This is a genomic window from Solibacillus ferritrahens (assembly GCF_037027585.1).
In the GTDB taxonomy this organism is placed as follows: domain Bacteria; phylum Bacillota; class Bacilli; order Bacillales_A; family Planococcaceae; genus Solibacillus; species Solibacillus ferritrahens.
On sequence record NZ_JAXCLE010000004.1, the window covers coordinates 172744 to 219500 of the forward strand.

At 34.6% G+C, this 46757-nt stretch carries 32 protein-coding genes; 27 read left to right on the forward strand and 5 right to left on the reverse strand.

Going from position 1 to position 46757, the window contains the following annotated elements; genetic code table 11:
* Window positions 1-184 precede the first annotated feature (184 nt).
* On the forward strand, window positions 185-595 hold the full coding sequence (locus SNE38_RS06160; protein WP_336046112.1) for a single-stranded DNA-binding protein: 411 nt from the start codon (window positions 185-187) through the stop codon (window positions 593-595).
* Window positions 596-766: 171 nt separating this feature from the next.
* Here SNE38_RS06160 and SNE38_RS06165 read toward each other — a convergent pair whose 3' ends face one another.
* Together SNE38_RS06165 and SNE38_RS06170 are read right to left on the reverse strand one after the other, a co-directional pair.
* Window positions 767-3517, reverse strand: coding sequence for a DEAD/DEAH box helicase (locus tag SNE38_RS06165; RefSeq protein WP_336046113.1), 2751 nt, complete (start codon window positions 3515-3517; stop codon window positions 767-769).
* A 51-nt stretch (window positions 3518-3568) separates the two neighbouring features.
* Window positions 3569-5143 (reverse strand): hypothetical protein, encoded by a 1575-nt coding sequence (locus SNE38_RS06170; RefSeq protein ID WP_336046114.1) that lies wholly within the window; start codon window positions 5141-5143, stop codon window positions 3569-3571.
* Window positions 5144-5582: 439 nt separating this feature from the next.
* On the opposite strand from SNE38_RS06170, the gene SNE38_RS06175 reads away from it, so the two are divergent.
* The 23 genes from SNE38_RS06175 (at window position 5583) to SNE38_RS06285 (ending at window position 32955) form a co-directional block, all read left to right on the forward strand.
* Window positions 5583-6062, forward strand: coding sequence for an IDEAL domain-containing protein (locus tag SNE38_RS06175; RefSeq protein WP_191703181.1), 480 nt, complete (start codon window positions 5583-5585; stop codon window positions 6060-6062).
* 613 nt (window positions 6063-6675) lie between these two features.
* Window positions 6676-7944 (forward strand): nucleotide sugar dehydrogenase, encoded by a 1269-nt coding sequence (locus tag SNE38_RS06180; RefSeq protein ID WP_336046115.1) that lies wholly within the window; start codon window positions 6676-6678, stop codon window positions 7942-7944.
* A gap of 79 nt (window positions 7945-8023) precedes the next feature.
* On the forward strand, window positions 8024-8746 hold the full coding sequence (locus SNE38_RS06185; RefSeq protein WP_336046116.1) for a WecB/TagA/CpsF family glycosyltransferase: 723 nt from the start codon (window positions 8024-8026) through the stop codon (window positions 8744-8746).
* A 693-nt stretch (window positions 8747-9439) separates the two neighbouring features.
* Window positions 9440-11998, forward strand: a complete 2559-nt coding sequence (locus tag SNE38_RS06190; RefSeq protein WP_336046117.1) for an S-layer homology domain-containing protein — start codon at window positions 9440-9442, stop codon at window positions 11996-11998.
* A gap of 545 nt (window positions 11999-12543) precedes the next feature.
* Complete coding sequence (locus SNE38_RS06195) at window positions 12544-13038, forward strand: tetratricopeptide repeat protein (RefSeq protein WP_336046118.1); 495 nt, start codon at window positions 12544-12546, stop codon at window positions 13036-13038.
* A gap of 18 nt (window positions 13039-13056) precedes the next feature.
* Window positions 13057-14613 (forward strand): O-antigen ligase family protein, encoded by a 1557-nt coding sequence (locus tag SNE38_RS06200; protein WP_336046119.1) that lies wholly within the window; start codon window positions 13057-13059, stop codon window positions 14611-14613.
* On the forward strand, window positions 14597-15511 hold the full coding sequence (locus SNE38_RS06205; RefSeq protein ID WP_336046120.1) for a Wzz/FepE/Etk N-terminal domain-containing protein: 915 nt from the start codon (window positions 14597-14599) through the stop codon (window positions 15509-15511). Before SNE38_RS06200 ends, SNE38_RS06205 begins: the two co-directional genes overlap by 17 nt.
* Before the next feature lie 22 nt (window positions 15512-15533).
* Window positions 15534-17357, forward strand: a complete 1824-nt coding sequence (locus tag SNE38_RS06210; protein WP_336046121.1) for a polysaccharide biosynthesis protein — start codon at window positions 15534-15536, stop codon at window positions 17355-17357.
* Window positions 17358-17499: 142 nt separating this feature from the next.
* Complete coding sequence (locus SNE38_RS06215) at window positions 17500-19020, forward strand: oligosaccharide flippase family protein (protein ID WP_336046122.1); 1521 nt, start codon at window positions 17500-17502, stop codon at window positions 19018-19020.
* Window positions 19002-20084 carry a glycosyltransferase family protein gene (locus SNE38_RS06220; protein ID WP_336046123.1) on the forward strand — a complete coding sequence of 361 codons (1083 nt, stop codon included), beginning with the start codon at window positions 19002-19004 and terminating at the stop codon, window positions 20082-20084. Before SNE38_RS06215 ends, SNE38_RS06220 begins: the two co-directional genes overlap by 19 nt.
* A gap of 6 nt (window positions 20085-20090) precedes the next feature.
* Complete coding sequence (rfbA, locus tag SNE38_RS06225) at window positions 20091-20978, forward strand: glucose-1-phosphate thymidylyltransferase RfbA (RefSeq protein WP_336046124.1); 888 nt, start codon at window positions 20091-20093, stop codon at window positions 20976-20978.
* An 11-nt stretch (window positions 20979-20989) separates the two neighbouring features.
* Window positions 20990-21556, forward strand: a complete 567-nt coding sequence (rfbC, locus tag SNE38_RS06230) for a dTDP-4-dehydrorhamnose 3,5-epimerase (protein WP_336046125.1) — start codon at window positions 20990-20992, stop codon at window positions 21554-21556.
* A complete protein-coding gene (gene rfbD, locus SNE38_RS06235) occupies window positions 21553-22392 on the forward strand; it encodes a dTDP-4-dehydrorhamnose reductase (RefSeq protein ID WP_336046126.1) in 840 nt (279 codons plus the stop codon). Before rfbC ends, rfbD begins: the two co-directional genes overlap by 4 nt.
* Before the next feature lie 2 nt (window positions 22393-22394).
* Window positions 22395-23372: a dTDP-glucose 4,6-dehydratase gene (rfbB, locus tag SNE38_RS06240; RefSeq protein ID WP_336046127.1), complete on the forward strand. Its 978-nt coding sequence runs from the start codon at window positions 22395-22397 to the stop codon at window positions 23370-23372.
* 15 nt (window positions 23373-23387) lie between these two features.
* Window positions 23388-24290, forward strand: a complete 903-nt coding sequence (locus SNE38_RS06245; protein WP_336046128.1) for a glycosyltransferase — start codon at window positions 23388-23390, stop codon at window positions 24288-24290.
* A 21-nt stretch (window positions 24291-24311) separates the two neighbouring features.
* The gene (locus SNE38_RS06250; protein ID WP_336046129.1) at window positions 24312-25139 is read left to right on the forward strand and encodes a glycosyltransferase family 2 protein; all 828 of its coding nucleotides are present in this window, start codon (window positions 24312-24314) and stop codon (window positions 25137-25139) included.
* Window positions 25140-25157: 18 nt separating this feature from the next.
* Window positions 25158-26294 carry an EpsG family protein gene (locus SNE38_RS06255; RefSeq protein WP_336046130.1) on the forward strand — a complete coding sequence of 379 codons (1137 nt, stop codon included), beginning with the start codon at window positions 25158-25160 and terminating at the stop codon, window positions 26292-26294.
* Window positions 26295-26335: 41 nt separating this feature from the next.
* Window positions 26336-27454, forward strand: coding sequence for a glycosyltransferase family 4 protein (locus SNE38_RS06260; RefSeq protein WP_336046131.1), 1119 nt, complete (start codon window positions 26336-26338; stop codon window positions 27452-27454).
* 23 nt (window positions 27455-27477) lie between these two features.
* Window positions 27478-28074: a sugar transferase gene (locus tag SNE38_RS06265; RefSeq protein ID WP_336046132.1), complete on the forward strand. Its 597-nt coding sequence runs from the start codon at window positions 27478-27480 to the stop codon at window positions 28072-28074.
* Complete coding sequence (locus SNE38_RS06270; RefSeq protein WP_336046133.1) at window positions 28043-28708, forward strand: acetyltransferase; 666 nt, start codon at window positions 28043-28045, stop codon at window positions 28706-28708. The genes SNE38_RS06265 and SNE38_RS06270 overlap by 32 nt, the downstream gene beginning before the upstream one ends.
* Window position 28709: 1 nt before the next feature.
* The gene (locus SNE38_RS06275) at window positions 28710-29849 is read left to right on the forward strand and encodes an aminotransferase class I/II-fold pyridoxal phosphate-dependent enzyme (protein WP_336046134.1); all 1140 of its coding nucleotides are present in this window, start codon (window positions 28710-28712) and stop codon (window positions 29847-29849) included.
* A 133-nt stretch (window positions 29850-29982) separates the two neighbouring features.
* Window positions 29983-31257 carry a glucose-6-phosphate isomerase gene (locus SNE38_RS06280; protein ID WP_336046135.1) on the forward strand — a complete coding sequence of 425 codons (1275 nt, stop codon included), beginning with the start codon at window positions 29983-29985 and terminating at the stop codon, window positions 31255-31257.
* Entirely contained in the window at window positions 31258-32955 is a 1698-nt protein-coding gene (locus SNE38_RS06285; protein ID WP_336046136.1) for a phospho-sugar mutase, read from the forward strand. It abuts the gene before it with no gap.
* A 543-nt stretch (window positions 32956-33498) separates the two neighbouring features.
* On the opposite strand, the gene SNE38_RS06290 is transcribed toward SNE38_RS06285, so the two are convergent.
* Window positions 33499-35124 (reverse strand): LTA synthase family protein, encoded by a 1626-nt coding sequence (locus SNE38_RS06290; protein ID WP_336046137.1) that lies wholly within the window; start codon window positions 35122-35124, stop codon window positions 33499-33501.
* A 523-nt stretch (window positions 35125-35647) separates the two neighbouring features.
* Between SNE38_RS06290 and SNE38_RS06295 the strand changes: the two genes are divergently transcribed.
* On the forward strand, window positions 35648-39085 hold the full coding sequence (locus tag SNE38_RS06295) for an S-layer homology domain-containing protein (RefSeq protein ID WP_336046138.1): 3438 nt from the start codon (window positions 35648-35650) through the stop codon (window positions 39083-39085).
* Between the two features lie 118 nt (window positions 39086-39203).
* On the opposite strand, the gene SNE38_RS06300 is transcribed toward SNE38_RS06295, so the two are convergent.
* On the reverse strand, window positions 39204-40094 hold the full coding sequence (locus tag SNE38_RS06300) for a sulfurtransferase (protein WP_336046139.1): 891 nt from the start codon (window positions 40092-40094) through the stop codon (window positions 39204-39206).
* Window positions 40095-40379: 285 nt separating this feature from the next.
* Entirely contained in the window at window positions 40380-40598 is a 219-nt protein-coding gene (locus tag SNE38_RS06305) for a hypothetical protein (RefSeq protein WP_336046140.1), read from the reverse strand.
* 407 nt (window positions 40599-41005) lie between these two features.
* Between SNE38_RS06305 and SNE38_RS06310 the strand changes: the two genes are divergently transcribed.
* Window positions 41006-44305 (forward strand): DUF6359 domain-containing protein, encoded by a 3300-nt coding sequence (locus SNE38_RS06310; RefSeq protein ID WP_191703156.1) that lies wholly within the window; start codon window positions 41006-41008, stop codon window positions 44303-44305.
* A gap of 339 nt (window positions 44306-44644) precedes the next feature.
* Complete coding sequence (locus SNE38_RS06315) at window positions 44645-46642, forward strand: S8 family peptidase (RefSeq protein ID WP_336046141.1); 1998 nt, start codon at window positions 44645-44647, stop codon at window positions 46640-46642.
* Window positions 46643-46757 lie beyond the last annotated feature (115 nt).

A 46757-nucleotide genomic window follows, 5' to 3' on the forward strand; every position in this document is an offset into this window, starting at 1 on the left:
ATACTTAAATTAATGCTTTCAAGCTATTGTTTATTAGTATTTACCTAAAAATCATTCTAAAAACAAGTATGTTAAATTAAATTTTTCGAAGTCCATTTCACTTGAAATCGTCATTTTGCCGTTTTGCCAAAAAAGAATCATGTGGCTATGATAAAGCTAGTTCCGAAAGAAGGGAGGTTAATGAATGAATCATGTTGGACTTGTAGGAAGAACAACGAAAGATGCTGCACTAAGACAATTATCGGAGGGGCGTATGCAAACAAGTTTCACAGTCGCCGTCAATCGCCCATACAAAAATAGTGAAGGGAAGGTTGATGCGGATTTCGTACAATGTATTGCATGGGGGAAAACAGCCGAAGTGATTACGAAGTATTGTGGAAAGGGTTCGCTCATCGGTATAAAAGGACGTCTGCAATCAAGAACTTATTTAAATCGTGATAATCAAAAGGTGTATACGATGGAAGTGAATGCTGAGGAAGTCCAATTTTATGCACTCAAAACCCCAGGTGAAGTGGAAATACTTGCATCACCGCCCTCTATTTCAGCAGATTTCGTGCTACCCGAACATGATAGCAAACTCGTAAAACCACTTTAATTTGTATACTCTCCTAAAAGTAAAATTCCTATAGCGGAGGTGAACAGCTCTAATCTACTGTTTGACCGCACAGTAGTACATTCTTTCTCACAATCCTATAACAACTAAATAAAAGTAGTGAAGTAAGCATAAAAAGAGTCTACTTCATGGCGTAAAAGTAGACTCTTTCTATTATTTTAAATTGCCTGTATCGAGAACGAGTAAATCCATTAGTTCTGAATCGTCAAGCTCGGTCAGCCATTTACTCGACTGTATTAATTCTTCGGACAGTGTAGATTTCATTGCAATCATTTTATCGATTTTCTCTTCAATTGTCCCAATCGTTACAAACTTATGCACCTGGACAAACTGAGTTTGCCCAATTCGATAAGCCCGGTCTGTTGCCTGGTTTTCCACTGCTGGATTCCACCATCGATCGGCATGGAGTACATGTGTAGCTGCAGTTAAGTTAAGTCCAGTACCGCCAGCTTTAAGCGAAAGTAAAAATACAGGGAATTCACCTGCCTGAAACTGTTCGACTAAATTGTCGCGCTGTTGTTTTGGCATGCTCCCAGTCAGGAATGGGACATCCACATCATAAAGCTCTGTTAAGCAATGCTGGATTAAATTCCCCATACCGATATACTGAGTGAAAATTAAACATTGCTCACCATTATCAATAATTTCCTTTGTCATTTCAATAATACGCTTAAGTTTTACTGAACGATTCACCATACTATTCGCTCCATCAAATGGCTCTTTTAAGAACAGGGCAGGGTGATTACATAGTTGTTTTAGTTTATTGAGCATTTTTAAAATACGCCCTTTTTTCTCAAACCCAGTCAGTTGTTCAAGTGATGCCAGCGTATCTTGAATATAACCTTCATAATGTGCAGCTTGCTCAGGTGTAAGGGCGCAAAATTCAAGCGATTCTTGCTTTTCCGGTAAGTTCAGCTGAAGCTCGGGATCCCGCTTTGAACGACGCAGTAAAAACGGACGAATCTTCATCCGTAAAACGCGCTTATGGCTTTCTGACTCATCGCGTTCAATTGGTGTAATAAAACTATCCGCAAACTTCGTAAAGCTACCTAAGTACCCTTTATGAATAAAGTCAAAAATGGCCCAAAGTTCTGAAAGGCGGTTTTCAACAGGTGTCCCAGTTAACGCAATATGATGATCGCCCTTTAATTTACGGATGGCACGGGATTGCAGTGTTTGCATATTTTTAATGTTTTGTGCTTCATCTAAAGCGATTGTTGACCAATCAATTTGCTGTAAATCATCCGCATCCTGAGTAACCGTTCCATATGTCGAAAGAATAACATGAGGACGTTGAGTCTCTAAATAGCTTGTTAAGTCATTCCCTTTTAAACGACGGGGGCCATAATGTGTATAGACTTCTAAATCAGGAGCAAAGCGAGTTAACTCTTTTTGCCAGTTTCCGACAACCGATGTAGGGCAAACAATTAATGTCGGTTTATCAATTTGTAGCACGGATACTGTATGAAGCATATACGTGATAAGCTGTACAGTTTTTCCAAGCCCCATATCATCCGCTAAACAGGCACCAAATTTCTGGTCACGCATAAAGACGAGCCATTCAAAACCTTCCTGCTGGTATGGACGTAATTCAGCATGGAGCTTAGCTGGTACATTGACTTTTGGTAGTCCTTTTTTATTTTGCAGCTGATCAATATAGGATTGAAGCGATTGCTGCATCTCAAATGCGAATAATGGGTCATCATGCTCGGCATCTAATTCATCATCTTCCAGAGGAGCAGTCAGCGTTTCAGGAAGTTCACGGAACAGTAAATCGCGTACTGTCCAATTTTCTTCTTTCGCTTGTTCCATAAGCTCACGCATTTCATTGAGCCATTCTGCATCGATACGGAACCATTCTGTACCGACACGAACAAATTCCCGTTTTTCGTCCACGAGTTTTTGGAAAGCTTCAGCTGAAATTTCTTCGCCATTCATCGAAAACTGCCATTTGAACGTCAAAATATCGTCAAGACCTGCCACACTTCGAGCGGATTGGTTATTTGCACTTACTCGTACGCGCATCTTAGATTGCCTTAATTCTTTAAGCCATGCGGGTAAAATTACTTCAAAACCTAATGCCTGTAATTTGGCTAGTTCCTGACGCAGAAAATCACGTACTTCCAGATCATTGAAATGGCTATGAATAAAGTGCGTACTTTCAGCATTTAATTGAATTAAATCGATTATTTGATTTTGTAGCTCTTCAATATTTTTGGCAATCGTACTCCACTTTTTGGGCAATGCCTCTTCAATCGGAAGTTTGCGTTTTGACGAAGCAGGTGTCCAATGTTTAATGGAACTGGGACTAATAAGGACGGTTTCTAAAATCCAATTTTCCTCATTTTCTTCTGGTTCGCGTAAGCGTAGTGCCATTTTAACACCGTCAAAAACATGCGAAGTTTGCATCGGCCAGCCACCACTTTGGAAAAAAGGAATGAGAGCCAATGTGTCTTCCTTAGTTAACCCTGCGTCCATCAGCTTTTGTTCGACCGCATATTGTAAGAGTTCATTTGGAAAAGAGAAGTCTTCTGCAGTTACCGTTGCCTGTTGCCAGAGTGCCGGATCGCTCCATAGTGGCAGAGTTGTTTGTAATGTTTGAAAATACTCAACGGTTTCCTCATCATAGGCAGCGAAGTCCAAAAATGGATGACGGTTTGCAGGTGAAAGAACATCGAGCAATTGAGCAGCTGATAGGATTAAATCACGTTCCTCCAAGGAAGTGCTTAATCCATAAAAATTTTGTTCAAACTTAAAAAATAGCGACGGAATCCAGTTAGCTGTCGGTAAGATTAAGTCATTTTTATTGTACGCAGTAGCGCGGAAGTAACCAGGACGTAACTCCGTAAGCTTGATGCGAATTACTTTCACAAAGGGTAGCTTTGTATTAAATAAATAATGCATAGTATTTGCGCTATAAACGCAATGTCACCTCCTATTAGCAAAATACATAACTTATCCGAGTAAGTTGCTTTTGTTCATTTCTTCTTGTAGCGCACGTAAACGCTTGAATTGTTGCTGTACGGCCTCAATATATGATGTGAAATAGTCGAGCTTTCCGGCTTTTTTGGAAGCATTTTTCATCGCACGCCATATACGTACTGCCTGTTTATAATTTTGACGTGACTTTTGCTGAATTTCCTCCATCGCATAATAATGATAAAGAGGAAGCGCGATTTCAGGAGATTGTGCGACAACATCCTTTAAGCCGCATTGCTCCAAATAAGGAATGGAGGACTTATAAAGTTGATGCAGTGCCACCCATTGATCGAAGCGATTGTGGCGCAATAAATAATTGGAAAATGACTCAATGCCGTATCGTCCAAAAGAAGCGTATAACCCCAGCTCTTCTTGTTCGGTTAACGAAATTTGTCCATATAGCTTATCGAGCTTACGTATAAACTTTTGGCGACGAATCGGGAGCAAATTGTCCTGTACGAACGTCTGTAATAAAGGAAGTGCCTTTTTCAAAATAATCGCCGCTTCATCGACATAGCCTTTGTGAAGAGCGTATTGTGCGACTTCAATAAAGCTTTCTACATTATCTTCATCCAGTATTTCCGTTACACGCTCTAAAGGTGATGTAGAGCCTAATAAAATATAGAAAATCGCCAATACTACATCTAAATCCAAATCTGTTTCGATATCAGAGCTTTGTTCTAAAATTATCAATTCGTTTGTAATGCGTTTCTTTTCATCAAAGAGCTTCGTCCAAAATTGTAAATACAGTGTCAGGCGGAATGATTTTGCTCCCTTTTCAATGAAGAGGATGTCCCGTACACTTTGCTGCAAGGCATCGTAAAACGGTTCAGTAGCAAATAAGCGTGTCGTTTTACTTAATGCATCGATCGAACGTAGAATGCGGCTTAATGTATTTTCCAAAAAGAATTGAAAATAATGATGTTCCATATCTGTTTTTGTTTTAACCGCATGCAAAAGGAAATGTTTCAAAATGGCAATGTCCATAAATAATTGGTATAGCTCCTGCCATTCCTGTTCATATGGACGATGACGCTGAATTTTTGAACGAATACTTTCATTTAGTGCAGAAAGTGCATAAGGTTCGATCGGCTGGTGTCCTTTAACCGCATAATTCAGTACTTCATCCGCCATCCGTTGCCAGTTTTCAGGGCTTCGTGCTGCTGCCAATGAATGCAGCGGAATTGATTTTTTAGAACGCCAATTTGAAAGCCATTGCTGTAAGGAAATAAAATATTGGGATAGCTTTAAAATGGTTGCGAGCTGATGCCGGCACAGTTCAGTTTTTGGGCAACTGCAGCTAATTTGCTTCTGTGGGAAATTAATCGTCACTTCCGCAGTATTCACATCCTGTATTTGGCATACTAAGATTTGAGAAAATGTAGAATAATGTGGCGGCTTGATTGCTTGGTTACGAATGGAAAACATAGCGCGAGTCACCAATTCTGCATCTTCATCGGCTGAAGGGTGAAGCTGATCTTCAAAAGTTTGTAATTTATGTTGAATAAAATCTTTATGAGCATGAGCAATTTCAGAAAACGTTAAACTCAAAACGGGTTTCCCCTCCTAATTATCAATTACGCCTCGGTGTTATTTGTCCGGATTTGGCTGTACGCTAGCGCAAAGAATCCTTCCTTCGAAAGTTGGAGGCTTTAACTTCTGCAACAAAAATTAGAGCTATCTCGTCCATAAGGGAGGAGCGTTCTGAAACATCACTCCACCTAAAAGGGACTTTGCTGCAAGAAGTTAAAAAAGTCGTTCCTTCCATTATAATACGAATTAATACAAAGCGGTAATCTGAATAGCGGGGAATTATTTTTTTAAAGGATGTTAAGTTTAGGGAGTTTGAAAAAAAGAAAGTATGGGGAAACTATAAGAAATGAGAAAAGCAGCAGGAACTTTTCGGTGAAATAATCCATATGATAATTGAAATTAGGTCTTAGGACTCGAATAAATGCAGTATAAAAAATTCAATAAAGGAGGAATTCCAATGATTCAAGTTCAATTTATGAAACCATTTTATACAAAAATGACAGGGTCGAAATTACGTTTAGTCTTTGCTTATCAATATTTTTCAATCACAAAAGAAGAGGAAATTTTCCACTTCATTCCGATTGAGGGGAAGGAAATGATTATTGATTTAAATTCAATGCAAGTTGAAAATTTATCAGAAGTATTTGTTTTCCAGCGCGGCAATCGATTTGTACGCCTTCCACTTTATCAACTTTTACTTGTATCCAACGTACATGAATATTTAATGCCTCTTATCGAGGAAGTTTCGAATCAAGTAAGACCAGCTGAAAGTGAAAAGCAGTACCAGTTTAATGAAGAGGTTGAAAATATTGTGCGTAACTTGGAAGAACATAATTTAACACGCTTAATTGATGATGCCCTAGAAGCACGCAACGAAGCATTATTCCATGACCTAATGGCAGAGAAGGCAAAATTAACTGGAGGCTACGCATCGTGATAGTCCAACATCAATATTAAATCCTGTTAGCTTATTTTAGCTAATGGGGTTTTTTCTTTTGGAATGTGTGCGGAGTTTGGGGAAGTGGCGAATATGCTGATGTGAGTGGCGATTAAATCATAAAAGTGTCTAATATAATTCAAATTGACGAATATCAAGGGTGAAGTGGACATTATTTGTTGCCAACTGTCTAATATCACATGTGAATGGTCGATTATCGGTTCAAGAGTGACGAATAAAACAGAAATAGTGGCGAATAAATGTGAACTATTATTTTTTAACTTTAAATTGGACATGATAAATCAAGAGAGTGGAGTTCATAACAAAAGCCGAACTTATACAAATGCTTATTTGAACGCTCTTCTTATTAAAAGCGCAACTTTAACAAAAAATAAAAACTATTTCACACAGCGAAGAGAAAGTTGTATACTGTAAGGCAGGACTATTTTTCTAAGCATTAAATTGCAACCATTCGATTATTAATTTCGTTACATATATAAAGCGGGAGTGAAAAACCGTATTAAATTGAATGCGGGCGAAATGCGCGGAACAAATTAAACAATAATCAAACAATGAGATATAGCTTTTTTGAAAGTGAAAGGGAGAAACGATCATGACAAAATCAATCTGTGTCGTTGGGTTAGGATATATCGGCTTACCAACGGCGGTAATGTTTGCAAATCACGGCGTAAAGGTACACGGTGTTGATGTGAATCCAGCAGCTGTGAAAAGTATTCAGGAAAAACAATTACATATCGAGGAGAACGGCTTACAAGAGCGCCTGAATAAGGCAGTAGATGAAGGCTTTTTAACTGCATCTACAACACCAGTAACTTCAGATGTGTACATTGTCGCGGTACCGTCACCGATTAATCCGGACAATACAGCGAATTTAGAATATGTTCGTCAGGCAACGGCTTCAATCGTACCTTTCGTGAAAAAAGGCGATTTAGTAATATTAGAATCAACAGTTCCACCAAAAACTGTTGAAAATGTAATGCTGCCAGAATTAGTGAAATCTGGTCTTGAAATTGGAACAGAACTATTTGTTTCACATTCTCCAGAGCGAGTTATTCCAGGCCGTATTTTTGAAGAGCTAGTTAACAATGATCGTATTGTTGGCGGAATTTCTCAAAAATCAGCGGAGCTTACAAAGGAGCTATACGAAACATTTGTAAAAGGCGAGATCCATTTAACAGATGCGACGACAGCAGAATTAGTAAAAGTTATGGAAAACACTTACCGTGATGTGAACATTGCATTTGCCAACGAATTAGCGAAAATGGCTGAGAAATTAGACGTGAATATTTGGGAAGCAATCAAATTCGCGAACTACCATCCACGTGTAAATGTTCATTTCCCAGGACCAGGTGTAGGTGGTCACTGTATCGCAGTAGATCCATGGTTCTTAGTGGAATTAGGTGGCGAACAAGCACAAATTATTCACCTTTCTCGTAATACAAATGACTCTATGCCAAGTTTCACAGCACAAAAAACACAAGCTATTTTAAATAAAAACGGTATTGCCGGTGCAACAGTCGGTGCTTTCGGTTTAGCATTCAAAGGAAATGTAGATGATATGCGTGAAAGTCCATCAACAATTGTTATTGATGAACTGCAAAAGCTTGGTTTAACAGTTGTCTCACATGACCCGCATATTAAGCAAAACAAGCATGAAACACAAACTCAAAGCATGCAGGAAGCTTTGGAGCAGGCAGATATTTTAGTGTTCCTAACAGATCATAAAGAATTCCGCGAACTTGACCCTGCTACGTTAAACGTAAAAAGTAAAATCGTATTTGATACGAAAAACTGCCTAAACCGCGAAGTTTGGGAAAAGGCAGGCTACCAGTTCCACTTACTTGGAGATGCTAAGAACTAATAAAGTAAATTCGGCAGTGCGTATAAAGCGTACTGCCTGCTGTGTTTATAGAAGCAATATTGAGAAAGGAAGAGTTAATATGAAAGAAACCGTACTCGGCATACAAGTTAATACCGAAAGTTATGATGATTTGTTGCCAATCGTATTCGAACAAATCGAAAAAGAGCAAAAATCATTAATTGTGGCCATTAACCCAGAAAAAATTATAAAAGCAAAAGAAGATCCGGCATTAAAAACACTTCTCAATAATGCTGAGTTTCAAATTCCGGATGGCATCGGTGTCATTTTAGCCTCGAAAATACAGAAGGGACAAATTACATCACGTGTCACAGGTGTAGATATGATGCTTCGTCTATGTGAAGAGTCAGCAAAGCGCGGAAAGCCGATCTTTTTATACGGCGGAAAGCCAGGTGTCGCTGACAAAGCAGCCGAGAAGTTAAAGGAACTATATCCAACGATTCAAATAGCCGGCACACAGGACGGCTATGAAAAGGATAATCAAAAGATAATAGACAAAATTAATGAAGTGAAACCTGATTTATTATTTGTTGCAATGGGATCGCCAAAGCAGGAAAACTGGATCAATGCAAACAGAGATCAGCTGCATCCAACGATTTATCAAGGAGTGGGTGGGTCATTTGATGTACTGGCCGGAAATGTGAAGCGCGCACCAGAAGCTTTCCAAAAGGTGGGTATGGAGTGGTTTTACCGTTTAATGAAGGAACCACATCGTATTAAACGTCAAATTGCGTTGCCTTTATTTTTATTAGAAGTGGCACGTAGCCCTAAAAAGAGCAAGTAATGGAAAAAAAATAGTGTAATCTTTGTAATATTTGATTGTGTATTTGTAATGTAAGTGTTACACTAAATTCAGTAGTAAGATTTCCTCTACAATATATAGTTAAATTTATACTTTTCCCTGCAAGGAAAAAAACGGTTGGTAGCCCGAGAAAAAGGCTTTAGCATTTAAATGCTAAAGCCTTTTTCTTTTTTTATTTTTGTCGAAATTTATCGAATAGGTTCTATAAATTTGTACTATTAATATAATAGCTAAGTAGTAAAAAATATGTTCACATAAATAATCATTATATTATAAAAGTAATATTTTAGTAATATTTGTAATGTTATAATTCCATTTAAACCCTTGGTATTACTGTATTATATAACCAAATTCATACCTTTTTAAGTTATGAAAACCTAAATTTAACAAATAGAATAACTATATTAAAATAGGTTTATCGATTATTTGTGAAAGAAAATGTTGTCTTTATGAGTATATGTGTGTCATAATTAAAGAAATTTTAAGTTATCTGAATATATTTGCTGTTATATATCTTCTACCTAATATAAACAGGTGATTTGTGGGTTTATTGGTAAAAAAAGATTGACATAGTAAATGTATACTACTAGAATTTATGTGTAGTTAGTTTTTCTGCACATTTTTCGTGTGGGTAACTAAAATTATTATTTTCACTTATGAGGAGGAAATTTTTCAATGGCTAACCAACCAAAGAAATACAAAAAATTCGTAGCAACAGCTGCGACGGCTACATTAGTAGCATCTGCAATCGTACCAGTTGCATCTGCTGCATCATTATCGGACATTTCAGGTAACACACACGAGGAAGCAATCACTGCATTAGTAAGTGATGGTATCATCTCTGGTTACCAAGATGGCACATTCAAGCCTAACAAAGAATTAACTCGTTCTGACGTAGTTAAATTATTAGGTAAGTTTTTAGAAACTAAAGGTTATGAAGCTGCTGCTGACTACAAAACTCGTCCAGCATTTGCTGACTTAACTACAAAAACTAACGAAGAGTTATTAAAATACGCTTCTTTAGTTAAAGAAGCTGGCGTATTCGTAGGTTCTAACGGTAACCTTTTAGCTGGTGACCCAATCACTCGCGAAAACATGGCTATCACTTTAGTACGTACAGTTAACACTGTATACAATATCAGCTTAGAAGAGTACGTAGCTACTCAAGATTTCAAAGGTGATGTAACTGACTTAACTCAAGCTAAAGCAGAAGCTCGCACAGCGATTTCTGTATTAGACTTCTATGACATTACAAACCCAGCTGCACCAGCGTTCAACCCAAAAGGTAACACAACTCGCGGTCAATTCGCGTCATTCTTACACAAAACAATCACTGCTGATTACACAGCTGCTGGTCAAGAAGATCAAGAAGCTTCATCAGTATTACCTACTGCAATTGCATTTGAACAAACTTCAATCCAAGGTACTTATGGTGAAACAGTAACTTTAAAGGCTAAAGTAACTGTAGCTGAAGGTGAATCTACAACTAACATTCCTGTGAAGTTTGATATCTTCCATGAAAAATTAGTTAACGATACAACTATCGTTCCTCAAATTACAGAAACTGTAAAAACTGACGAAAATGGTGTAGCAACTTATACTTATACTCGTTCACAAGGTAATACAGATAACGTAAATGCATATGCAACTGGTAAACCAGCATTAAAAGCAGCTGCAAAAGTATACTGGGATACAAACTTAGCAATTAAAGATGTTACAGAAGGAACAACTTTAGCTAATGGTGAACAAAAAGTTTACCAAATTACTGGTGAAAACAATGAATTAGTTTACGTAGCTTTCAAAGAAAACTTAAATGTAGCTCCTGAAAAAGCTGTTCGTGGTGTAGAGTTCCTAGGTTTAAACACTACTGGTGATTCTGCTACTGCTAAATTTGCTTATGAATATACAACTGGTGGATATGCTGTAGGTGTTATTCGTTTAGATGCTACAGGTAAAGCAAACTTAGTATTAACTGGTGATGATGCAGCAGTAACTCCGATTGCTTTCGTAAACAACCCAGGCACAAATGCTAAGTATGATGCTACTGCTTTACAAGCTGTAGGTTCAACAGTAACATTTGCTAAAGAGTCAGTATTTGATTTATCAATTAAAGCTGAAGGTAACCAAACTGCATCTATTAACTTAAACGATGTTCAGACTGGTGGACGCGACTATGTTGCAACACTTAAGAATAAAGAAGGTAAAGCATTAGCAAATGCAGAACTTTTTGTAACTTTTAATAACGAAACAACAACATTGCGTAATGAAGTACGTGTATATGATGTTGATGGTGAACGTGTAAATCCGACAACTACTGACTCAGTAACATTCCGCATTGTTACAGATAAAGATGGAGTAGCTAAGTTTACAGTTAGTCACCCTGATGCTGATGCATTTGTAACACCAATTGCATTTATTGACAATGGTACAGGTGCAGGTTCTGAACCTGGTAAATTAGATAAGAAAGATTTACAAGTTACAGGAGAAATCACTTACTTCCGTACTACAAGAGCTGCTGATTACAGAAGTGAATTAGTAGTTACAAATGCGGATGATAAGGAAGTTACAACATTCGGTAGCGACACAGTTGCAGAATTTTCTTACCAATTATCTGATCAAAATGGTAAAGCTCGTTCATACGGTTCAGATACACCAGTACAATTTACAGTACGTGCAGGTGCACAAGCAGTTGAATTAGTAGATGCAGCTGGTAACCCTGTTGTAGAAAATGGAGTAGCTGTTGTAATCCCTGCATATACTTCAAAAACAATCTTAAACCGTACTGTAGTTGCTGGGCAAACGGATGTTTCTATCTACTTAAAATCTAACGGTTCAGATGTTCGTGTTACTGCAACACCAACAAACACTGGTTTATCAGGCTTAACATCTGTTACTAAAACAGCAACATTCTTATCAGGTGCAAGTACTTCTTACTTCACGATTTCAGATGTAGTACAAACTACTGAAACTAATCCTACTTCTAGAGATGCTGCGTCAATTACATTAACATTTACTGAAGCAGTAGCAGCTACAAGTATTGAAGCAACTAAAACAGGTGGTACACGTGGTACAATAACTACTGACGCTGCTAACAACAAAGTTCTATATGTAGGCTTTGGTGCTGCCCCTGTATCTGTTGGAGAAACAGTATCTATTTCTTACAAAGGTAAAGTTTACAGCTTTGTATATGAAACAAATGCTGCTAACAACAGAAATGTATTTAGAGCACAGTAATAATTTTACTTTAAGAAGCTAGGATTAATATAATTCTAGGTTATAAAAAGCAGAATTGCATATGCAATTCTGCTTTTTAATTGTAATTGTATTGTTTGATGGGTCTTTAGGTGATATATGGTATGGGATAATAATCCTGGGAATGTCCTTTTATAAATGTTTTGAGAATTAAACAGAGATTTAAAACAAAAATAGCTGATCTATTTCATGAGTTATAGGGAAATTTATCTGGTGTTAAAAGTATAGTAGTTAGTTTAATGACTTATTAATATAACTTACTTAATATTAATGAGAAGATTATAGCTTTAGGCATTTTTGAATCTATAACAATATTTTGGTTTTGTCATATAACTTAAAATCCAATCAAAAATTTTTTCGAGTTAGCATTTTAATTGAGTGCATTAAATTATTATAAAACATACTTATGTTAGGTATTCTGAATTCTAGTTTAAATTATAAATATAGGGAATTATAAGGAAAAAGAGTGAATGATAGTGTATAATGTAAATGTTATTCAAAAGTCAACACATAAAGGATTGTGAGCAATGCAATTTACAGAATCGACAAGAAAATACATATTAATAGGGTTTGTTGCTTTTATTATCGTTGGTTTTATTAGTGCAAAAGTTCTGGGGAGTAAACAGGATGAAGAGTTTTTAGTAGACGATACGCTTTATCAACAAGCGAATCAACTATACAACGAGGGGAATTATCCAGCTGCAGGGGAGTTAATTGATGATTTACTGTTACGTCAGCCAAATTCTGAAATCGTCAATTATTTGGGTGGGTTAATTAATGCGAATAATGGTAATTATAAACAATCTGCTATTTTACTTCAAAAGACAATGGATATTAATCCCCATAAAGTAGAGGATCCAATGTTTATGCTGCAATTTGGCGAAGTGCTGTTATTCGCTGAGCGCTTTGAAGACTCTAAAATCGTTCTCGAAAAATGCCGTGAGTGGGGTTGGCTACCAGAATCTTATCCTACCTATCAAGAACGTGTGACAGAATTGTTAACTCAAATTGAGAATATGTAATAAGGAAGGTAACTTAAAATGACTTCATTTTATGAAGAACTTCATAAATCCGAAAAATTTAGTGACGAAGCAGAAAATATTCAGTCCCGTGCCACAATTGATAAATGGATTTTTCGATTATTATTATTATTAATCGGTTTTATGCCATTAATCGTTATGGCAAATGTAGAAGAAGTAATCAGTCCTTTAGTATCGAATGTAGAGCTACTTTCAACAGGCGTAAAAGGAGATTTATTTACACATTATAAAGCATTGGTTGTGCTAATAATTACGATAGTCACAGGTGTAATGCTGTTAGTAAAAGTATTTTTTATGGATGGGAAGATTCACAAAACATATTTAAACTATTTTTTAGGTCTCTTTGTAGTAGCTATTGTTATATCAACCATAGCCTCTCCAAATATTTCGGTTGCTTTAAATGGTCAATATAACCGTTCAGATGGTGCAATTAGCTGGCTGTGCTATGTGTTATTAATGTTTATAGCAATGAATATTGAATATCCCAAAAAAGCAGTTTCCTATATTATGTATAGCATGGTGCCGTTTGTATTAATTAATCTATACATAATTACGATGAATTTCTATGGGGCGGATTTATTGATTAATAAGTCTGAATTGCAGAAGTTTATTTCGCTGTTTTTACCTGAAGGAGCAAATATTTCAGAAGAATCTCAATTGGTAGGTACATTAAACCAATGGAATTATATGAGTGGCATGTTTGCGATTATGACGATAATGTATTTAACTTGGGCTGTTACTGTGAAGAAATGGCATGAAACTATAATAGGGGCTATCATGGCTAGTGTTGCAATTACAATTATGTTTATGTCGGTTTCTACGAGTGGATTTTTGACAGTTTTATTATTATTATTCATCATATTAATTTCAGTTTTATTGACAGAAAAAAAAGGACAAGCAATCGCGGCATTAGCAATTTTCTTAGTGATTGCTGCACCAATGTTCCATGTTTTAGCTGAAAAGAATATACGTGTATGGAATGAATCATTCGGGTTCATTATTGAGAAAAACCCCTATTTGGATGAAGCAGCAGAACTCATTAAGACAACTAATGTAACATATGCAAGTGGAAATGCGTTTGAATTGCCGGTACTACCTGAAAGAACATTAGCGGCAGGGTCTGGTCGTGTATATATTTGGGACAAAACACTAGAATTAATAAAAGAACGTACTATATTAGGATATGGTAATGATTCTTTATTATATAATTTCCCACATTATAATATCGATTCACGCGCAGGCGGATGGGACGAGAACACGATTACAGATAAACCACATAATGCATTTATTGGAGTATTATACGGTTCTGGAATTATTGGTCTACTTTCGTTAATAGTTTTATTGATAACGATGGGAATTAAAACGTATAAATCTTTATTAAATAGATCATGGACAATTTTCATATTAGCTATTACAGCTTTAGCATATTTTGCACAAGCGATGTTTAATGATTCTTTACCGGCTATTTCAGCTTTTGCATTTATTATTATGGGGATGTTGATTGCGTTAGAACAACATAAGAATAAGGAGAATATATCAAATGGAAGAAACGATTGAGTTGCGAGAAATAATTTCAATTTTATTAAAGGGTAAATGGTTAATCTCAATTTGTACAATCATTGCCTTGATATTTGCGGGTATAATTAGTTGGTTTTTATTGGAAGAGAAATATGAATCAAAGGCAGTTGTACAAATTTCTAGTGGTGTACAAGATGCAGGTATAATGTCAAATTACGTAGCGGCTGAATTTACACCAATAGTATACATGCAACGAATGCAAAATGTAGAGCAGAATAAAAAGTATTTTAAAGCAAATGGTATTGATAATTTCAAAAGTACAAATTTAACGGTGGGAAATCAGCCAAATACGAATTTAGTAGAAATGAAATATAAAGCTAACACCCCTGAAGAAGCACAAAACCATTTAAAACTAGTCATGGAGAAAACGAAAAGTGAAGTAAGTACTTCTATGAAAGAAACATTAGATCAACTAGAACAAAGTTTTTTAAAAGAATCAAAAAGCCTATCTAATGAAATTGAACAGTTAATGTCAAGATACAATAATGTCATTACAAAAAATAAATTACCAGAAGTATTAATATTACAAACAATTTCTTCATCGCAATTTGTATTGAATTTAGCACCTGAACACTCAAGTGCATTATCCAATGTTACTGGAACCATTCAAAATGAATTATTACAGCTAAAAGCTCAAATTGATACTAAATCAGAGGAATATCATTCTGTATTAGCAAAATATCAATCTGTAAAAACAGGTTTGGATAGTTTTAAACCAGATCCCTTTATTCGGGTAATTATTGACCCTACTTTAGCAGAGAATTCAACTTCTCCAAATAAAGTATTAAACTTAGGGATTGGACTAGTATTAGGTTTGATAATTGGAATTGGCTTAGTATTTTTCCGATTCTACTGGAAAGCATCCGCTATAAAGTAAATATAGAAAGAGGTAACAAAGAATGAGTTATAAATTAAGATATATCATATTTTTTATAATGGACTCATGTATTGTTCTCTCTGCAATTTTTATGAGCTATTGGCTACTGCACCCTACTTTAAATGTTTATTCTAATAAAGTAATTGTATTCAGTGCGATTACTTTATTGATCAGTCATCATATCGCTGCGTATTTTTATAAGCTTTACACAAGAGTATGGAGCGTTGCCTCGGTACGGGAATTACTAACAATTGCTTATGCGGTAACTATCTCAGTAACTGCTGCAAGTATTTTACAGCAAATTATAAATAATGATATTTATTTTCGTGTAATGGTAGTAACATGGCTCTTACATATAATTATGATAGGTGGATCAAGATTTTTATTAAGGTTATTAAATGATAAAGAATCTTTTAAAAATCATCATAACATTAAAAGGGTATTAATTGTTGGAGCTGGTCAAGGTGGTTCAATGCTAGCAAAAAACATTCAGAATACAAGTGGAAAAGATATACAGGCAGTTGGATTTGTTGATGATGATGTTAATAAAAAACATTTAAATATAATGGGTTTACCTGTTTGGGGTACAGTATCTGAGATTACAAAAATAGTAGAAAAAAAGCAAATTGATGAAATTATTATTGCCATCCCATCGCTTTCAAAATCAGGGATTAAAACGATTTACAATAAATGTGCAACAGCAAATGTAAAAATTAAAATTATGCCGAAAATTGAAGATGTTATGACTGGAAAAGTTTCTGTTAATGAACTAAGTGATGTAGATATAAATGATTTGCTTGGTCGTGAAGAAGTAAAGCTTGATATGATTGCGATTTCGGAAAAGTTAACTGATAAGGTTATTTTAGTAACGGGTGCAGGCGGTTCGATTGGATCCGAGATTTGTCGGCAGGTTATGAAGTTTCAACCGAAAAAGCTACTTCTATTAGGACATGGTGAAAACTCTATTTACAATATTAGTATGGAACTTCAGGAGAAAATTGAGAGTAACTCTGTTATCATCCCAATAATAGCAGATATTCAAGATCGAGAACGCATTTTTGAAATCGTGGAGCTATATAGACCCCATGTAATTTACCACGCCGCTGCTCATAAACATGTCCCGCTGATGGAATATAACCCTCGTGAAGCGGTAAAAAATAATATTTTTGGTACGAAAAATATTGCAGAGGCAGCTCATACTTTTGGCGTGAAGCGTTTTGTTATGATTTCTACAGACAAAGCCGTCAACCCACCTAATGTAATGGGCGCAACAAAAAGAATTGCAGAAATGGTTGTTCAGAATTTAGCTTCCCGTAGTACAACGAACTTTGCAGCTGTGAGGTTTGGTAATGTACTTGGCTCTCGAGGTTCAGTAGTACCCCGCTTCAAAGCCCAAATCGCAGCAGGTGGTCCAGTGACCGTAACACACCCAGATATGACACGTTATTTCATGACGATACCAGAAGCAAGCAGACTAGTTTTACAAGCGGGGGTATTAGCTAAAGGTGGAGAAGTGTTTGTACTAGATATGGGTGAGCCAGTGAAAATAATTGATTTAGCAAAGAATGTAATTCGTTTGTCAGGTTTTAGGGAAGATGAGATTCAAATTGAGTTTACAGGTATTCGTCCTGGAGAAAAAATGTATGAAGAACTATTAAATCCTGAGGAAATCCATGAGGAAAATATTTATCCGAAAATTCATGTTGGGAAGGCGAATACATTAGAAAATGAAGAATTAAACTTACTTTTGAAAACGATATTAGAACAAGATTCTTGTTTAGTTAAATCTTTATTAATTGATATTGCGAATAATAAAAATTATGAACTAAATGCTAGTGATTGTTAAAGAATCTTTTAATAGAGCAAATATTATTTGAAAATACTAATTGCTGAGGGGAAGATAATATACTCATTAAGTGATTAAATAATTTATTTGGTTAGAGTATATCTTTAAAGAATATTAATTAAGCTATAGAGGGAAGTATAAAATGAATCAGATACGTATGGGTGCAATTTTGTCATATATTTCAATATTTTTAACTTTTGCTGTTGGCTTAATATACACACCAATACTAATAAGGTTGTTGGGTCAAACCGATTATGGATTATACTCATTAATATTAGCCATTGCGTCGTATTTGAGTTTATTGGATTTAGGTGTCGGGAATGCAATTGTTCGTTATATTGCGAGAAATAGAAGTATTGGAGATTCTAAAAAAGAATCAGATTTAATTGGTCAATTTTTGATATTTTTTTCAATTATAGGATTTTTAACAATGGTATTAGGAATGATTATTTACATGATGGTACCAGACATTTTTAAAAATAGTATTGATACTTCAGATATAAATACTGCTCAAATTATGGTACTTGTTTTAAGTTTGAATTTTGCATTATCCTTTCCATTGAATGTTTATAGTGCAGTATTACAAGCGTATGAAAAATTTATTTTTTTAAGATTAAGCTCAATTGTAAGAATATTGCTAGTGCCAATTTTGACGTTATTCACTTTACAAGTGGGTGGGCATTTAATTACTATGACCGTAATTACATCGTTGGTGAATATTTCTATTTTAGTTATAGGGTATATTTATGCTAAAAGATATATTGGTATAAGGGTTACTTTTTCTCCTATTGAAAAAAATTTTAAAAAAGAAATTTTTTCTTATGCATTTTTAATTTTTTTAACATCTATTGCAGATAAAATTTATTGGCAAACGGATCAAGTATTATTAGGGATAATGGAAAATTCTAATATCGTAGCAATATATGCAGTTGCTATTCAATTTATTATGATTTTTATGTCTCTATCGACTGCTATAAGTAGTTTGTTTTTACCTAAAATATCTCAGATTGTAACTGAAAAAAATCATACTACTCAAGTAAATGATTTATTCCTTAAGATTAGTAGAGTTCAATTTTTTATAATAGCTTTGGCTTTTAGTGGTTTTATATTATTTGGTCGTGAATTTATTATATTATGGGCTGGTAAATCCTTTGAAACTGCTTATGCTATAGTTGTTATCTTAATGATTCCTTTCTTTTTTGATTTAATTCAAAATACGGGCATAGTGATATTGCAAGCTAGAGGACTTTATATGTTTAGGACCATATCGCTGCTAGCTTGTTCGTTACTAAATATAATAGTCTCTATACCAGTGATTAATTATTATGGAAGTATTGGTACTGCTATTGTAACGGCGTTTTTTGTAGCTTTAGGTAATGTATTATTACTAAATTTTTACTATCACATTAAAATTGGATTAAATATGAAACTGTATTGGTTAAGTATAACTAAATCTTTGATTCCCATTATTGTTTTAATTTTCATAACATATATCATTAGATTTAAATTTGAATTTGCTACATCTCTTATAGTTGCAATATCAACTTATTTAGTTTTTTATACTCTGATAGTGTATATATTTTGTTTAAATTTACATGAAAGAAATTCATTGAGAAATATAAAAATACGATTAAAGGAGTCAAAATGGAGAAAAAGGTATTAATAACTTTTTTTAAAGAGCTTGTAAATGAAGGCGGACACTCTCGGAATAAAGCATTTAGTGAATATTTTGGAAGAAATGGCTATAAAATTATAAATTTAAAAATAAGTAATAATTTATTCACAAGATTACTTACATTAATTAAATTTGTTTTTCTATTGGTTTCCTTAAAAAATAGTCACATAATGATTCATGGTAATTTGATTTCCAGTTTTGTAATGTTAAATAAATTTTCAAGCAGAAAATATGGTTTTATGATAAAAAAATTTTTAACGGTATGTGCTAATAAAAATAAAGTATTCATTGAAATAAATGATTTAAAATATGAACAAGCAATTGATTTGGAAATATTAACTTACTCGAAAAAGACTTTAGATATAGAAAATGATATTTTATATAAAACTAAGGGTTTGCATTATATTTTTGCCTCTAATAGCATGTCTTTATATGCTACCGAGAAATATGCTTTAGATATAAATAAAGTATATGTAGCAATTAATGGAGGCAATAAATTGAATATTTTATCTGAAATTAAAAAAAATACGTTAAGAAGTCAACAATTAAAATTTGTTTATGCAGGTACTCTTAATAGAGGAAGACAAATAGAAGAGATGATAGAAATTTTTAGAGAAATCAAAGGCAGCGAATTACATCTTTTAGGAACATCTGGAGAATGGTTAATGAGCTATAATGTTCCTGAAAATGTTAAATACGTTGGTCAGTTAAATGAAAAAGAGGCGCATATTTATTTGTCTAAATGTGATATAGGTCTAATTCCGTATGAATCTGAAAGATTCTATTATAATCTTTGTTATCCTACAAAGGCTTCTTTTTATCTTACATCTGGGATCCCTTTTTTATCTACAAATTTAATTGAATTAAAAAATGTAATTAATTATAGACAAATAGCAATTTTTGCAGATTTAAGTGATTGGAAAAGAACTATTGAAAAGTTGGATTATTATTCTATTTCTGAATTAAAAAGAAATGTGGAATCTGAAAAAAAAGAATTTGAATGGCAATCTGTTTTAGAGAAGTTAGAAAGCGAAATTATTAAAGGAGCTTAGAACAATATGAAAGGTATTATACTAGCAGGCGGCAGTGGCACACGTCTATACCCATTAACAAAAGTTGTATCAAAACAATTATTACCAGTTTACGATAAACCGATGATTTATTATCCGTTATCGGTATTAATGTTAGCTGGGATTAAAGAAATATTAATTATTTCAACACCAAATGATTTACCACATTATGAGCAGCTTTTAGGAGATGGTTCTAACTTAGGTATCAAGTTAGAATATGCTGTTCAACCTTCACCAGATGGTTTAGCGCAAGCCTTTATTATCGGTGAGCAGTTTATTGGTAATGATTCTGTCGCTTTAATTTTAGGCGATAATTTATATTATGGTCACGGTTTAACGAAACTATTACAAAATGCGGTTTCACGAGAAGAAGGTGCAACTGTATTTGGTTATTATGTCAATGATCCGGAACGTTTTGGTGTAGTAGAGTTTGATGGAAATGGTGTTGCCAAATCAATTGAGGAAAAGCCAATACAGCCAAAATCAAATTATGCTGTAACAGGATTATACTTCTATGATAATAGGGTTGTTGATATTGCGAAAAACATTCAGCCTTCTAAACGGGGCGAGCTTGAAATTACAGATGTAAATAAAGTCTATTTAGAACAAGATAACTTACATGTTGAAATTTTAGGTCGTGGTTTTTCTTGGTTTGACTCTGGTACACATGAATCATTATTAGAAGCATCACAATTTATCGAAACAGTAGAAAAGCGTCAAAGCTTAAAAATAGCTTGTTTAGAGGAAATTGCTTATGTAAAGGGTTATATTACAAAAGAACAATTATTAGAATTAGCAGCGCCGTTGAAGAAAAATCAATATGGTCAATATTTAATCAGATTAGCAAACGGCAACCAGCCAATTTATAAGTTGTAGGAGCGAGCGTAATGAAAAAAATTGAAACAACATTAAAGGATGCTTATATTATCGAAGCAGCTGTTTTTGGAGATCATCGAGGCTTTTTTATGGAGTCATACAATAAGGAATCATTCCAAGAAATCGGATTAGGAATCGAGTTTGTACAGGACAATCACTCCTTATCTGAAACAAAGGGTACTTTACGAGGCTTGCATTACCAACTAGAACCAAAAGCACAAACAAAGCTAGTGCGTTGTACACGCGGCGCAATATTAGATGTAATTGTCGATGTACGAAAAGGCTCACCTACTTATGGCAAATGGGAAGGGTTTAAATTGACTGCTGAAAATAAAAAACAATTACTCGTGCCAAAAGGTTTTTTACATGGTTTCTATACGCTGACAGAAAATTGCGAAGTACAGTATAAAGTCGACGAATATTACTCAGCTGACTGCGACCGTAGCGTGAAATGGGATGATGAAATATTAGCCATCGACTGGGAAATTTCGACACCGCCCTTACTATCTGCTAAAGATGAAAAGGCTGTTTCATTTACTGAAATGGATAACAATTTCGTATACGGTGTGACAAAATGAAAATCTTTGTAACGGGTATTAGTGGGCAGTTAGGGTACGACGTTCTTGAAGAAGGTAAAAAAAGAGGTTTCGATATTGTAGGTACTTCTTCTAAGGAATTAGATATTACAAATAAGCAAGCAGTTAAGAATTACATAACATCGGTGAATCCTGATGTAATTATTCATTGTGCAGCTTATACAGCTGTGGATAAAGCCGAGGAAGAACGTGATATTTGCTATAACGTTAATGTGAATGGGACGAAATATTTAGCTGAGGCAGCCGCTGAACTTCAGGCGAAGTTTGTTTATATTAGTACAGATTATGTATTTGATGGACAGGGTAATCAACCTTTTAAGGAAACAGATAAGACTAATCCAATAGGCTTTTATGGAGAAACGAAATTACAAGGTGAACAAGAAGTCCAGCAACTGCTTGAAAAGTATTTTATTGTGCGTATTTCCTGGGTTTTTGGAAAGAATGGTCACAATTTCGTAAAGACAATGCTACGTTTAGCAGAAAGCAATGAAATAGTATCAGTAGTAGGGGATCAGTTAGGCTCACCGACATATACGGTTGACCTGGCTAATGTATTACTAGACATGATACAGTCAGAAGAGTACGGTATCTATCATGCTTCAAATGAAGGTTTTTGTAGCTGGGCACAATTTGCAGAAGCTATATTTGAAATGGAAAGTAAAGCAACTGCTGTAAATGCGATTACAACAGCAGAGTATCCGACTAAGGCTAAACGACCAGCTAATTCTAAAATGGATAAATCAAAATTAGCTGAAGTGTTTGCTATATTACCAACATGGCAGGATGCATTATCACGATATTTAAAGGAGCTACAATAAACATGACTAAGAATATTTTAATTACCGGTGGTGCTGGCTTTATTGGCAGTAACTTTGTACATTATATGCTAGAACAGCATCAAGATTATCAAATTGTCAATTTAGATTTATTAACTTATGCTGGTAATCTTGATAATTTAAAAGACGTAGAAAATAATGAGCGTTATACATTTGTGCGCGGCGATATCGGAAACTATGAGCTAGTAAACCACTTAGTGAAAACATATAAAATCGATATAATTGTAAACTTTGCGGCAGAATCACACGTAGACCGCAGTATTACAGATCCAGGTGTGTTTGTCAAAACGAATGTGTTAGGGACGCAAAATTTATTGGACGTAGCAAAGGCTAATAATATTGAAAAATATCTACAAGTATCCACTGACGAAGTATATGGTAGCTTAGGTGAAACAGGCTATTTCACAGAGACAACACCGTTAGCACCAAATAGCCCTTATTCAGCAAGTAAAGCTGGCGCGGATATGTTAGTGCTTGCATATGCAGAAACGTTTGGAATGAATGTCAATATTACACGTTGCTCGAACAACTACGGTCCATACCATTTTCCTGAAAAGCTGATTCCATTAATGGTGACGAATGCACTTGAAGGAAAAGAGCTACCTATTTATGGTGATGGTAAAAATGTACGTGATTGGTTACACGTAAAAGATCACTGCGCTGCGATTGATTTAGTAATTCACAAAGGGAAATCAGGTGAAGTTTACAATGTAGGTGGTCATAATGAGCGGACAAATAATGAAATTGTTCATTTGATCGTGGATTATTTAAAGGTTTCAAATAATTTAATAAAATACGTAGAAGATCGATTAGGTCATGACCGCCGCTATGCTATTGATCCGACTAAGTTGGAAAAAGAGTTAGGGTGGAAGCCACAATATACATTTAATACTGGGATTGTTGAGACGATAGAGTGGTATTTGGGGAATCGTGACTGGTGGGAGAAGTTGAAAAGTTATTAATAGGTGGTAATTAAATTGAAAAGCGTACAAATTTTACTTTCGACATATAATGGAGAGCGTTATTTAGATGAACAATTACAAAGTTTAATTGGACAAGTGGATGTAAATGTTTCTATATTAGTTAGAGATGATGGATCTAAAGATTCTACTCAATTAATCTTAGAAAAGTGGGGCAAAAAGGGAATTATTAAATGGTATAAAGGTGAGAACTTGAAACCCGCTAAAAGTTTTTGGGATTTAGTTAAACAATCACCAAAAGCAGATTACTATGCTTTTTGCGATCAAGATGACATTTGGGAGAAAAATAAGTTAATTGTAGCAATAAATCAAATAGAGAAAGTACAAAATAATGAACCTACTTTGTATTATTCCGCATTAAATCCTGTAGATGAAAATTTAAACGCTAAAAATTATCAAAAAAATGAGAAACATGTTGATAGTTTAGGCAGGGCTATGTTGGTTAGTTATGCCGCAGGGTGTACAATGGTATTCAATCATAAATTAATGGAGCTTGCACAAAAATCTAATCCACAGCATTTAAGAATGCATGATCACTGGCTATATTTAATTTGCTCGTCTGTAAATGGCAAAATAATATATGATACTAATTCTTACATTAATTACCGTCAGCATTCATTTAATACAGTGGGAATTAGTGTTAGTAAAAGTCAGCAATTTAAGCGTTTAATTGGTAGTTATAACAAGGGTAACCAAGAGCGTTGGCGTCAAGTAAAAGAACTAAAAGTTATCTATAGTGAATATATACCGGAAGAAAATTTACAGTTAATCAATAGTATTGTAAATTATAGAAATTCATTAATGAATAAATTTAAAGTTATATTTAAACCCGATTTGAAAACAGGCTTTTTTACTAAAGATTGTTTATTTTATATATCTATAATAATGGGTAAATTTTAAAACCAAGGGATGAGGTGAAATATGGAATATATAGCAGGAATAGTATTATATAATCCTAATATACCGAGATTGAGAGAAAATGTAAATTCTATTATCAACCAGGTAAATTATTTGGTTTTAGTAGACAATGGATCAGAAAATATTAATGAAGTAAAAGAAATTTACCAAGCTGAAGAGAAAATAATTTTTGTGGAAAATAATAAGAATTTAGGAATCTCAAAAGCATTAAATATAATTGTTGAAATTGCGCTATTGAAAGGATACAAATGGGCATTATTATTGGATCAGGATTCGGTATGTCCATCTAAAATGGTTAGTAAATATAATGAATATATAATGGAAGATAAAGTGGCTATTATTTGTCCTAAAATCGTAGATAGAAATGATAAAGTGATGGATAAGTCAGATATGTTAAATACTACTGAATATGTTAATGAAGCAATAACATCAGGTTCATTAGTGAATTGTAAAATATGTGAGATGTTAGGGTTTTTTAATGAAACGATGTTTATAGATTATATAGATTTAGATTATTCAAAAAGAGTTATAGAAAATAAGTATAAAATTCTTAAAATAAATGAGGTAGAATTATTACATGAGATAGGTATGAAAAAAGAATACAACATACTAGGCCTTAAGGTTTCTACATATAATCATTCGGCTTTTAGAAAATATTACATAACCAGAAATACAATTTACTTTTCTAAAAAATATGATGATGAAAGTATAGTTTTAGCTTATTTAAAAATTTTAAAAAGAACAGTACTTGTTTTGCTTTTAGAAAATAATAAATATGCAAAAATAAGAGCCATCATAAAAGGTATAAAAGATAGTTACAAAATGTCTTAATGTAATTATGGGGGTTTTATGGAGAATACTATAGAGTTGAGTAGATCAGCCACTTTAAGTCTTTATTTTTCAAGTATAATTTTAGCTATTATTTTTGCTTATTTAAGTGAACAATTTAAAGTATTTTATAGAGGAAAAGTACGAATAAATCCTTTTTATTGGATGCTTTCCTTTTTAAGTTTATGGATTCCATTAGGATTTCGAGGTTACGGGATTGACCATGAGGCATATGTAAATATGTATTATAATATTCGTAATACTTATTCATGGTTTCCAGAGCCATTATATGCATTGTTAAATTATGTTATAAGCGTTACTTTAAGCAACTTTATTTATATATATTTAATTTCTAGTTTTATAAGTTTATTTTTTATTTATTTGGCATTTGCAAATAGATTGGGAAAAAATAGTTTATACATTAGTGTAATGATACTATCTATTTCTTACTATTTTTACATGTATGGATTGGTTCGAATGTTTATAGCTGTCGGGATAGTAATGTATGCACACAAGTTTATTGAGGAAAGAAAACCATTTAAATATATAATATGGTGTATAGTGGCGAGTGGATTTCATTATAGTGCTTTAATTATGATACCTTTATATTTTGTATTTACTTATAAAATTAAAGAAAATTATTCTTTTAAAGATTCTTTGAACAATTTACTAATGTCTATTTTCATAGTCCCAATGGTATTTTTAGTAGGGAGTAAAATCTTTATTATGATTTTTGGCGGTGTTAGCTTTTTTGCTAGATATGCTAATTACTTTCAGCTTAATTTAACGGTAGGCAGTTTGAAAAATTTTGCTTGGGCATGGCCACTATTAATCTTAGTAATGTTATTTGGTAAACTAATTATAAAAAAAGTAGAAGATGGAAATATATTAATAAGAATGTTTTGGGTCTTCTTTAGTTTATCAATCATATCTATTTTCTTTCCTGTATTTAGAATAGGTTTCTTCCTTTTTTATATTGGATTTTATTTATATGCTTCTTTACCTAAGCTCCTCTCTAAGAATGATAAGATACCTATTACTTATACGTATACGGTTTTATTTTTCCTTATAGGTTTCTATTATATTTATAGTGTATTTTTTGATAGTATTTTTATCGATCCATATTTAATTCCATATTTTTGGACAGTTCCTTACTAAATAAATTGTCTTTAGTTTAAAGTTAGAAAGAAGTGAAAAGAGTGAAAGTTTTGTTTGTTGCGTCTGTGTATAGGCATTTTAAAGCATTTCATATTCCGTATATGAAATTATTCCAGAAAAAAGGTTATGTAGTATATGCCTGTGCAAATTCATCAGATCAAAAAGAAAAGAAGTATTTGGAACAACAAGGAATTGTTTGCATTGATATTTCTTTTGAAAGAAATCCTTTATCTTTAAAGAATGTGAAAGCATATAAAGAGCTGAAGAAATTGAAAGAGAATATTCATTTTGATCTTATACATACGCATACACCTGTAGCTTCTTTTCTTACAAGGAAAGTGTATGCTAATACTCAAGATACTTCTGTAATATATACAGCACATGGTTTTCATTTCTATAAAGGTGCGTCTAAATTAAGTTGGTTATTATACTTTAATTTAGAAAAAATAGCTATGAAGTGGACAGATCATATTATAACAATAAATAAAGAGGATTTTGCAAATGCAAAGTTATTAGGTTATACAGATGAACAAATTAGCTATGTTCATGGGGTTGGGGTAGATAGTAGCTATAATAGATTAAATCTGACTCAACGTAATAGTTTAAAAAAAGAATTGTCAATTGATGAAAATGAAATTGTCGTTTCCTATGTTGCAGAATTAAACAAAAATAAAAATCAAATGTTTTTATTACAAAATTGGGGTGAAATAAAAAAAGCAATTCCTAATGCTAAGCTTTTATTTATTGGTACAGGTAATTCCACTGATTTATATATGAATTATGTGAAAAAAAGAGGATTACAAGGAATTGTTTTTACCGGATATAGACAGGATGTAATGGATATTTTACAAATTACTGATATTATTACTTTGTTGTCAGTACGTGAAGGTTTAGGGAAATGTTTATTAGAAGGTATGGTTGTAAAGTTACCTTGTATTGTCACTGATTCTAGGGGGCCAAGAGACTTAGTTCAAGATAATTTTAACGGCTATATTATACAAAATAATGATCAAGATGATCTTGTAGAGAAGTTTATTAAGTTATTAAAAGATGAATCTTTAAGAGAGGAAATGGGAAACAAAAGTTATGAATTAGTTCAAAGCTATTTTCTTGAAAATGTAATTAATGAATATGATAATATTTATGGGAAATATTTATAAATATTAGAGGGATTGATAATAAATTGAAAAGAATAATAGATATTATTATGAGTACGCTATTAATAATTATATGTTCTCCTATTTTTTTAGTAATATTTTTTATTGTGAAAAAAAAATTGGGATCACCAGTAATTTTCCGACAAAAACGTCCAGGGTTAAATTCAAAAGTTTTTAATGTTTATAAATTTCGTACTATGAATGATGCGTACGATGAACAAGGTGAATTGTTACCAGATGCAGTACGCTTGACATCGTTTGGAAAATTGATGCGAAAGCTGAGTTTGGATGAACTACCTCAGCTTTGGAATGTTCTAAAAGGGGATATGAGTTTTGTAGGGCCACGCCCATTATTAATAGAATATTTGCCGCTATATAATGAAAGACAAGCACGTCGCCATGATGTACGTCCAGGGATTACAGGATGGGCACAGGTAAATGGTCGTAATGCGATTTCATGGGAGCAGAAGTTCGAATATGATGTGTGGTATGTAGAGAATAGGTCATTATGGTTGGATTTTAAAATCCTGTTACTGACAGTGAAAAAAGTTTTTGTTAGTGAAGGAATTAGTGCAGAGGGACATGTTACCATTGAAAAATTTAAAGGTGACAAAGGGAGATAAATCTATGAAGAAGTTTATACTAATCGGTGATTCTGGTCATAGTAAAGTGATTCAAGATTGTATCATGTCGAATGGTGACATCGTGATTGCTAAATTAGATGATAAATACAGCTCTCCTTTCAAAGAAGGTCCTTTTATGAAAGGACCTATTTCATTTTTAGAGAGTATAATAACACCTGGTATAGAAGTTATTATTGCGATTGGTCATAATACTGTTAGAAAGAAGCTTTCTATTGAATTGGCGGAGAAGGGCATTAAGTTTGGCACCATTATACATAAAAAAGCTATTATAAGTCCAAGTGCTATTATAGGGGTAGGTTCTGTTGCCATGCCTGGTAGTGTTGTTAATGCAGATGCAGTTATTGGAAATCATGTAATTATTAATAGCAATTGTACGATTGAACATGATTGTATTGTAAGGGATTATTCTCATGTTTCACCTAATGCAGTTTTAACAGGTAATGTTAAAGTAGGCGAAGGATGTCATATTGGTGCAGGTTCAAATATTATTCCGAGTGTAATTGTTGGTGATTGGTCTATAATTGGGGCAGGTAGTACTGTAATTGAAAATATTTCTAACAATGTTACTGCTGTAGGATCTCCAGCAAAAGAAATAAGAAAGAAGGATTCTTAATATGTCAAAACGAATTTTATTGTCTTCCCCGCATATGGGGGGAACCGAACAAAAATATATTCAGGAAGCCTTCGATACAAACTGGATTGCACCACTTGGGGCAAATGTGGATGGCTTTGAAAATGAGCTTGCTGAGTATGTAGGTATTAAGGCGGCTTCTGCAACAAGCTCAGGCACAGGGGCTATTCACTTAGCCTTAGATTTGTTAGGAGTAAAAGCGGATGATGTTGTTTTTTGTTCTACGCTTACATTTATCGCAAGTGCCAACCCTATTCTTTATTTAGGAGCAAAACCGGTGTTTATCGATTCAGAACCAACAACATGGAATATGTCTCCACAGGCATTGGCAACGGCATTACAGGAAGCGGCTACAGATGGTAAACTTCCGAAAGCAGTTATTGTTGTCAACTTATATGGACAAAGTGCTCGTATGGATGAAATTATTCAACTTTGCAAACAATATGATGTGCCAGTTATCGAAGATGCAGCCGAATCACTAGGGTCATTATATAAAGGAAAGAAAAGCGGAACATTTGGTCACTTCGGTATTTATTCATTTAATGGTAATAAAATCATTACAACTTCTGGCGGTGGAATGCTTGTGTCAGACGATGAAACCTTAATTGCTCGCTCTCGTTTTCTTGCAACACAGGCTCGTGATACAGCTAAACATTATCAACATAGTGTGGTAGGCTATAATTATCGTATGAGTAATATTGTTGCCGGTATCGGCCGTGGACAGTTAGAAATATTAGATGAGCGTATTGCACAAAAACGTGCTATTTTTGAGCGCTATGCAGCTGCTTTTAAAGAAATAGATGGAATCGATATGATGCCCGAACTAGAGGGAAGTTTTTCAAATCGCTGGCTTTCAACAATGACATTGGTCCCTGAAAAAATTAGTCTTTCCCCGTATGCATTGATGGATCAACTCGACGAGGCGAATATAGAATCACGTCCAGTATGGAAGCCATTACATATGCAACCGTTGTTTGTCGGCTGTAAGTTTTATCCTCATACAGCAGATGAAGTCGTAAGTGAGCGTTTATTCGCTACAGGCATTTGTTTGCCTTCTGATTCGAAAATGTCGATAGAAGAGCAGCAACACGTAATAAAAATTATTAAGAATGCTTTAAAATAATTCAAAAGTTTTAATTACTTAAATAACAGTTATTTTAAAATAACCAACTTGTATATTTTGTTACGAGTTGGTTTTCTTTTTTTCTTATGTCATAATAGACGTATCTGAATTTACCAGAATTGGAGATTAAAAAATGATTAAAGAAGTCGTAAAAACAACATTATTAAATTGTTCCCTTGAGGAAAATGACATTTTAAAATATAAAAATCAAGTTCAATATATTCATAGAACCATACCCCAATTTGAATTAACAGGTTGGGTAGATTCACCAGCTAAAGACCATCATGACTTGCTCGTATCAATTGAACGGATTGCATCTGAAATTCGTGCCTGCGCAGATGTATTAGTTGTAATTGGAGTAGGTGGGTCTTTTTTAGGTGCACGTGCAATTCAAGAAGCATTGAAACCGTATTTTGGCTTAGCTGAACATGGTATTGAAGTCGTCTATGTTGGACTAAATATGAGTGGGGCTTACATTAAAGAGCTTTTATCATATTTAGAAAAAAAACAAGTTTATATAAATGTTATTTCAAAATCAGGTGGCACAATGGAGCCAGCTCTTGCTTTTCGTGTGATGCGGCTTTATATGGAAGAACGCTATGGGGAAAAAGCCACAGAACGTATAATAGTAACGACGGATGCGGAAAAAGGTATTTTAAAAGGTATAGCTGATAAAGCGGGCTATCGTCAATTCGTTATTCCATCAAATATTGGTGGACGTTATTCAGTGTTAACACCGGTCGGCTTATTACCAGTGGCGGTGGCAGGTGTAGATATTCGTATTTTAATGGAGGGTGCGAAACTAGCAGCTGAAGAACTTTCTGAGTCAGACTTGACAAACAACGATGCCTATAAATATGCCGTTATGCGTCATATGTTGTATGAGCAAGGCTATGCAATTGAATTACTCGCTTCGTTTGAACCTGGGTTAAACAAATTCCATGAGTGGTGGAAACAGTTATTTGGTGAAAGTGAAGGGAAGGAAAAGAAAGGTTTATATCCTTCAACAGTTAATTTTTCTACAGACTTACATTCAATCGGCCAATTTATCCAGGAGGGCAGTCCGATAATGTTTGAAACTTTACTTCATTTCCATGAAATAGAAGGTGACTTGCAAGTACCATTTGATGAGCGGGATGAAGATGGATTGAATTATTTATCGAGTCGTACTTTCAATGAAATTAATGCAATTTCAAAGCAGGGAACTGCATTAGCTCATGCAGAAGGCGGCGTTCCGGTTATTCAATTAGAGCTTCCAAAGCTTGATGAATATCATTTAGGTTATTTAATTTACTTTTTCATGAAAGCTTGTGCGATGAGTGCATGCCTAATTGAAGTAAATCCATTTGATCAACCGGGTGTAGAAGCATATAAATGTAAAATGCTAGAGCTTTTAAAGGAGAAATAAATGATGAGTTTAGAACTATATAAACATTGGCAGCAGCAACAACTTCCTATTTATTTGGCCGATGAATTAAAGCAAATAAGTGTAGATGAAAAAGTAATAGAGGAATGTTTTTATCAGAACTTATCTTTTGGAACTGGTGGCATGCGTGGGATCCTCGGTGCAGGTACAAACCGTATGAACATCTATACAATCCGACGAGTAGCAGAGGGCTTGGCACGCTATATTTCTTCAAATGGAGAAGAAGCGAAAAAGCGTGGTGTTGCGATTGCTTACGATACACGTCATTTTTCATATGAATTTGCGGTGGAGACAGCACGTGTATTAGGTGCACATAGTATTACTTCTTATGTATATAAAGAGGCACGTCCAACACCCCAGTTATCTTTTACAGTGCGTAAGTTAAATGCTTTTGCAGGCGTTGTCATTACGGCCAGTCACAATCCAAAGCAGTATAATGGCTTCAAAGTATACGGTGAGGACGGTGCGCAGCTAGTGCCGACTGGTGCAAATGCGATTATCGAGCATATGAACCAAATTAGTGATATTTTTGCGATTGAAGCTGCAGAGGTTACAGAGCTTGAAAAGCAGGGGTTGTTTCATTGGATCTTGGAAGATTTTGATGAAAAGTTCATGAATAACTTATTAACTTTAAAAAATAACAATAATATTGATTATAATATGAAGCTTGTTTACACTCCTTTACACGGAGCAGGACTTGTTCCGGTAGTAGAAGGTTTAAAGAAATTCGGTTTTAATGAAGTACATGTTGTTGAGGAACAAGCTGTACAAGATGGCGCTTTTCCTACTGTGACCTATCCAAACCCGGAAGAAGCCGCGGCCTTTGCTATGGCGATAGAGCTAGGTAACCAAGTAGGAGCAGACCTATTACTGGCAACAGACCCAGATGCGGATCGTTTAGGGGTAGCTGTGCGTAAAGGTATTTCGTATGAGCTTCTTACAGGCAATCAGCTTGGTGCACTTTTATTAAATTATATTTTGCATACAAAGCAAGAGAGTGGCACACTCCCAAATAATGGTACTATGTTAAAAACAATTGTTACATCGGAGCTAGGTACTGCTATTGCAGCTCATTATGGAGTAACAACACTCAATACATTAACGGGCTTTAAGTATATTGCAGAAAAAATTGCGGAGTTTGAAATGACAAAAGCTCATACATATTTATTCGGTTATGAGGAAAGCTACGGTTATCTAATTGAGACATTTGCTCGTGATAAAGATGCGGTCCAAGTTGCTTTAAAAGTTGCAGAAATGGCTGCTTATTATTCAACACAAGAAAAAACATTGCTTGATGCTTTAGAAGAATTGTATGAGCAGTTTGGCTACTATAAGGAAGCGCTTGTGTCTAAAGTATTTGAAGGAAAAGACGGTCAAGAGCAGATGAAGGCCATTTTGAATAGCTTCCGTATAAACACACCAAAAGAAATTGCTGGGCTAGATGTTGTACGCGTTGAAGATTATTTAACAGGAATGGCAACATTACAGGATGGCACTACAGAGCCAATTACCTTACCGAAAGAAAATGTATTAAAATTTGTACTAGAGGATAATTCTTGGATTGCTATTCGCCCTTCTGGAACAGAACCGAAATGTAAGTTTTATTTTGGAGTTGTTAGAGAAACTGCAGAGCGAGCAAATCATTTCCTAGTGATACTAAAAGAAAGTATTTTAGTATGACTGTTGCATGTTTAATAGATGGTATTGAAATAGATGAATTATTTGAGTAAGTGCATAGTATTATCCATAAAGTTTGCTTTTACACTGTCACTTTTCTCGTAAATCAATTATTAGTATATGCAATTCAAAAAGTCAGATGTATAGAATGAACTAGATTAAATACCGCTAAGTCCTGCATCTACTACAATAGATTTTAATGAATCATAAACAATTTTCTTTAATTGATAAAGTTAGGGAAATATAGTTTCCCTTCTTTCAATATTCTTAACTAATCAGTTTTATTTTCAATAAAGTAGAATTTTAAGTGTGAAATATTAACAAAAAAGCTGAATTTACAGGGGGAGCCTATAGTCTCTCTGTAAATCCAGGAAAGGGTTCGTCAAAGGAGGGCAATAGCTTTTGATTTCCAGGGAAGCTCCAGCCTCTTTACTAAATTTATGATATTAAAAATCTTTTATTAGTGAGTCCACATTTTGATATATGAAGAAGTTAATTCTCTAAAATATTTCCTTGTAAAGTTTATGAAAAATGAAACACTAGAATTTACTTACTAGAAATCAAATAAAAATCTTGTATATTTTTTATAACAGATATCGAAGTAATATCTTTAATTTCCTTTACTCCATCAACTGAAGTTTTATAATAGATATCACCAATAGCACTAATCGTTTCATAGGCAGAAACCTCTTTACTATCAAATAATGAAGAACCTAAAAAATAATTTTTTTCTTTTTCATAGTCTAGAAGGTCTAGGATTGTAGGTGTTAAGTTTAATGAGTTTCTTCCTGACACGCTGATTTTTTTAGGTTCAACACCTTTATAATAAATCATAAAAGGGATTTCTGATATGAACGTTTCTTGAGTTGAGTTCAATGCTTCTTTATACTCTGGTGAGTTATAAGATGCGTGATCAGTTGTTACAATCAAAATCGTATTATCATACTTTGAGTTGTTTTGGAATTCTCCAAAGAATTGACCAAACCATCTATCATAGTTAGCCCAACGGTTTAAAACTTTGTCTTTTCCGTCACCATACTTAACATGCGCACTGTCAAACCCGTGGTGAGTTCCTATATTATACGTTCCAAGAAAATATGGTTGATCGACTTTTTGCGAGACAGTTGCTAATTGTTCAAACAATTCTTTGTCTGTTGTGTATCCTGTTAAATCACCATTATCAACAACTTTGTCATATCTCAATGAATTTAAGAAGTCTGTAAAAATTTCAATATTTGGCTCAGAGTTAATAAAAATAGTTTCGTATCCCTTATCATTCATAATATCCTCCAAAGAGACAAGGCGATTTTTCTGAAGTGATTTGGGATCTACGTCTAAATCTGGGTATTGATATCCAGAAATCATCTGTCCTCGAAGTCCTCGAAGTGTAGCCGCCGTGTGATTATAATAATCTTCAAATGAAATAGATTTTGATTCAAAATTTTGCATATTAGGCATTAAATCTTTAATACTACCATCTATTAATTCTTTAGACATACCTTCAGTCCAAATAATAATAACGTTTGGTTTTGACCCTAAATTTGACGGTTTCTTACTACCATCCTCAACCGATCTTTTCTCAAATACCCCAAGTTGTTTTGCAATCAGTTCCTCTCTAGTTCTCTTTAACATATAGGTTTTATACTTACTCTCTGCAATTTGACGGCCTGTATGAAATAGGTTTGAGAGTGCAGAATCCTCAACAGGTTCCTTAGATAAACCTAGACCAATTATAAATGCCAATATAACAAGTGATATAGCACTAACCAACTTACTATTCCCTAAACGGAATTTTTTTCCTGAAAAAAATATTGGATAAAATGAAATAAAAACGATTATAGCGCTACCTAAAATATACATTGGAAGTTCATCTCCAAGTGCTTTAACAAATGCAATATTTCCAATCATAATAGCTGAGATATAGCCTCCTGAAAAAAGCCAGCTAATAACCTGCGCAAGCACCATAAGTGTTAAGAGTGAGTTGAAAATGTAAGCAACTATCTTTCTCTTTTTGAAAATCCACCCTGTAATAATTGTGATTAAAAATATTTCAATTGCGCTAGTAACAGCCAGTTTATAATAATCAGCTTCGAATGAAATTACAAGTGAAAATAAAATAGAAACGTACATTTTAAGTAATGGAGTTGTTAAAATCTTTTTAATTTGGGTCATTACGTTTCTCCTTAATAATTTATACAGTACTTCAATAATATAAACTTATAACGACCATAAAAAAAAAGCAATATACTTTGCAAATTCATTTATAAGATTGACCTTTTTTGTTTTGATCGTACTAATGTAGAGTGATTACAAATCTAGATAAATTATGTTAGATAAATTGCTCCTATTATTTTTAGTTACCTCCTTATATTTGAAACAAGAATGCAAAGTAATGTTCCATGAGTGATGATTAAAATTTAATGGTTATTTCATCCAATTTCACATACAATGTATTATATTAATTAATATTTGTAATATCATCGTCAATATAATTCTCCATCACGATTTTCGCTTCATACCTCTCAATTTCATCCTATTTCTACTGTTATATACCATGTTACCCTCTAATATTGTAAATTATGGATATAAATAATTATTTTTACTTATAATTAAACCTAGGCTTTTAGTCGTTAGGTTTTATTAAATAACGGCACTTAAACCATTCTAGTGTTTACAAAAAGGGAGAAATGAGATAATGACTAAGAAAAAGTATTTGAATGCAGCACTTGCAACAGCGCTTGTGGGGTCTGCCATTGCCGTAGTAGCTCCAGCGACTGCTGAGGCAAGTTTTAAAGATTTAAAGACGACTGATTATTTTTATAATGATATATTAAACCTACAACAACGGGGGATAATCCAAGGCTTTTCTGATGGTACATTCCGCCCGAATGCTCAGGTGACGCGTGGACAAGCAGCGAAAATTTTAGCTGGTGCTTTAGGGCTGGATACAGTAAACGTAACAAATCCAGGCTTTAAAGATATTCCGGAAAATCATCAATATTTCGGCGCGATTGCCGCTTTAGCCAATGCGGGAATTATTAGTGGGTATGAAGATCAAACGTTCCGTCAAGGCGAACCGATTTTACGTAACCACATGGCGAAAATGATTGCTAATGGCTTTAAGCTAGTAACATTAGAAGGTGATATACCATTTACGGATGTTCGTAAAGATTATGCACAATATATTGAAGCATTATATGTAAACAAAGTAACTACAGGTAAAACAGCTACTACATTTGATGGTGCATCTAATGTAACGCGCGGCCAATTAGCAACTTTTGTGGTACGTGCAGAAAATGTTCAGGCTAATGAAGAAGCAACATTCACGATTAATGAAGTTACAGGAACTACTATTAAAACTTCAACAGGCGAATTAAAAGCCGCTTCAGCAACACAAGCAATTTTCACCGATTCAAATGCAGCCGCTTTAAAAGGTGCACAAATAACAGCAGTTGTAAAAAATAATGAAATAGTAGAAGTGAAAACTTTATCAATTGCAGCCGCTAGCTCTGAAGAAGCACCTGCAGTATTAGATTTAGGACAAGCGATTATCTCTGGTAACGTAATACTTAATAGCGCATCCGTTAAAATTTCAAATGCTACAATTCAAGGGAAATTAGTTATTGATCCTATTAAAGCTTCTCCAGTAGCATCTTTAGGAGCAATTGTAGCTAATAGCACAAAAGGTTCTACAATTACATTGGATCAGGTTACTACTCCTACAATTGAAGTAAACCGTAATGATACAACGGTAGCTGGTACAGCAACTGTGGATACATTAACTGTAGTGAAAGCTGGTACAGTTTCTATTAATATCGAAGGAACAATTAAAACAGTAAACGTTCTTGAAAAAGACTCAAACATTACTTTAGGTACAAATACTAAGGTCGGTAAATTTATATTACCAGTAGGTGCTAGTGCAGTTGATGTTATTAAAAACTATGAGTCGATTAAATCAAATATCGCTCAAATCGTAACAGCTGATGGGGTTAAGGTAGAAGCACCGACAACTTCTGGCTCGAACTCAGGATACATTCCAACATCCAATGGTAATCGTGTGGAACAAATTTCAGGCTCTACAATTTCTGCAGCAGGTACATATGGTCCAACAACAGGCAAACAAGTAATTACTGGTGATTTATTCATTAATACAGCGGATGTAAACTTACAAAATGTTACAATTAACGGCAATCTTATTTTAGGTGAAGGTATCGGTGAAGGAGATGTTCATTTAAATGGTGTTAATGTAACGGGTCAAACGATCGTTAAAGGCGGCGGTAAAAACAGTATTTACTTTACTGACTCAGTATTAGCGATAGTAATCGTAAATAAAAATACAGGTGCTGTTCGTATTGTTGCACAAGGTAGCACACAAGTATATGAAGTACAATTAGAAACACCAACTTTAGTAGTTGAGCAAAACTTAGCTGAGGGTTCTTCTGGCTTTGAAGACATCACTGTTTCTGAAGCAATGCAAACAGCTGGTGAAGGCTTCCAAGTTGAATTAACGGGTGTATTTGAAACAATTAACTCACGAGCGACAAATGTTCGTATTAATTTAAGTGAACACACGGATATTCGTACATTAGTATTAAATGCAGCAGCAGAAGTATTAGGTAAGGGCGTTATTCAACAAGCTCACATTAATGCAGAAGGCTCTACACTATCTCAACGTCCACAAAACTTAGTATTAGACATTAATCGTGGATACAGTTCAGTAAATATTGCTGGTGAAACAGTTACAGAGAGCTACTCTGATCCAAATGCAACGGCAACATTAACATCGGCGTTAGCTTCACAAAATGCAATTTCGTTACAATTAACAAACTTTATTGCTGGCTTAACGATGTCTGATTTTGAAGTGAAAGCATACATTGATGGCAATGAAGTGGTATTACAAGGTTTAGAATATGATGCAAATAAACAACGTATTACGTATACACCACTTCATGTGGCTGAAAATGCTGGGAAAACTGTTCAAGTGAAAGTAACTTCTAAAAATGCTAAAGTAACTGGGGTTGATTTAGCTTCTTCATACGAAGTAAAAACAGGCTTTGCAGGTCGTATTACAGATATTCAATATGTTGGTATTCCAAACTTATCGATTAAATTCCGTGCAGGTTCAGGTACTACACAAGGTGAGGTAGTAGCAACTGCAACAACAGATGCGTACGGTTACTATTCAGTGACTTTACCAGCAGGCGTTTATACAGGGGAATTCTCAGCACCTGGTTATGTGACTTCTTACATGATTGGAAATGCTTCTACGGATGTATTTTTAACGGATCAACATGAAACAGCCATCCGTGCAGCAGCTTCACAAGAAATTAAAATTATGCTTTCTTGGGACAAGGATCCAAGTGATTTAGATTCTCATTTAGAGGGGCCGACAGTAGATGGTGAGCAATTCCACATTTATTTCGGGGAGAAGCGTACAACTTCAAATGGAATCGTTTATGCGGATTTAGATTGGGATGATGTAGATTCTTACGGTCCAGAAACGACAACAATTCGTCAATTATTAGATGGAGAATACCGTTTCTATGTACATCATTTCTATGGTAGTAATACACTACGTACATCTGGAGCAAAAGTTCAAGTGTTCTTAGGGAATGCGACAGCTCCAGCCCATATTTTCGAAATACCAGAAGGTGAAGGGACAGAGATTTATTGGAACGTATTTGATTTAGTTGTAACGAATAATGGTGAGAATGTAGAAGTTCGACCAGTTAATACTTTATCAGAGCCACGTGAACCACAAGTTGAATATCCAGAAGAAGACACGGATAACCCGGGAGAAGAAACAGAAACTCCAGAGAATACTACGAATGATACAGCAGGTGTAATTACAACTACAGCTGACACAGTAAATATTGCGTTTACAAACACAGAAATTACGCAATTAACGACAATTGACTCAATTGAGATAATTGCTGGTACAACTGCAGACACAATAACTATTACAGGTGCAGATGGCATTGCAGTAACAACTACTGAGGATGGAAAAATTAATATTTCATTTAATAAAATAAGATTTGCAAGTTTGATTGAAACAGATATAACAAAAGTAACAATTCGTTTCCGTGATGAAAATGGTGAAATAAAAGAGCTTGAAGTAAGCATTAATCAGTAATGATAGAAACTGCGTGATCCTAGTATTAAGGAATCACGCAGTTTTTTTGTATGTTTATGGTTGATGATTTGGACGAGGGTCGTTTCTCATATTATATAATTCGTGGGAAAGACCTCGGTCATCCCCTCACCAACGGACAACTCTCATCGCTGGCCCATTCATTCAACGAACCATCATACACCGCCACGTTTTCCTGACCTAATTTATTCAATAATAACGCGTTCCATGTCGCGGCAATTCCGCCACCACAGTAAGTAATGACTTTTTTGTTTGGATCAAGTGCGCCTAACTTTTCAAATGTTGCTCGTAACGTAACTTCGTCGTTAAGTAAGCGGGTTTCCGGATTAGAATGAGCACCGAAAAAGGCATGTTTGCTTCCAGGGATATGACCAGGGCGTGGGTAGGTTGTTGTTTCACCACGGAAATCGGCCTCTGACAAACTATTGATTAACACAATATTTTCATCACCCAATGCTGCTTTTACCTCATCTTTTGAGACAATTAAATGTTCGCGGCGTTCACTAGCAAATGGCTTCGGCTCATATTCTGAAATGCCCGATTCTGTTGGGCGTCCGTCGAGCTTCCATTTACGGAATCCGCCGTCCAGCACAGCTACATTATCAAAGCCTTCATATTTTAACTGCCAGCGTAAACGTGCTGACCAATCGGATGCTAATATATCGACATTTACTAATGGACCACGGTCATAGATTACTACATATGATTCATCCGTAATTCCTAACGGTTCCACTGCTTTTAGAAATTGTTCTCGGGTTGCAATTGTAAAAGGTGCCGTTCCATTGGGATTAGTGAAATCCTTTAGTAAATCAGCATAAGCAGCTCCCGGGATATGTTCTTCCTGGTATGCTTCAAAACCAGACCATAATTCTGGCAAACCTTGGCCTTCTGGAATTTTTAAAAAAGTAGAGGCATCGATTAAGCGTAAGTTTGGATCCTTTAGACGTGCTTCTAACCAGTCGCCATCTACTAAATAAGGTATAGTTCTCATCTTTAACAAACTCCATTTCTCTATTTTGTTTAGTCTCTATCTGTATAAATTTTACTTTAGCACAAATGTCTAGTAAATTCATTTGATATGTATGGAATATTTAGTGATTTGCTACTTCCCTTAGTAAAGTTAAAATTTCATTTAAAGAAGTAGAAAGTATAAAAGGATAGGTAGACCGAAAAAACAAAATATACTCATGAGTACCTGCCTCTACACAAAGAAAAGAAACCAAGGTCAAACCTTGATTCCCTCTCTTCAATGTGTTGAATTGTATTCAAATATAAACTAGTTCCAAGCTGTGCGTTCACTAACAGGTTGATTTTTTTCTGTAGATTTCTGTTTTTCTGCAAGTTTGTTGGATGAACCGGGGTGTAGTTCAGAACCAAATTCTTCATGCAGGAACTTCTGACGCACTTGATTGACTTGTAACTTATTCACAGAATGTGCCTTCTTAACAATGATTTTGTTAGAATTTTTGTTCATATTTGATACCTCAACCTCCATTAAGTTTTGAAAAAGCTAATTAGGATATGTCCTAACCTTTTCACTCTATAGATTAACCGATAATAAGAATTTTATTAATTTGTAATCAAAATTTACTTTTAGGCATTTTTAAAATAGCATACCGTCCAATTCACATATATCTTTAAAGTTAATAGAAGGTATTTAGTAATGTTTTATTTACATCATTAATAGTATCAAATATGTATTTTAATCATAATTCTAAAAATTCTTATTATCTTACAATTTATTTAACATTTTCCTGTTAAAATAAATCCGTTAACCATAATGATTATAAGAAATAGTGAGATAAGGAGAGGATATATAACCATTTGGAGTAAAATGATAGTTTTTTAAGTTTTACATTTTTAATCCATCCAAACTATAAAACACGATAAGGAGCTAAATGAATGAATAAAACAGGAATTAATCATTTCATTTCTAAAATTGCATTATCATTTTTACTTGTAATTTCAATGATTTTACCTCATCTGGCAGTTGTAAATGCGGAAACGACAGAGGCCATTGGGGTTGATGAAGCAATCAGTTTGTTTGATGCAACGACTGTTAAGCCAAATGTTACTGTAGAGGGTTATATAGTAGGGTTTGCCAAAAGTGAAACGACCTATGTGGTGGAAGCAGAAAGCGATACTAATATTGCGATAGCACAAACTCCGGGTGAAACAGATGTAACGAAAATGCTTTATATTCAATTACCATCTTCACCTTCTACATTTAGAGCTGAATTTGGTTTAAAATCGAACCCAAGTAATTTAGGGGTTAAAATTAAATTAACAGGTTCGTTGGAGAAATACTTTGGGAACCATGCAGGAATAAAATCTTTATCTGCCATAACTTTTGTTGGAGAGAATCCACCTAATCCGGGCGAGCCAACTGATCCTCCAGATGGAGAAATTATTTCTATTAGCGATGCACGTAAAGCTGCAATCGGGGAAGTTGTGATTGTATCAGGCATTGTGACAGCAAAGTTAGAAACGGCTACAGCTCATATCCAAGATGAAGATGGAGCAGCAATTGCAATTTACCCTGTAGATAGTCTTTCTGCTAAGGTGGGAGACCTTGTAACAGTTCAAGGCAAAGTAGCTGAGTACAGTGGATTAAAACAATTAACAAATATTACGCTCGTAGGCACACCGGTTTCCTCGGTAGTACCACAGCCACATATCGTGACAAGTGCAGGCATTACAGAAGAAAATGAATCAAGACTAGTAACGATTAAAAATGTAGCAATTACTGGATCAGGGCAAAACTTCACAGGAACAGACACGGCTGGTACATTCGCTATTTATGATAAAACAAGAAATTCCGGTTTGGTTACTGGTAAAACGTATGGTGAAATTACGGGCATCGTTGGTCAATTTACAAACCATCAGCTGCTTCCAATCCGTATCATAGAAGATACGACGAAAGTTCAGGACGTTAAAGCTTCTCATACGGGTGGGGTGACAGCAGGTACGAACGTAACACTTTCTACAATTACAGAAGGTGCAACAATTTATTACACATTGGATGGCTCAACACCAACTACAGCAAGTACAAAGTATACAGGTGAGATTACGGTTAATAATCCGATGACGATTAAAGCGGTAGCGGTGAAGGAAGGTTTAACAAACAGTGCAATTGCAATGTTTGTTTACGAAATTATTGATACTGAAAATGCAATAATTAGTGATATTCAAGGGGCGGGACATACATCGCCATATCTAGGTTTATCTTTAAATGATGTAGAAGGAGTCGTAACATTTGTTATGGATTCTTCGAGCTTTATAATGCAAGAAGATGAGTCGGCATTCGATGGCGTAAAATCAACAGCGATTAAAGTAAATAAATCGGCGCACAATGTAGTAGTTGGAGACACTGTAAAAGTAACAGGTGATGTAATTGAAGTAGGTGGAAACACGCGTTTAAAAGATACACAAATTACAGCAACAACAATTACAAAAACAGGTAATACAGTAATGCCAGAACCTCTTGTTATAGGAGAGGACTTATTCCCACCAAACAAAGTTATCGATAATGACAATTTTGCAATTTTTGATCCACAGGAAGACGGTATCGATTTCTGGGAATCAATCGAGTACATGCGAGTATCATTCCCAGATGCGAGAGTAATTGGGCCAATCTATAATAATGATTCACCAATCGTCGTACCGAGTACAACAAATAACATATTTAACGTAAATGGCGGTTTAAATATTGCTGCTGATGATTATAACCCGGAAAAGATTATGCTTGAAGGGGTAGGAGGTAAAAATTATGAATCAGGCGATCGTTTTAATGAAGCGCTGATCGGATTTGTGGAAAATTTTTCGGATGGCTACCGACTGAATACGAATAAAGTGTTCCCGGAAGTAACAAAGGCGAATATTCAGCAGGAAGTCACACATCTGGAACCAGTAGCGGACAAGCTTAATGTCGCAGCTTATAATATCGAAAACTTCTCGAATAATAGTGCAAATACGCCAGATGAAAAAGTAAGAAAAATTGCCTCAAGCTTTGTGCATAATATGAAGTCGCCGGATATTATTACATTAGTGGAAGTACAGGATAATGATGGTCAAATCGATTCAGGAAATGCAGATGCATCAGAAAGTTATATGCGTTTAATTAACGCAATCAAAGCTGCAGGTGGCCCTTCTTATGATTGGACCGATGTTACACCGATTAACAATACAGTTGGTGGTGCACCAGGCGGCAATATTCGTGTAGGTTACTTGTACAACCCGACACGTGTTTCACTAGTAGACGGTGTAAAAGGAACGGGTGATCAAGCAAACTCATGGACAGCAGAAGGAAGCCTGACATTGAATCCAGGTTTTGTCGACCCATCAAAATTTGAAGATACACGTAAACCAATTGCTGCAGAATTTGAATTCCAAGATGAACGAATCATCGTTATTGGAGCGCATTTAAATTCTAAAGGTGGAGATGATTCACTTTGGGGACCAACACAACCCCCAGTATTAGGATCTGTACCGGAACGTCTTGAGCTGGCAAAGGCAATCAATGACTTTATCGATGAAGGCCTTGCAAAAGATCCGGATTTAAATGTTGTCGTAGCAGGTGATATGAATGACTTTGAATTCACACCGGCACTTGAAACATTAAAAGGTGATATTTTAACGAACATGGTGGATAAAGCACCGGAAGAAGATCGTTTTACTTACTACTTCCAAGGAAATAACCAAGTACTGGATCATATTTTAGTATCAAATAATCTTGCGAATATAACGGAAATTGATTTGATTCATATTAATGCGAACTTTACTGAAGCACAAGGACGTGCATCGGACCATGATCCAGTATTAGTTCAAATTGACTTGAAGGCAGGGAAAGAAGAGATACCAACACCAATCGTACCTGAAAATGTGTACAGCTATAAAAACTACAAAACAGGTAAGTTAATCATGAATCGCCCTAGTATTTCTCTTACTTTAGGGGAAAATACGAATATTAAAAACGGGGTGGCGGTATTTAGTCAATATGCGGAATTCCACGGAGAAGGATTTGCGGACAAAACAGTCACAATCAGTCCGAAAAAAGGGAAGGCAATTATTGATTTTAAAGGAACGCAAATAGGCAAAATTATTATTGAAGGCAAAAATGTAAAAGAAATTCGCAATTTACCTGCAGGAGCGAACATTACGTATACAAAAGGAGCTTCAGCAGAGGATATTGAATTTAAGTAATGAGAGTGGGACATACGTAGAAATCTCATTGAATAAAAAGAAATCTTATTAAGAAATGGATATTTAATAAAATTGATTGGAATGGAGGAGCGACTCCTACAGGCTCAGGTGTCACGCCCGTGGAAAGCGTCCTCGTAATGGAAATCAATTTTGTATACAGCGAAAAAACATCATTTTTCTCTCGGAGAAAAATGATGTTTTTGGTTTTGTCCCAGCCTCATTAAAATATCAATATAGTATCCAGTCACTGAAATTTTTATGGAAGAGGCTGGGTTTTTTTGATGAATGTGATATGTTATATATAGGGAATCTATACTTATTAAGTAAGAGGTGTAAGGTATGAAGAAAGTTATTTTTGGAATTGTTTTGTTTTTCGTAATGATGATGTTAACACCATTATCTAGTGGGGAAGCTGCTTCGGAACAACAAACAAATATTATTGTTAAATATGCCGCAGAGTATGATAAGAAGCAGATTATACAACAATCGGATTCGGTCATTAAGGAATATAATCAACTTCCTTTACTGGAAATTAATATTTCAGAAGAGCGATTACAAGCATTAAAGAAGGATAAACATATTGAATTCTATGAAGAAAATCTTTCATTTTCTATTCAACATCAGTTTAAAGTAGCAAACCTATCGACTGCTGAATTGGAACGCTGGAATTTAAAAGCGATGGATGTCCAACAAGGATGGAATGCTGGATTTACTGGTGAAGGTGTAAAGATTGCAATTATCGATTCTGGAGTTGCAAACCATTCAGATCTTACTATTGCAGGTGGGGTTGCTTTTGTAGGAGATAGCTATGAAGATGATCATGGTCACGGCACGCATGTTGCTGGAATTATTACTGGGAAGCATAACGGAACTGGTGTAGCCGGCATTGCGCCAAATGCTGAAGTTTATGCCTTAAAAGCAATTGGAAAAGATGGTAAAGGCGATGTAGCCGATGTCTTAAAAGCAATTGACTGGGCAATTGAAAACAAGATGGACATCATTAATTTAAGTTTCGGTGATTTAGAATATGCAAAATCTCTTCATGAAGGCGTAAAAAAGGCTGCTGACAACGGCATTATGATTGTTGCAGCAAGCGGTAATGAAGGAAATGACAGTGGAACGGGAAATACAATTAATTACCCGGCGCGTCATGATGAAGTGATATCTGTAGCATCAATTAATCGTCAATTCAAACGTTCTTCATTTAGCGGAACAGGTGATACAAATGATTTTGCAGCACCGGGTGAAGAAATTTACAGTACATATTTAAATGGGCAATATGCAACATATAATGGAACTTCAATGGCAACACCTCATATTACAGGGTTACTTGCACTGTTAATGGAACAGTATCCATATGCTACACCTGCAGAGTTGCGCGAAGGGTTACGCTATATCGCAGAAGATTTAGGTGATGTTGGATATGATACTTTATATGGATATGGTCTTCCGAAAATTCAACTTCCGAATAGTCAGGTCATTAATGAAATATTAAATAGCGATGTATCGGTAAAATCAAAATTTAGTAAAATTGAAACAATGCCCAATACAATAGAAAAATTAGCTTTAAAAAATGAATGGAATAAATCACAGCAAACAATCATTACACAAATCGATCAAATATTAGCGGACTTTGCGAAAAATCCTAATGAGCAGAAAAATAACCAATTAAATGAGCTTTTAACAGAGGTTGTTTCGACAGATTTAAAGTTTCGCAAACAAAAGGAAATAGATGCTGTAATTGCTGCCTTAATTGAGCCGGCTGTAAATGCTGTAAATGTATTTAGCAAAAATAAAACAATTTATAATTACAAAAAGGCAGATGCCGAATTAAAAAAACTTCCTTCCTTAAAGGCGAAGCAGGAGCTTGAAATAGCATTAAATGAAGGATTACAATTGTTTGCAAAAAACGCTATTGACAGCATAGCGCAATATGAAAAGCAACCTACAAAAAAGAACTATGATGATGCACATTTTTCAATTAATAGTTTACCAGATTCGTCCATCAAATCTGATTTAATGGAAAAAATGAATAAACAAGTACAAACTGCGGTTAAACAAGCGACAGCTAAAATTTCTTTATATGAGAAAAAACAAACATTAAAGAATTACAATAATGCTAAGGAGTTTATACAAGCAATATTTGATGATAAGCAACGTACCCTGCTCGAAAAGAAAATTCAAAAAACCGTAAATAATAATATGGCTAAAGCAAAAGTACGTGTCGCAAATTACGAGAAGAAAAAAACAGAGACAAATCGTAATTTAGCAATAAAGCTGGTACGTGAGTTGCCTAATAGTAAAGAGAAAGAGCAATTATTGAAACGGTTAAAATAGTAAGTTCTCTTATATCTTATTAAAACAAAGGTTGGTTTTGGCATAATATTAAAAAGCGGCATTTCACATTAAGTGAAATGCCGCTTTTCTAGTACTTAATGAGGATTGTACAGCC

Bases quoted from the DNA above. Each gene is read 5' to 3' on its own strand.
- SNE38_RS06160 (WP_336046112.1), top strand. From the start codon at position 185: ATGAATCATGTTGGACTTGTAGGAAGAACAACGAAAGATGCTGCACTA.
- SNE38_RS06165 (WP_336046113.1), bottom strand. From the start codon at position 3,517: ATGCATTATTTATTTAATACAAAGCTACCCTTTGTGAAAGTAATTCGC.
- SNE38_RS06175 (WP_191703181.1), top strand. From the start codon at position 5,583: ATGATTCAAGTTCAATTTATGAAACCATTTTATACAAAAATGACAGGG.
- SNE38_RS06180 (WP_336046115.1), top strand. From the start codon at position 6,676: ATGACAAAATCAATCTGTGTCGTTGGGTTAGGATATATCGGCTTACCA.
- SNE38_RS06185 (WP_336046116.1), top strand. From the start codon at position 8,024: ATGAAAGAAACCGTACTCGGCATACAAGTTAATACCGAAAGTTATGAT.
- SNE38_RS06190 (WP_336046117.1), top strand. From the start codon at position 9,440: ATGGCTAACCAACCAAAGAAATACAAAAAATTCGTAGCAACAGCTGCG.
- SNE38_RS06195 (WP_336046118.1), top strand. From the start codon at position 12,544: ATGCAATTTACAGAATCGACAAGAAAATACATATTAATAGGGTTTGTT.
- SNE38_RS06200 (WP_336046119.1), top strand. From the start codon at position 13,057: ATGACTTCATTTTATGAAGAACTTCATAAATCCGAAAAATTTAGTGAC.
- SNE38_RS06205 (WP_336046120.1), top strand. From the start codon at position 14,597: ATGGAAGAAACGATTGAGTTGCGAGAAATAATTTCAATTTTATTAAAG.
- SNE38_RS06210 (WP_336046121.1), top strand. From the start codon at position 15,534: ATGAGTTATAAATTAAGATATATCATATTTTTTATAATGGACTCATGT.
- SNE38_RS06215 (WP_336046122.1), top strand. From the start codon at position 17,500: ATGAATCAGATACGTATGGGTGCAATTTTGTCATATATTTCAATATTT.
- SNE38_RS06220 (WP_336046123.1), top strand. From the start codon at position 19,002: ATGGAGAAAAAGGTATTAATAACTTTTTTTAAAGAGCTTGTAAATGAA.
- rfbA (WP_336046124.1), top strand. From the start codon at position 20,091: ATGAAAGGTATTATACTAGCAGGCGGCAGTGGCACACGTCTATACCCA.
- rfbC (WP_336046125.1), top strand. From the start codon at position 20,990: ATGAAAAAAATTGAAACAACATTAAAGGATGCTTATATTATCGAAGCA.
- rfbD (WP_336046126.1), top strand. From the start codon at position 21,553: ATGAAAATCTTTGTAACGGGTATTAGTGGGCAGTTAGGGTACGACGTT.
- rfbB (WP_336046127.1), top strand. From the start codon at position 22,395: ATGACTAAGAATATTTTAATTACCGGTGGTGCTGGCTTTATTGGCAGT.
- SNE38_RS06250 (WP_336046129.1), top strand. From the start codon at position 24,312: ATGGAATATATAGCAGGAATAGTATTATATAATCCTAATATACCGAGA.
- SNE38_RS06255 (WP_336046130.1), top strand. From the start codon at position 25,158: ATGGAGAATACTATAGAGTTGAGTAGATCAGCCACTTTAAGTCTTTAT.
- SNE38_RS06275 (WP_336046134.1), top strand. From the start codon at position 28,710: ATGTCAAAACGAATTTTATTGTCTTCCCCGCATATGGGGGGAACCGAA.
- SNE38_RS06280 (WP_336046135.1), top strand. From the start codon at position 29,983: ATGATTAAAGAAGTCGTAAAAACAACATTATTAAATTGTTCCCTTGAG.
- SNE38_RS06285 (WP_336046136.1), top strand. From the start codon at position 31,258: ATGATGAGTTTAGAACTATATAAACATTGGCAGCAGCAACAACTTCCT.
- SNE38_RS06290 (WP_336046137.1), bottom strand. From the start codon at position 35,124: ATGACCCAAATTAAAAAGATTTTAACAACTCCATTACTTAAAATGTAC.
- SNE38_RS06295 (WP_336046138.1), top strand. From the start codon at position 35,648: ATGACTAAGAAAAAGTATTTGAATGCAGCACTTGCAACAGCGCTTGTG.
- SNE38_RS06300 (WP_336046139.1), bottom strand. From the start codon at position 40,094: ATGAGAACTATACCTTATTTAGTAGATGGCGACTGGTTAGAAGCACGT.
- SNE38_RS06305 (WP_336046140.1), bottom strand. From the start codon at position 40,598: ATGGAGGTTGAGGTATCAAATATGAACAAAAATTCTAACAAAATCATT.
- SNE38_RS06310 (WP_191703156.1), top strand. From the start codon at position 41,006: ATGAATAAAACAGGAATTAATCATTTCATTTCTAAAATTGCATTATCA.
- SNE38_RS06315 (WP_336046141.1), top strand. From the start codon at position 44,645: ATGAAGAAAGTTATTTTTGGAATTGTTTTGTTTTTCGTAATGATGATG.